At 37.2% G+C, this 57,671-nt stretch carries 52 protein-coding genes and 1 other RNA gene (2 of these 53 only partly in view); 32 read left to right on the forward strand and 21 right to left on the reverse strand.

The features are described from left to right. Together REI64_RS05310 and ssrA are read left to right on the forward strand one after the other, a co-directional pair. Positions 1-837, forward strand: the 3' portion of a protein-coding gene (locus REI64_RS05310) for a pyridoxal phosphate-dependent aminotransferase (protein WP_308849065.1). It extends 363 nt beyond the left edge of the window; the window shows 837 of its 1,200 coding nt (coding positions 364-1,200); the start codon falls outside the window, past its left edge; the stop codon is at positions 835-837. A gap of 551 nt (positions 838-1,388) precedes the next feature. Beyond that, positions 1,389-1,758, forward strand: a transfer-messenger RNA (tmRNA) gene (gene ssrA, locus REI64_RS05315). 106 nt (positions 1,759-1,864) lie between these two features. On the opposite strand, the gene REI64_RS05320 is transcribed toward ssrA, so the two are convergent. The 4 genes from REI64_RS05320 to REI64_RS05335 form a co-directional block, all read right to left on the reverse strand. Further along, positions 1,865-2,953, reverse strand: coding sequence for a hypothetical protein (locus REI64_RS05320; RefSeq protein ID WP_308849066.1), 1,089 nt, complete (start codon positions 2,951-2,953; stop codon positions 1,865-1,867). 356 nt (positions 2,954-3,309) lie between these two features. Then, positions 3,310-4,674 (reverse strand): glycoside hydrolase family 28 protein, encoded by a 1,365-nt coding sequence (locus tag REI64_RS05325; protein WP_308849067.1) that lies wholly within the window; start codon positions 4,672-4,674, stop codon positions 3,310-3,312. A 119-nt stretch (positions 4,675-4,793) separates the two neighbouring features. Further along, positions 4,794-5,693, reverse strand: coding sequence for a hypothetical protein (locus REI64_RS05330; protein WP_308849068.1), 900 nt, complete (start codon positions 5,691-5,693; stop codon positions 4,794-4,796). Positions 5,694-5,782: 89 nt separating this feature from the next. Further along, positions 5,783-7,357, reverse strand: coding sequence for a L,D-transpeptidase family protein (locus REI64_RS05335; RefSeq protein ID WP_308849069.1), 1,575 nt, complete (start codon positions 7,355-7,357; stop codon positions 5,783-5,785). Between the two features lie 265 nt (positions 7,358-7,622). Here REI64_RS05335 and hisG point away from each other — a divergent pair, with 265 nt between their 5' ends. From hisG to REI64_RS05385, 10 genes are all read left to right on the forward strand, one after another. Continuing rightward, positions 7,623-8,474, forward strand: coding sequence for an ATP phosphoribosyltransferase (hisG, locus tag REI64_RS05340; RefSeq protein WP_308849070.1), 852 nt, complete (start codon positions 7,623-7,625; stop codon positions 8,472-8,474). Positions 8,475-8,623: 149 nt separating this feature from the next. Beyond that, entirely contained in the window at positions 8,624-9,919 is a 1,296-nt protein-coding gene (hisD, locus tag REI64_RS05345) for a histidinol dehydrogenase (RefSeq protein WP_308849071.1), read from the forward strand. 47 nt (positions 9,920-9,966) lie between these two features. Further along, positions 9,967-11,007: a histidinol-phosphate transaminase gene (gene hisC, locus REI64_RS05350; RefSeq protein WP_308849072.1), complete on the forward strand. Its 1,041-nt coding sequence runs from the start codon at positions 9,967-9,969 to the stop codon at positions 11,005-11,007. Between the two features lie 38 nt (positions 11,008-11,045). After that, complete coding sequence (gene hisB, locus REI64_RS05355) at positions 11,046-12,233, forward strand: bifunctional histidinol-phosphatase/imidazoleglycerol-phosphate dehydratase HisB (protein WP_308849073.1); 1,188 nt, start codon at positions 11,046-11,048, stop codon at positions 12,231-12,233. A gap of 385 nt (positions 12,234-12,618) precedes the next feature. Then, on the forward strand, positions 12,619-13,239 hold the full coding sequence (hisH, locus tag REI64_RS05360) for an imidazole glycerol phosphate synthase subunit HisH (RefSeq protein ID WP_308849074.1): 621 nt from the start codon (positions 12,619-12,621) through the stop codon (positions 13,237-13,239). A 72-nt stretch (positions 13,240-13,311) separates the two neighbouring features. Next, positions 13,312-14,061 (forward strand): 1-(5-phosphoribosyl)-5-[(5-phosphoribosylamino)methylideneamino]imidazole-4-carboxamide isomerase, encoded by a 750-nt coding sequence (gene hisA / locus REI64_RS05365; protein ID WP_308849075.1) that lies wholly within the window; start codon positions 13,312-13,314, stop codon positions 14,059-14,061. Between the two features lie 5 nt (positions 14,062-14,066). Further along, positions 14,067-14,270: a hypothetical protein gene (locus REI64_RS05370; protein WP_308849076.1), complete on the forward strand. Its 204-nt coding sequence runs from the start codon at positions 14,067-14,069 to the stop codon at positions 14,268-14,270. A 44-nt stretch (positions 14,271-14,314) separates the two neighbouring features. Then, entirely contained in the window at positions 14,315-15,070 is a 756-nt protein-coding gene (hisF, locus tag REI64_RS05375) for an imidazole glycerol phosphate synthase subunit HisF (RefSeq protein ID WP_308849077.1), read from the forward strand. 231 nt (positions 15,071-15,301) lie between these two features. Next, a complete protein-coding gene (gene hisIE, locus REI64_RS05380) occupies positions 15,302-15,907 on the forward strand; it encodes a bifunctional phosphoribosyl-AMP cyclohydrolase/phosphoribosyl-ATP diphosphatase HisIE (protein ID WP_308849078.1) in 606 nt (201 codons plus the stop codon). Between the two features lie 55 nt (positions 15,908-15,962). Further along, complete coding sequence (locus REI64_RS05385) at positions 15,963-16,601, forward strand: alpha/beta hydrolase (RefSeq protein WP_308849079.1); 639 nt, start codon at positions 15,963-15,965, stop codon at positions 16,599-16,601. 129 nt (positions 16,602-16,730) lie between these two features. On the opposite strand, the gene REI64_RS05390 is transcribed toward REI64_RS05385, so the two are convergent. Further along, positions 16,731-17,057: a DUF493 family protein gene (locus REI64_RS05390; protein ID WP_308849080.1), complete on the reverse strand. Its 327-nt coding sequence runs from the start codon at positions 17,055-17,057 to the stop codon at positions 16,731-16,733. Positions 17,058-17,275: 218 nt separating this feature from the next. Here REI64_RS05390 and REI64_RS05395 point away from each other — a divergent pair, with 218 nt between their 5' ends. The 7 genes from REI64_RS05395 to REI64_RS05425 all read left to right on the forward strand — a co-directional run bounded on the left by REI64_RS05395 (position 17,276) and on the right by REI64_RS05425 (position 24,632). After that, entirely contained in the window at positions 17,276-19,564 is a 2,289-nt protein-coding gene (locus REI64_RS05395; protein ID WP_308849081.1) for a UvrD-helicase domain-containing protein, read from the forward strand. Between the two features lie 44 nt (positions 19,565-19,608). Further along, complete coding sequence (locus REI64_RS05400; protein ID WP_308849082.1) at positions 19,609-20,238, forward strand: hypothetical protein; 630 nt, start codon at positions 19,609-19,611, stop codon at positions 20,236-20,238. Between the two features lie 428 nt (positions 20,239-20,666). Then, a complete protein-coding gene (locus tag REI64_RS05405) occupies positions 20,667-21,317 on the forward strand; it encodes a DUF4290 domain-containing protein (protein WP_308849083.1) in 651 nt (216 codons plus the stop codon). Positions 21,318-21,347: 30 nt separating this feature from the next. Further along, entirely contained in the window at positions 21,348-22,673 is a 1,326-nt protein-coding gene (murA, locus tag REI64_RS05410) for a UDP-N-acetylglucosamine 1-carboxyvinyltransferase (protein WP_308849084.1), read from the forward strand. A gap of 337 nt (positions 22,674-23,010) precedes the next feature. Continuing rightward, positions 23,011-23,166: a hypothetical protein gene (locus REI64_RS05415; RefSeq protein WP_308849085.1), complete on the forward strand. Its 156-nt coding sequence runs from the start codon at positions 23,011-23,013 to the stop codon at positions 23,164-23,166. A gap of 182 nt (positions 23,167-23,348) precedes the next feature. Beyond that, a complete protein-coding gene (locus REI64_RS05420; protein WP_308849086.1) occupies positions 23,349-23,990 on the forward strand; it encodes a DNA alkylation repair protein in 642 nt (213 codons plus the stop codon). A gap of 30 nt (positions 23,991-24,020) precedes the next feature. Beyond that, positions 24,021-24,632: a YdeI/OmpD-associated family protein gene (locus tag REI64_RS05425; RefSeq protein WP_308849087.1), complete on the forward strand. Its 612-nt coding sequence runs from the start codon at positions 24,021-24,023 to the stop codon at positions 24,630-24,632. Between the two features lie 18 nt (positions 24,633-24,650). On the opposite strand, the gene REI64_RS05430 is transcribed toward REI64_RS05425, so the two are convergent. Genes REI64_RS05430 through REI64_RS05445 form a run of 4 tightly spaced genes read right to left on the reverse strand, consistent with a single transcriptional unit; the run spans position 24,651 to position 29,719 of the window. Continuing rightward, positions 24,651-26,051, reverse strand: a complete 1,401-nt coding sequence (locus REI64_RS05430) for a TolC family protein (protein ID WP_308849088.1) — start codon at positions 26,049-26,051, stop codon at positions 24,651-24,653. Between the two features lie 8 nt (positions 26,052-26,059). Then, on the reverse strand, positions 26,060-27,358 hold the full coding sequence (locus REI64_RS05435) for an HlyD family efflux transporter periplasmic adaptor subunit (RefSeq protein ID WP_308849089.1): 1,299 nt from the start codon (positions 27,356-27,358) through the stop codon (positions 26,060-26,062). A gap of 17 nt (positions 27,359-27,375) precedes the next feature. Further along, a complete protein-coding gene (locus REI64_RS05440; protein ID WP_308849090.1) occupies positions 27,376-29,043 on the reverse strand; it encodes an ATP-binding cassette domain-containing protein in 1,668 nt (555 codons plus the stop codon). A 1-nt stretch (position 29,044) separates the two neighbouring features. Continuing rightward, positions 29,045-29,719, reverse strand: coding sequence for a TetR/AcrR family transcriptional regulator (locus REI64_RS05445; protein ID WP_308849091.1), 675 nt, complete (start codon positions 29,717-29,719; stop codon positions 29,045-29,047). 323 nt (positions 29,720-30,042) lie between these two features. Here REI64_RS05445 and REI64_RS05450 point away from each other — a divergent pair, with 323 nt between their 5' ends. The 7 genes from REI64_RS05450 (at position 30,043) to REI64_RS05480 (ending at position 41,130) form a co-directional block, all read left to right on the forward strand. Beyond that, positions 30,043-33,135 (forward strand): AsmA family protein, encoded by a 3,093-nt coding sequence (locus tag REI64_RS05450; RefSeq protein WP_308849092.1) that lies wholly within the window; start codon positions 30,043-30,045, stop codon positions 33,133-33,135. Positions 33,136-33,688: 553 nt separating this feature from the next. Next, positions 33,689-34,813, forward strand: a complete 1,125-nt coding sequence (locus REI64_RS05455; protein WP_308849093.1) for a CofH family radical SAM protein — start codon at positions 33,689-33,691, stop codon at positions 34,811-34,813. 171 nt (positions 34,814-34,984) lie between these two features. Beyond that, positions 34,985-35,491, forward strand: coding sequence for a hypothetical protein (locus tag REI64_RS05460; protein ID WP_308849094.1), 507 nt, complete (start codon positions 34,985-34,987; stop codon positions 35,489-35,491). Positions 35,492-35,619: 128 nt separating this feature from the next. Next, positions 35,620-36,402, forward strand: a complete 783-nt coding sequence (locus REI64_RS05465) for a LytTR family DNA-binding domain-containing protein (RefSeq protein WP_308849095.1) — start codon at positions 35,620-35,622, stop codon at positions 36,400-36,402. Next, complete coding sequence (locus REI64_RS05470) at positions 36,392-39,322, forward strand: two-component regulator propeller domain-containing protein (RefSeq protein WP_308849096.1); 2,931 nt, start codon at positions 36,392-36,394, stop codon at positions 39,320-39,322. Before REI64_RS05465 ends, REI64_RS05470 begins: the two co-directional genes overlap by 11 nt. Positions 39,323-39,747: 425 nt before the next feature. Further along, positions 39,748-39,942 (forward strand): hypothetical protein, encoded by a 195-nt coding sequence (locus REI64_RS05475; protein WP_308849097.1) that lies wholly within the window; start codon positions 39,748-39,750, stop codon positions 39,940-39,942. 69 nt (positions 39,943-40,011) lie between these two features. After that, a complete protein-coding gene (locus REI64_RS05480) occupies positions 40,012-41,130 on the forward strand; it encodes a GNAT family N-acetyltransferase (RefSeq protein WP_308849098.1) in 1,119 nt (372 codons plus the stop codon). Between the two features lie 109 nt (positions 41,131-41,239). Here REI64_RS05480 and REI64_RS05485 read toward each other — a convergent pair whose 3' ends face one another. From REI64_RS05485 to REI64_RS05510, 6 genes are all read right to left on the reverse strand, one after another. After that, positions 41,240-41,587, reverse strand: coding sequence for a helix-turn-helix transcriptional regulator (locus REI64_RS05485; RefSeq protein WP_308849099.1), 348 nt, complete (start codon positions 41,585-41,587; stop codon positions 41,240-41,242). A gap of 7 nt (positions 41,588-41,594) precedes the next feature. Beyond that, the gene (murC, locus tag REI64_RS05490) at positions 41,595-42,950 is read right to left on the reverse strand and encodes a Mur ligase family protein (RefSeq protein WP_308849100.1); all 1,356 of its coding nucleotides are present in this window, start codon (positions 42,948-42,950) and stop codon (positions 41,595-41,597) included. Between the two features lie 83 nt (positions 42,951-43,033). Continuing rightward, the gene (gene prmA / locus REI64_RS05495; RefSeq protein WP_308849101.1) at positions 43,034-43,870 is read right to left on the reverse strand and encodes a 50S ribosomal protein L11 methyltransferase; all 837 of its coding nucleotides are present in this window, start codon (positions 43,868-43,870) and stop codon (positions 43,034-43,036) included. A gap of 264 nt (positions 43,871-44,134) precedes the next feature. Then, positions 44,135-44,896 carry a triose-phosphate isomerase gene (tpiA, locus tag REI64_RS05500; RefSeq protein ID WP_308849102.1) on the reverse strand — a complete coding sequence of 254 codons (762 nt, stop codon included), beginning with the start codon at positions 44,894-44,896 and terminating at the stop codon, positions 44,135-44,137. A 99-nt stretch (positions 44,897-44,995) separates the two neighbouring features. Further along, positions 44,996-46,162 (reverse strand): putative sugar nucleotidyl transferase, encoded by a 1,167-nt coding sequence (locus REI64_RS05505; RefSeq protein WP_308849103.1) that lies wholly within the window; start codon positions 46,160-46,162, stop codon positions 44,996-44,998. Between the two features lie 71 nt (positions 46,163-46,233). Next, on the reverse strand, positions 46,234-46,482 hold the full coding sequence (locus REI64_RS05510; RefSeq protein ID WP_097127424.1) for a type B 50S ribosomal protein L31: 249 nt from the start codon (positions 46,480-46,482) through the stop codon (positions 46,234-46,236). A gap of 330 nt (positions 46,483-46,812) precedes the next feature. Here REI64_RS05510 and REI64_RS05515 point away from each other — a divergent pair, with 330 nt between their 5' ends. Next, on the forward strand, positions 46,813-48,060 hold the full coding sequence (locus REI64_RS05515) for a sodium:proton antiporter (RefSeq protein ID WP_308849104.1): 1,248 nt from the start codon (positions 46,813-46,815) through the stop codon (positions 48,058-48,060). A gap of 70 nt (positions 48,061-48,130) precedes the next feature. Here the strand turns inward: REI64_RS05515 and REI64_RS05520 are convergent, their stop codons facing one another. Together REI64_RS05520 and mce are read right to left on the reverse strand one after the other, a co-directional pair. Continuing rightward, on the reverse strand, positions 48,131-48,406 hold the full coding sequence (locus REI64_RS05520) for a hypothetical protein (RefSeq protein WP_308849105.1): 276 nt from the start codon (positions 48,404-48,406) through the stop codon (positions 48,131-48,133). 2 nt (positions 48,407-48,408) lie between these two features. Beyond that, on the reverse strand, positions 48,409-48,810 hold the full coding sequence (gene mce, locus REI64_RS05525) for a methylmalonyl-CoA epimerase (protein ID WP_308849106.1): 402 nt from the start codon (positions 48,808-48,810) through the stop codon (positions 48,409-48,411). A 153-nt stretch (positions 48,811-48,963) separates the two neighbouring features. Here mce and REI64_RS05530 point away from each other — a divergent pair, with 153 nt between their 5' ends. The 3 genes from REI64_RS05530 to REI64_RS05540 all read left to right on the forward strand — a co-directional run bounded on the left by REI64_RS05530 (position 48,964) and on the right by REI64_RS05540 (position 51,131). Beyond that, positions 48,964-50,175, forward strand: coding sequence for an IscS subfamily cysteine desulfurase (locus REI64_RS05530; RefSeq protein WP_308849107.1), 1,212 nt, complete (start codon positions 48,964-48,966; stop codon positions 50,173-50,175). Between the two features lie 123 nt (positions 50,176-50,298). Continuing rightward, on the forward strand, positions 50,299-50,712 hold the full coding sequence (gene iscU, locus REI64_RS05535; protein WP_097127405.1) for a Fe-S cluster assembly scaffold IscU: 414 nt from the start codon (positions 50,299-50,301) through the stop codon (positions 50,710-50,712). A 92-nt stretch (positions 50,713-50,804) separates the two neighbouring features. Next, a complete protein-coding gene (locus REI64_RS05540) occupies positions 50,805-51,131 on the forward strand; it encodes an iron-sulfur cluster assembly accessory protein (RefSeq protein WP_308849108.1) in 327 nt (108 codons plus the stop codon). A gap of 56 nt (positions 51,132-51,187) precedes the next feature. Here REI64_RS05540 and REI64_RS05545 read toward each other — a convergent pair whose 3' ends face one another. After that, positions 51,188-51,889, reverse strand: coding sequence for a hypothetical protein (locus REI64_RS05545; RefSeq protein WP_308849109.1), 702 nt, complete (start codon positions 51,887-51,889; stop codon positions 51,188-51,190). A 271-nt stretch (positions 51,890-52,160) separates the two neighbouring features. On the opposite strand from REI64_RS05545, the gene REI64_RS05550 reads away from it, so the two are divergent. After that, the gene (locus REI64_RS05550) at positions 52,161-54,071 is read left to right on the forward strand and encodes a long-chain fatty acid--CoA ligase (protein WP_308849110.1); all 1,911 of its coding nucleotides are present in this window, start codon (positions 52,161-52,163) and stop codon (positions 54,069-54,071) included. Positions 54,072-54,264: 193 nt separating this feature from the next. On the opposite strand, the gene REI64_RS05555 is transcribed toward REI64_RS05550, so the two are convergent. Beyond that, positions 54,265-54,648 carry a hypothetical protein gene (locus REI64_RS05555; RefSeq protein ID WP_308849111.1) on the reverse strand — a complete coding sequence of 128 codons (384 nt, stop codon included), beginning with the start codon at positions 54,646-54,648 and terminating at the stop codon, positions 54,265-54,267. 404 nt (positions 54,649-55,052) lie between these two features. Here REI64_RS05555 and REI64_RS05560 point away from each other — a divergent pair, with 404 nt between their 5' ends. Beyond that, complete coding sequence (locus tag REI64_RS05560; protein ID WP_308849112.1) at positions 55,053-56,234, forward strand: AIR synthase related protein; 1,182 nt, start codon at positions 55,053-55,055, stop codon at positions 56,232-56,234. A 168-nt stretch (positions 56,235-56,402) separates the two neighbouring features. On the opposite strand, the gene REI64_RS05565 is transcribed toward REI64_RS05560, so the two are convergent. Next, a complete protein-coding gene (locus REI64_RS05565; RefSeq protein ID WP_308849113.1) occupies positions 56,403-57,260 on the reverse strand; it encodes a dienelactone hydrolase family protein in 858 nt (285 codons plus the stop codon). A 90-nt stretch (positions 57,261-57,350) separates the two neighbouring features. Further along, positions 57,351-57,671, reverse strand: partial view of a TonB-dependent receptor domain-containing protein gene (locus REI64_RS05570; protein ID WP_308849114.1) — the 3' end only. It continues 3,060 nt past the right edge of the window; only the last 321 of its 3,381 coding nucleotides appear in the window; its start codon lies beyond the right edge, outside the window — the gene reads right to left on this strand; the stop codon is at positions 57,351-57,353.

Genomic DNA, 57,671 nt, shown 5'->3' on the forward strand with positions numbered 1-57,671 from the left:
TTTTACGCAAACTACAATGGTTTCGCCTGTATGAGCAACGTGGTGGTTAAACCAATTCTATCTTACATTGAAAATGGTTTTGCGCTACCTCCTATCGCCGAGTTCGAGAAATTGATTACCAAAAAAACCAAAGCGATTATCATCTGTAACCCAAACAACCCAACGGGTTATTTATATTCAAGAGAAGAGTTAGAAGCTCTAAAAGAACTTTGCGTTAAATACGATTTGTTCTTATTCTCTGACGAAGCTTACCGCGAATTCTGTTACGACGGCCGTGAGTTTATCTCGCCAATGCACTTAGATGGATTGGATGAAAACGTAGTGATTATGGATACCGTTTCTAAACGTTATAGCGCTTGTGGTGCTCGTTTAGGCTGTTTAATCACCAAAAACAAGCAAGTAATTGCTTCGGGACTGAAGTTTGCGCAAGCTCGTTTAAGTCCGGGTATGGTAGAGCAAATTGCTGGTGCAGCTGCTGTAGATACGCCTGATAGCTATTTCGAGGCAGTAAACAAAGAATACACCCTGCGTAGAGATACTTTGGTAAATAGATTAAACAATATTGATGGTGTTTTCTGCCCTAACCCAGGTGGTGCGTTTTATGTAGTGGCTAAATTCCCAATCGACGATGCTGATAAATTCTGTCAGTGGATTTTGGAAAGCTTCGAACATAACAATTCTACCGTGATGATGGCTCCTGCTACAGGTTTCTATTCGTCTGCTGGGTCTGGCAAAAATGAAGTGCGTATGGCATACGTGCTAAATGTTGATAATTTAAATGCAGCTATGGATTGTTTAGCGCTGGCATTGCAACAATATCCGGGAAGAACTGTTTAGTTCGTTCTTAATGAAAAAGATTAGCCATTCCGTAAAGGGGTGGCTTTTTTATGTCATAAGGTTTTTATCTGAAGCGCAATTACAGCTTTTCATTTTATTGGTAGTCCCGCTTTTTGCTACTGCCGATAAAATCGGCATCCACTTCAATCGGGGCTAGCTTGCAAAACCTGTGCTAATGGCTACATGAGGGGCTGCTAACCCAAAAGCTTTGCCTTTAAAAAATAAACCCGACTTAGCGAGAAAGCCCGCAATCCCGATTTTATCCTATCGTGTGGACACATCTCATTCCTCCCCCTTGAATCCCCCTCCAAAGGGGGACACATAGCGCTTAAGCATTTTGCATATCCCCCTCTTCGAGGGGGCAGGGGGAGGAAAATGGCATTTGCTAATATTTGTGTCCACACGATAGGATTTTATCGGGAGAGGACTTGATATTATCACTGCTTTACTAATATTTCTTGTTACCGCAGCTAGATTGGCATTTTATTTGTACTTTTGTAATCGCTTTGGCAGGGTTGGTTAATTGTTAACTGTAAACTACCAATAGAAATGGGGCTGTTCCTGGATTTGACAGGGTGGCGCTAAGTATGTAAGCATGCAGTGCGTTGTACGGTGAGCACTTTAAAGAGAACGTTCAAAACAATAATTGGCGAAAATAACTACGCCTTAGCTGCCTAATTTAGAATTACGCAAGCTTTTGTCTCGCTAACTGCCGCATAGTTAGGTTAGCATCAGAGGCATCGATATAACCATGCTAGCTTTTGTAGAGGTACGATACAATTGCGAAACAAAGTACCTAAGGATGTTGTTAAGGTCGGTTTCCAGCCCGACGCATCTCGAAAACTAATTGGAAAATAAGCACGTAGAAAGCATAATTTATCACACAACTGGACAAGGGTTCGACTCCCTTCAGCTCCACTAGAAAAGTCTATCACCTAAAGTGATGGACTTTTTATTTTATAGCATTTTTACAGCAAAAAAGCCCGCAGCGTAGTGCTACGAGCTTATTGATGTTCGTTAATTCTAATTACCTTTTAGCTACAACAGGTTGGGTATGTGTAATCGCTCCATCTTTATCTACCTGTGCTACCCTAATATAAGTCGCTTTACCTGCCCTACTGCCATCTTCCAACCCTTGAAAACCATCATTATCTTTGGCGCAAGCTACTACCATAGATACCACTACGATCAACATCCCCACCCTCATTAGTCTGTTTCTAACAGCAGGCAACAATAATAAGCCTAGCAAACCAAAGCCTGCCAATATGGTATCGCCCCATTGTCTAGAGAAACTGTAAGCAATTTTCACAGACGAGTTGCCCCCGGGCGCTTTGGTAGCTACCGTTCCTAAATCCATCCAGGTTTTACCATCACTAGAACCTTGTACAACAAACTTGTCATTATCTTTTTCGCTAACAGTATTCCAGTCTACAATTAAATTTCCACCTTGAATTTTAGCCGACAATCCCTCAAAAGCAACAGGAAGTGTTCCCGTAGGCGCTGCAACAGCATAATAAATTCGATAATCTACACCAACACCTAAGTTAATCAATGATGGATTGAATACAATTTCAACTTCATCAAATGGCTGTGAGGCAGTAAAATATACATCTACAGGAACGTTTGGTGTAGTTAAAAGTGAAAGTCCAATTAAGCTCGAACCAGGGGCTGTTTGTCTTAGCACACCACCTTCGTAGGTTTGGATTGAAAAACTATCCCCCAGCACATTTAGTCCAATAAGCTGGCTCGTTGCTATCCTGAAGCCAGCTTGGTGCCCTATTGGAGCAGAACTACCTCCTGTATTTAATCTAGCACGTATAGAATAGTTTTGATTTTCGCAGCCTATTGGTAAACTTACTAGGCCAGAAATTTGAGCGTAGTTGGTCAGGTCTGCATCAGCCACATTTTGTCCATCGGTTAGTGTTGGTACAACACAGCTAGATCCGCTAGGTGTTATAATAGAAAAGTTGCCTGCGGGCGTTGCAAAATTTGAATAAAAGGTTTGCGCCCATGCGGTTGAAAATGATGCCAATAATATGAATGCCAACATAACCATTTTAAATTTATTAATGTTAACTGGCATTTGTTTTTCGTTTTTTAAAATAAGAGTTTGCATAAGAGATCAGATTAAAGTGAATATTTTTTATGACCTCACAGGAAGATGGATACAGAAAGATTTTTGATATTTAAGCGAATAGATCGATCAAAAACCAAATGCGCCAATATTAAGGTGCTAAGGGCCGAATACTTATGAAAAAGAATAATCTATACATGATTTTGTTATTAATTTTTGGTTAATCTGATAACAAATCATTTTTACAAATTGGAGACACTGCACCCTAAAATCAGGTACAAAAAGCATCAAATCTGGTATTTATTCTTGTAAGTTGTAACTTTTACGCATTTTTTCTAGCAGGAATAGACAGTATAAATACCCACTTCTTTTAAGAAAATAGCACTTTTACGTCAAAATTACTTTACTGCCGATGGCACTGTAACTTGCTTGCCAATTACTACATCATTGAAAATAATATTCTCTGTATTGGATAAACTTAAAGCAGTAGTACATGAGTCAATCTTCACTTTAGTAAAATGTACATCCCTCACCTTCTTATCAGGATAGCCTTGGATAACCAAACCTGCGTTATGAGCAGTCTTAAATCTCAGGTTATCAATAAATATATCGTGAATGTCTGTAGCAAAGCCTTTTCCCTCGCCATGATAATATGAGGTAATAAAAACTCCATCCTCCACATCACCAAACTCAACATTACTCACATAAATATTTTTAATAAAACCACCTCTATCTGGATTTGATTTTAGGTAAATCCCTCTTTTGCAATAGCCTCCATAGGTACAATTTTCTACAAACACATTCTGTACCCCTGCAGACATTTCGCTTCCAATTACCACACCATGCAAGCCTTTAAAGCGGCAGTTGCGGATAATGATATTTTCTGAAGAGATAGCTGTCTTTCTACCTTCGTGATCTCGTCCTGCTTTGATCGCTACGTTATCATCTGCATTGTTAAAGTCGATATCCTCTATTAAGACATTTTTGGAATACTCGGGATCAAAACCGTCGTTATTCTTATTAAAGGCATTGAATTTAACTTTCCTAGCGGTGATGTTCTCAGATTTTAAAAAATGTACCGACCAAAAAGGAGAATTAGCAATGGTTACCCCTTCTATTAAAATGTTCTTGCAATCGTAAAATTGAATGAGGTGCGGACGCAGGTAATGCCCTTCGCCAAAAACGCGATCTTTCAAAGGTGTTTCTTCTTGGTTCATTTTTCTGCTTAATTGTTGACTTGGCTTTTGCAAATCGTACCATTTGCTGAACCCATCCTTGCCGTTGCCATCAATAGTTCCTTCACCTATAATAGCGACATTTTCAACTTTATAAGCGTAAATCAGCGGGCTGTAGTTGTAGATAAAAGTACCTTCCCAGCTAGTTGGTACAACAGGCAAATAATCTTTTGCATTGGTACCGAATATCAACTTTGCACCTTTTTGTAGCTCAATGGTTGTGTTGCTCACAAATTGGATGGGTCCATTGACTATGTAAACACCTGGCGTTACGACAATTTTAGCTCCGCCTTTAGCTTTACTGGCTTGCATGGCTTTATCAAAAGCAGGTTTGTTATTAGCAGCAGAATCGCCTTTGGCCCCAAAATCTGTAAGCTGTAAAATATAAGTGGAAATCTCGGGGACTTTAATGTCTCTTAAAATGGCATCTCTTTTCTCTTCTCTAGATAGTTCCTTTTTAGATTGACAGCAAATTAATGTAGTAGATATATATAAGGCAAATAACCAAATAGTTCTTTGAAGTATCATATTTTGTAAAGATGGCTTTAAAGGTAACTTATTAAGCGTAAAAATAGATAATCTGATAAGCAAACCATGTGTTTAAAGATCGCAACATTTTTGCTTTTAACTTAAAAACAACATAAGAATTACTGTTTTAACAGCATCACTTGCTCCAGTAGTATCGGCAACCCACTAGGATTTACCTGGTCATTATTCCAAAAACTCATTACGCAACTTACAAATCTTTCGCGTACTGGTGCCACAACAAAGTATATGGTCAATGTTTTGCCTCCAGTCATACCAACAAGCACTGATGTTACCCCTTTAAAGTCATAAATTACCCTTTTTGCTTTTACTTCGCTTCCCTCAAAAACCACATTTACCTCTTCTTCAGAAACTATCTTACCTTGCTTTTTAGATTGAATAACTTTATATTGATTTTCAACTGAAATTGCCGCATCTTGAGCAATTTTATGAATACTCCAATTCATTTGTCCGTTATAGGGACATTGCATATTAGCCACCCCCATCCATCTGCAATTTTTGCCCAACTTAATCTTGCGCCCCACGAAGTTAACACTGTCTACGGTGAGGCTTTCGTAATAAGAACGAGGAATTTTATTGTTGATAATTAACGGCACCAACTCTTTTTCCAATGCCTTATCAGTCTTGTTAACTCCTGCAAACGCAATTCCATTTATTCCATTAGAGGTCTCCACAAAATAATAAGTGGTATGTTGCAAGATGCCCGGAGCAATCTCAACCTTTTTCTCTACATAATAATTTTGCTGTTTAATTGAGCTATCAGACAAAAGCAATTCTGTTTCTTTAACATTATAGTACTTAAACTTCTTAGCAATTGCCTTTTTTGAAAACTCTACCGATACAGCTGCGTTACTTATTTCTATTCCATCAATATTGAAAAAGTCAGTGCCATTATTAGATATGGCCTGCAGTCGCGAAAAAATTTCTTCTTTTGAGCCTTGCGCACAGCAATTAGTGCCGTAAATTAAAAGAAATAGAATGATTAGCGATTTAAAACTCATGGCCGTAGCATTTTAAAGACCAAGATAACTGAAGCCTTTGATAACTACAAACAACTATCAGAAGCAATAACTAATCGTGCAATAATTCTTTACATATATCGCTTAATCGCTTCCCACAAAATTGGATCGTAATTGTAAACATCTGGCCTAAATTGAACGGTACCACTATCATCCGCCCATGCGGTATAATAAGCAATGAACACACCAATGCTCTTACGTGGCGAGTACCAAGTTGGCTTTAACTTAAATGTGTTAAGCGTATCTGTTTTTTTAGCCAATTTCTTTTGAAAGATGGCATTTTTGGTGGTATCAATTGGCGGTAAATCTACATCCATACGTAAATTATCGTACTGATATTTATCTTTCACCATTAGCTCTGCAAACTTCAACGGCTGCTCTATACGTACACAACCGTGACTAATCGCTCTGTTCGCTAATTTAAAGCCATATTTATTGTTAGTGTCATGTAGGTAGATACTAGAACTGTTATCGAAAACAAACTTAAATTTGCCTAAAGCATTACCATCTCCAGAACCCTGTTTGAAGCTAAAGGGAAGCTTTTCTCTCGGATATCTATTCCAATTGATAGTATCTGGGTCGGCAACTAATTTACCCTTGTAGTAAACCCTAATGTTATTGTTAGAAAGGTAATACGGGTCTTTTCTTGCCATCCAATAAATCTCACTTTGGGCAATGCTTACCGGAATATTCCAGATTGGGTTTACCTGTATAGCGTTAAAAATACTAAATAGCTGAGGTGTTTCGTGGTTTTTGGGCTTATCATCTAGCCTACCCGATTTCAAGAAAACTTTCATTTTCTCTGCGTAGGCAGCTTCACGTTTTCCCCCTACACAAACATTCATGTGCGCCAAAGTATCGTTCTGCTTAAACCAAGTCAATGTAAAGTCGGGAATGTTAACCACCACCAACTCTTCGGTTTCTTTAGGTAACCGCCAACGCATACGCTCCAAATTCATTTTAATGATGTTGATTGCAGCACCATCACCTCTACTCACACTGAAATTTGCTAGCGCTTGTTTTAGTTGTAGGTAAGATTTGGCAGTCGGCTGAACACTTTTCAAAGTAGCTACTATGTTTTCTGTATGTAACACCGAGTCCATTTTTAAACTATCTGGACGTTTTACTGGGATGTAAAAACGGTTGAAAAAGTTGCGGGGATTGATACTGCCATAAGCCATGAAATTAGTATACTTATTCAGTACATAAGCCGTATTTAGCTCTAAGTCAGCAATCAAATTATAAACTTCATCAATGTTTTTAAACTGATTTTTGTTTAAGGTTTGTAACTGTTGTTCATAAGCCGCCACATTAAATATTTCCGGATTAAACCCATCAGCTTTGCTACCCGCAATATATGCTTTAAGCGTATCTAATTGCCCATTAACATAAAACTTGGTGATTAGTTTTGGCAGGTATTCGTTTTTTTCATAAAAAGCGGTAATTAACTTCGGGTTTAGAAATCCTTTACGTTGTTCCTCTAGTTTAGCTTTAAAAATGGGCAAATAAACAGCGGTGTCGAATTTATTGTACAGCTTGTTATTAAAGTGCTCGGAAAGTACCACGGCGATTTCAGGTTTCTCTTTAAACCAGTTACAAGCACTAAATGTGGCACATATTAAAATAATTAGTAGCGTTTTTCTCAATTTTGGGTAGATAAGATTAAACATTTTTGATTGGAAACGCATCTATTACAAATTAAATGCCATTAATTTTTGGATTGTATACTAAACTAGTATATATTTGCCATACCTTCCATCAAAATTAAGGAAAAGAAATTTATAATGAACCTGTTTTTAAACCATCATTTGCATCTACACCATCGCCATTGTGGCGATATGTAATGTGATGTTCTGTACTTCAGAATGGTTTTTAAATAGATTTATTTTTCTTATCCTATAATTTAACAAAGTGAAAACACTTAAAATAGCTATCCAGAAATCGGGTAGATTAAACGAAAAATCAGTAGAAATTCTTAAAAATTGTGGTCTTTCTTTCGAAAACTACAAAAGTTCCCTTATCTCAACTGTCACCAACTTTCCATTAGAAATTTTATTCCTTAGGGATGATGATATTCCAGAATACGTACAAGATGGTATCGCCGATTTGGGTATTGTTGGCGAAAACGTAATCGTAGAAACTGGCGCCAACGTATCTTACCTACAAAAATTAGGTTTTGGCAAATGCTCGTTGAAGATTGCTGTAAAGAATGATAGCGATATCGACACTGTGGCAAAACTAGATGGGAAAGTAATTGCCACTTCCTACCCTGTTATCTTAGAAAAATACCTGAAAGCTAACCAAGTGAATGCGCAAATCAGAAATATTTCTGGTTCGGTAGAAATTGGTCCAGGTTTAGGCTTAAGTGATGCCATTTTCGATATCGTGTCTACTGGAGGTACTTTGAAGAATAATGGTCTAAAGCCTTTCACTAGCGTGATGAATTCGGAAGCTGTTTTGGTTTCTACCCCAGGCTTGGAATTTAATAATGAGGTGGTAGAAATTGTACAAAGAATACAATCGGTACTGAGAGCTAGAACCACCAAATACGTAGTGCTTAACGTTGAGAAAGAAAACCTGAAAGCAGTAGTTGATTTGTTGCCTGGAGTAAAAAGTCCGACCGTAGTTCCGTTGTTCGAAGAAGATTGGGTTGCCGTTCATTCGGTTATAGAAGAGCAAGATTTCTGGGTAAAAATCAATAGCCTAAAAGCAGCGGGTGCACAAGGAATTGTAGTGATGCCAATTGAGAAAATCATTACTTAGTCGAATAGTTTGGAACCACATAGAGACATAGAAAGCAATCGATTAATTTTTGAAAAAACTATGTTACTATGTGTTAAAAACATGAGCTAAACATACCAAAAACTTTAATTTTTACTATTAACTATTAGTTAATTTAAAATTTTAAAACATTGAAAATCTATAACTTTAAAGATTTAACTAAACAACAAGTAAAAGAACTGTGTTCACGTAGCATTTCTGACGATAATTTAGTTAAATCTAGGACAGAAGAAATCATCAACAACGTAAAAAGCAATGGCGACAATGCCCTGCTGAGTTACGCACAACAGTTCGACAACATTGAACTTTCTTCGCTTTTCATTGGCAAGGAAGAACTGACCGAACTTACAAGACAAATCCCTTCGGAAGTAAAAACTGCTATCGATACAGCTTACCAAAATATCTATACTTTTCATTCCGCTCAACTAAAGCAAGAAGATAAAGTAGAAACTATGCCGGACGTAGTTTGCTGGCGTGAAAACAGGGGGATAGAAAGCGTTGGCTTATACATCCCTGGCGGTACAGCTGTACTACCTAGCACGTTTTTAATGCTAGGCATACCGGCGAAGATTGCAGGCTGTAAAGAAATCGTAGTTTGCTCGCCCCCACAAAGTGATGGCAAAGTGAATTGCTACATTGCCTATGTAGCTACATTGCTAAACATTGAAAAGGTATATTTGGTTGGCGGCGCACAAGCAGTAGCGGCAATGGCTTACGGAACCGAAACCGTTCCTCAAGTATATAAGATTTTTGGTCCAGGCAACCGATACGTAACCGAAGCTAAAAAGCAAGTTCAAAATAGCGTTGCTATCGACATGCCTGCCGGCCCATCAGAGGTTTTAGTGCTCGCAGACGAGACTGCCATTCCGTCATACGTAGCCGCAGACCTACTTGCACAAGCAGAACATGGAACTGATAGTCAGTCGATTTTAGCAGTCACCTCAAATAAAATTGCAGGTGAAGTAATTTTAGAAATCGAGAAGCAACTTGCAGATTTACCTAGAAAAGATATCGCAGCAGCAGCCATCGAGAACTCGTACATTATGTTAGTAGATGACCTTGAACAAGGTATGGAATTCAGCAATGTTTACGCTCCTGAGCATTTGATTTTAGCAACTGAAAAATATGAGCAACTCATTCCATTGATTATCAATGCAGGCTCTGTATTTTTAGGTAACCTAACGCCGGAAAGCGCAGGCGATTATGCTTCTGGAACTAACCATACTTTGCCTACAAGTGCTTTTGCAAAAGCTTATTCGGGTGTTTCAGTTGATACTTTCATCAAGAAAATCACTTTCCAACATCTGGATGCCAGTGGCTTAAAAAATATAGGAAACACTGTAGAAGTATTAGCACAAGCTGAAGGTTTGCAAGCACATAAAAATGCAGTAACGATTAGATTAAAGGGATTAGGAGTTAGGGATTAGTCAGAAAAGACTAAACAACCAAAAAACAAAACATCGAAACAACCAAAATGGACGTAAGAGACTTACAACGAGAAAATATAAAAAACCTTAGCCCCTACTCTACAGCTAGGGACGAATTTAAAGGTCAGGCAAGTGTTTATTTAGACGCCAACGAGAACAGTTTTGGTTCACCACTGCCTGCAGATTATAACCGCTACCCAGACCCTTTACAATTAGATTTGAAAGATGCAATCAGCAAAATTAAGGGCGTGCCGATTGAAAACACTTTTTTAGGCAATGGTAGCGACGAAGCGATTGATTTACTTTATAGGGCTTTCTGTAACCCAGGCAAGGATAATGTGATTATTCTTCCGCCAACTTACGGCATGTACGAAGTGTCCGCAAATATCAACGATGTGGAAGTACGTAAAGTGAACCTAACACCAGATTTTCAATTGGATTTGGAAAAAATTGCAGAGACGATTGATGCCAACACCAAGATGATTTTCATTTGCTCGCCAAACAACCCTACAGGAAATTCTTTGAATAGAACGGACATAGAGACGATTTTAGCCAACTTCAAGGGATTGGTAGTGATTGATGAGGCTTATATCAATTTTGCAAAGCAGAAGACTTTTATTCAAGAATTAACGGAGTACGGGAATTTGGTGGTATTGCAAACTTTCTCTAAAGCTTGGGGATTGGCCGCTTTACGTTTGGGAATGGCATTCTCATCAACCCACGTGATTGATATCTTGAACAAAGTAAAACCGCCTTACAACATCAATCAGGCTACGCAAGACTTGGCTTTAGTGGCGTTAGAAAACATCCAACAGGTAAATGATTGGATTAAATTAACTGTAAGCGAAAGAGATAGATTGGGCAATGCTTTGAGCAGACTGGAGAAAGTAAAAAAGGTCTATCCTTCTGATGCCAACTTCATCTTAGCTCAAATTGATGATGCACACCAAATCTACCATCAGCTTGTTGAACAAGGAATAATCGTAAGAGACCGCTCTAAGGTAGTACTTTGTGACGATTGTTTACGTATTACCATTGGCACCGTAGAAGAAAACAATCAACTTTTAACCGCTATAGAAAAACTTTAAACCCCAAACCCCTAAAGGGGATTAATACAAATTGCATAATGAACCACAATACAACAGATTTACCATCTTCCAATCCCCCTTTAGGGGGCAAGGGGGTGAAAGTTTTATTCATCGATAGAGATGGAACCTTGAATATTGAACCAGATGACGAGCAGGTAGATAGTTTCGCAAAGCTGAAGTTTTACCCTCGAGCATTGTACTACCTTTCTAAGATTGCTACGGAGTTAGATTACAAATTAGTGATGGTAACCAATCAGGATGGTTTGGGCACAGCTTCACACCCAGAAGAAAACTTTTGGCCTATACAAAACTTTATTGTAGACACTTATGCTAGTGAAGGTGTAGTATTTGATGAGATAGTAATCGACAAAACATTTGCCAAAGACAATGCGCCAACCCGTAAACCTGGCACTGCCCTACTCACCAAATATTTCTCAGAAGAGTACGATTTGAAGAACTCTTTCGTAATTGGTGATAGATTAAACGACATTGTTTTGGCAAAAAATTTAGGCGCTAAAGGAATTTACATTCGCAATAACGATGTGTTAGGTTCAACGGAGAATTTAGACAAGTACGAAACATTAAGCGATATCATTGCTTTAGAAACCAAAAACTGGGAAGACATTTACACTTTCTTACGTGGTGGTGCTAGAACGGTTAAGCACGAACGCAATACCAATGAAACAAAAATCAGCATTAAGCTGGATTTAGATGGTACGGGAAAAGCTAAAATTGAAACTGGTTTAAACTTTTTCGACCATATGCTAGACCAAATTGCTCGTCACGGCGGGATGGATTTGGATATTTTGACCAAAGGTGATTTACACATTGACGAACACCATACCATTGAAGATACCGGAATTGCTTTGGGCGAAGCTTTTGCAAAGGCTATCGGCAATAAATTGGGTATTGAGCGTTATGGTTTCTGCTTGCCAATGGACGATTGCTTGGCACAAGTGGCGATTGATTTTGGTGGTCGTGCTTGGATAGTTTGGGATGCTGAATTTAAACGTGAACGTGTGGGCGATGTGCCAACGGAAATGTTTTTCCACTTCTTTAAATCGTTTAGTGATGCGGCAAAGTGCAATTTGAACATTAAAGCTGAGGGAGAAAACGAACATCATAAAATTGAAGCGATTTTTAAGGCTTTCGCTAAGGCAATTAAAATGGCTGTTAAACGTGATGCAGAGAAAATGGTGTTACCAAGTACGAAGGGGGTTTTGTAATTTACCAAGTACGATTTTAGAGTTACGATTGACTAGTAGCGCAACCTTTGCCAAGTACTTTTCTCTCCTCTTTGAGGAGAGATGCCGAAGGCAGAGAGGAGAACAACTAACATGATAGATTGCTTCGTCGTTCCCCCTCGCAATGACGGATTGATGAAAGGCAATACGAAGGGCGGAACAGAAGTTAATTAAACCCGATAGTAGCGATACGTAGGGGTAAACCTATGTGTTTACCCGAAGTAAAGCGGATAGCGGGGCTACAGCACCTATAAACACTAACAATGTTTTCATCTATATAAATTTATTTTCAGCGGTGATGAAGCTACCATGATTTCATCATTCAAATTAAAGATTTTGTAAATCATGGTGGTTTCTAAAGAAAAAAATGAACGAAAACACAAAAAACAATAGTATCGGAATTATCAACTACGGTGCGGGCAATATTTTCTCACTAACCGCAGCTTTGGAAAGACAGCACATTCCCTATGCAATGGTAAATACCGAAGCTGACTTGGAAAAACATAGCCACATCATCATTCCAGGGGTTGGACATGCAGGTGCGGCGATGGAAAAACTACAGCAAACGGGTTTAGTAGCGGCTATTAAATCATTAAAGAAACCCGTTTTGGGTATTTGTGTTGGTATGCAGCTTTTAACAGCTCATTCTGAGGAAGGTGATGCAGATTTACTAAACATTGCTCCCGTAAAAACTAAACTATTCGACAAAACGCTAGGCATCAAGATACCACACATGGGATGGAACAATGTAAATTTTGCAAACAATCCGCTGTTTATCAATGTTAAACCTCTTGCACAATTTTATTTTGTTCATTCTTATTTTATTGAATATAACCCTATTTTTGACATCGCATCGGTAACCTATGGCAACAAGTTTTCGGCAGCAATACAGAAAGATAATTTCTTCGGTGTTCAGTTCCACCCAGAGAAGTCTGGCGAAGCCGGAGAACAACTTTTAAAGAACTTTTATAATTTGAGAATCAGCTGATGTGATGATTAGCTAATTGTAGCACAACCACAAACCTTTTAACTTTTTACTTTAAACTTTTAACTCAAATAAATGTACATTATTCCAGCAATTGATATTTTAGACGGCAAGGTAGTTCGTTTACGTGAAGGCGATTACAATCAGAAAACTGAATACAATGTGTCTATCGAAGACATGATTGAACAATACCGTTCTAATGGTACAGATTTTATCCATATCATAGATTTAAATGGTGCCAAAGGCGATTTCAGCAACCAAAAAGCATTGTTCGATATCATCAAAAAAACAGATATGAAGGTGCAGTATGGTGGCGGCATCCGTACCATTGAGCAAGTTACGAATTTGCTTGATGCTGGTATTCACCGTGTGATTGTGGGTACTCAAGCGATTAGCAACCCTGATTTCTTACCTCAACTGAGTGAAGCTTTTGCTAAAAAAGATGATTATGCCAACCGTATTGTTATCGCTATTGATGTATTGGACGAAGTGATTAAATACTCGGGATGGATGGAAAGTTCGCCAATTAAACTGATGGACTACGTGGATAAATGCTTGGCTTTAGGCTTCTTCCGTTTCTTATGTACAGATATTAATAAGGATGGAAAACTGGGCGGTGCCGCTGTAGATTTATATAAAAAATTGCTAGACCACTCCCCTATGATTAAGTTAATCGCATCTGGCGGTGTAAGTTCTATGGCTGATGTTGAAGAATTAGCACAATTGCCAATTAGAAGCGTAGTAGTTGGTAAAGCTATTTACGAAAACCGTATTTCTATTGAAGAAGTAAAGGATTGGAATTTACAACAGTTGAGTTCTATTTAACCTAGATGAACAAAAAAATTTTCCTTTTTTCAGGAGCTATACTTTTATTATTAGGTGTATCAATGTTAGTATTTCTAGCTGCTACATTTAGTTATTTAGGAGATAATTGGGAGATTTTAAGTAAAATAGGAGAATACTGTATCGCCTTGTTTATCCCAACGTTTTTAATTGGCATCATTTTATTAATTATTGGAATAGTAAAGAATTAAAATCGTCATTGAGAGGCACGAAGCAATGACGAAACCAAACAAATATGCTGAGTAAAAGAATTATCCCCTGCTTAGATGTAAAAGACGGTCGTACCGTAAAAGGTGTAAACTTCGTTGATTTACGAGATGCAGGCGACCCTGTAGAATTAGCAGCTCAATATGCGCAGCAAGGTGCTGACGAGTTGGTTTTCTTAGACATCACCGCTACCCACGAACGTCGTAAAACGATGATTGAAATGGTAAAATCTGTTGCCAGGCAATTGAACATTCCGTTTACCATTGGTGGCGGCATTACCGAAATTGCAGATGCTGAAGCTTTGCTAAACGCTGGCGCAGATAAAATCAGTATCAACTCGGCTGCTGTACGTAGACCTGAACTGATTGAAGAATTGGCGAAAGCCTTTGGAGTACAGTTTGTAGTAGTTGCCGTAGATACGAAATACGTAGATGGCAGAAATATGGTTCATCTAAATGGTGGTCGTTTAATTACCGAACTAGAAACCGAAAGCTGGATTAAACAGGCAGAAGAATTAGGTGCAGGAGAAATATTGTTAACTTCTATGGACCATGATGGCACTAAAGCTGGTTTTGATTGTGATTTATTGAAGAAGATTAACGATAGCATTAATATTCCAATTATTGCTTCTGGTGGTGCGGGTAGTATGGAGCACTTTACGGAGGTTTTCCAAAAAGCGAATGTAGATGCTGCTTTAGCTGCTTCTGTGTTTCATTATGGGGAGATTTTAATACCAGATTTGAAACAAGAATTAAGTAGGAATAACATTCCAGTGAGGATATAGAACATTACCGTTATTTCGAACGCTAGAGAGAAATCTAGCGATACGTATATACACTTGTTAGATTTCTCCTCATTCTTCGTCGAAATGACGGGGAAAACGGACATAAACAACTCGTCATTGCGAGCTTTGCGAAGCAATCTTAAAGCGCCATACAAAACCTTGAGAGATTGCTTCCCCGAATGTTCGGGACAGGCAGTACCTCGCAATGACGGCAAGAATAAAAACAAACAAATGAGCAACATTAACACCAATCAAATAGATTTTACCAAAACCGATGGTTTAGTTCCCGTAGTAGTTCAAGACAACCAAACTTTAGAAGTGTTGATGTTGGGCTACATGAATGCAGAGGCTTTCGAGAAAACACAACAAGAAGGCAAAGTAACTTTCTTTTCTCGCTCTAAAAACCGTTTATGGACTAAAGGCGAAGAAAGCGGTAATTTCTTGTTTGTTCAATCTATTGCCATAGATTGCGATAACGATACGATTTTGATTAAAGCCAATCCAGTTGGGCCAACTTGTCATACTGGTTCTCGTAGCTGCTTTAAAACGGAATACAATCAAAATTTCATCTTTGAGTTAGAAAACATCATTAACGATAGATATGAAAATCCTGTGGAGGGTTCTTACATCAACAAAATGCGCAACAAGGGTTTAAACAAAATCGCACAAAAAGTTGGTGAGGAAGGTGTTGAAACGGTAATTGCTGCTTTAGCAGAAACCAGAGAAGACTTAATTAACGAAGCTTCGGATTTGGTTTTCCACTTAATGTTTTTGTTGAAGGAAAAAGGATTGAGTTTGAAGGATATTGCAGAGAACTTAGAGAAGAGACATAAGTAGGTTTTCATCAATCGTCATTGCTGCAATGACAAATGCACTAAAACTCAATTCTAAATTGAAAAAAGTATACATTCTTAGCGGTTTAGGTGCAGACGAAAGAGTTTTCAAATATCTAGACTTTAAAGACTGGGATGTAACTTTTATCGACTGGATTAAACCATTCCCTAACGAACCTTTAACTGACTATACCAAAAGAATAAACGAGCAAATTAAGCACGAAAATCCAATACTTATAGGCCTATCATTCGGAGGAATTGTCGCTACCGAACTTGCCAAAATCATCAGAGTAGATAAACTGATTTTGATTTCTTCATTAAAAACCAAAAGAGAAATCCCCTTGGTTTACCGATTAGCTGGCAAACTAAATCTTCACCGACTTATTCCCTATTCCATCCTTAAAAAAGACCATGTTCTAAACCGATGGTTGTTCGGTGTAATCAGAAAAAACGATAGAGATTTATTTCAGAAAGTTTTAGCAGATACTGATATCGATTTTCTAAAATGGGCTATTAACGTTGTCGTTAATTGGAATAATATGCAATTACATCAAAACCTATTTCATATCCACGGTACTAATGATAAAATCTTACCCATTAATAAATCTGGAAATGTTATCGCTATACAAAATGGTGGTCACTTAATGGTATTGGATAAAGCAAAACAAGTTAGTGAAGTCCTGCATCAGATTATTTAAGAAGCAAATCCGTCGGTCGTCATTGCGAGGAGGAACGACGAAGCAATCTTACAACTCTAGCCGCAAATCACTTTAAGATTGCTTCGTGCCTCGCAATGACGTACGTATTAAAGGTAATACTCAACTCCCTTAAAGCATCATTATCCCTTTAATCTCCCCTACTTTTTTATAAATATCAACTACCGCATCTGCGTCTTGCATCCATTTTTTAACGGTAACAGAAATATACTTTCCAGTTTTAGATGGCGTTTCAATAAATTCTTCTTCTGGCAAAACTGCTCTTAACTCCTTAATTTTATCTACACCACCTGTTAAGATAAACTTATAAGCATACAAGCCGGGAAAAGTCTGTACGTTCTCTAACTTCTCTTTGAAATTAGCATATATGTCGGCGCTGTTATTTCCCTCTGGTATATCGTTGAAATCTAAATTGTGGTTTAAATTATTTTCTTCCATAACAAGTATTTATCAAAATCTATTCCCAATTCAAAAGGATGTTATTTTGGCAGTAAACAGTTCACAGTTTTCAATTTGCAATTTTCAGTTAACCGATTTCAACAATTAACCTATTAACCAATTCAAACAGTTAACCAAACATCATAACCTTTCAACAAATTTCATCAATTCCCCTTACAATTTCTTATTTTTGAACCTTTAAAAGCAAGGATAAAGATTTGGATTATTTAGCAGGATTAAACCCACAACAAAGAGCAGCAGTAGAGAATACCGAAGGACCAGTAATGATTGTGGCCGGTGCAGGTTCAGGAAAAACGAGGGTAATTACCTACCGTGTGGCACACTTGATACAAAAAGGTGTTGACCCGTTCAATATTTTGGTATTAACTTTTACCAACAAGGCCAGCAAGGAGATGCGTGAGCGTATAGAGAAAGTGGTAGGTACCGAAGCTAAAAGCATTTGGATGGGAACTTTCCACTCGGTATTTGCAAAAATTTTACGTGTAGAAGCAGAGAAAATTGGCTATCCAAGCAATTTCACCATTTACGATACTGATGATTGTAAAAGTTTAATCCGTACCATCCTTAAAGAAATGCAGTTAGACGATAAACTTTATGCAGCTAACATTGTCTACAATCGCATTTCGCAAGCTAAAAACAATTTGATTTCTGTTGCAGAGTATGTAAACAATCCAACTATACAAGCAGAAGATATTGGCAATAAGCGTCCGCTTTTAGGGCAGATTTACGAAACTTATGCTAAACGCTGTTACAAAGCTGGCGCAATGGATTTTGATGATTTGTTGTTCAAAACCAACGTATTGCTTAGAAAACATCCAGAGGTACTGAACAAATACCAGCATAAGTTTAAATACATCATGGTAGATGAGTACCAGGATACGAACCATTCGCAATATACTATTGTAAAAAAACTGGCTGCAGCACACGAAAACCTATGTGTAGTAGGTGATGATGCACAAAGTATTTATGCTTTCCGTGGCGCTAACATTCAGAATATCCTAAATGTTGAACGCGATTATCCAGATTTGAAAGTTTACAAGTTGGAGCAAAATTACCGTTCTACACAAAACATTGTAGAGGTTGCCAATAGCATCATTGCTAATAATAAAAATCAGTTAGAGAAAAATGTTTTCTCTGCGAATGAGCAGGGCGATAAAATCAAGATATCAAGAGCTTTTACAGATAACGAAGAAGGTAAATTAGTAGCCGAAGCCATTGTGCAAGAACGCACTGGAAACGGTTTAAACTACACCGATTTCGCCATTCTTTACCGTACCAATGCACAAAGTAGAGCAATGGAGGAGGCCTTACGTAAACTCAATGTGCCTTATAAAATCTACGGTGGACTTTCCTTCTACCAACGTAAGGAGATTAAGGATTTAATTGCCTATTTCCGTTTAACATTTAATCCGGCGGATGAAGAGGCATTGAAACGTGTCATCAATTATCCTCGTCGTGGTTTAGGCGATACTACCTTAGAAAAAGTTGCTGTTGCAGCAAACGAGCACGGTATTACCATGTGGCAGGTCATCTGCAATCCGCATCAATATTTAGGTGGACGTGTACCTAACCAACTGAACGATTTTGCGATGATGATTAGGGCATTTGCAGCAGAGTCTACAAAGTTAGATGCTTACGAAACTGCTTTGTACATCGCTCAACATTCGGGTATTTTAAAAGAACTGCACAGCGATGATAGCGTAGAAGGCAGAGCTCGTTACGAAAACATCCAAGAGTTATTGGCTGGTATAAAAGAATTTGCGGAACGTGAAGATATTGAAGACCGCAGCTTGGCGATTTTCATGCAGGATGTAGCCCTGTTAACTAACGATGATAAAGACAAGGACAAAGATGCAGATACAGTTTCGTTAATGACCATACACTCGGCTAAAGGTTTAGAGTTTAAAAATGTGTTTGTAGTTGGTTTAGAGGAAAATTTGTTTCCATCGCAAATGTCATTAACTTCTAGAACCGATTTGGAGGAAGAACGTCGTTTATTCTACGTTGCCATTACTAGGGCAGAGAAAAAACTGACCTTAACTTACGCCACTTCTCGTTACCGTTGGGGTACTTTAACCTCTTGCGAACCTAGTCGTTTTATTAATGAGATTAGCCCCAAATATTTAGAGTTAGATGCGATTAAAGCTGCTAAACCTAGTTTTAGCAGCGGCGGATTTGATACTGAACGTAAAAGCTGGAGCCAACAAAGAGAATTACAACCGAAGCCTACTTCTCAGCAAACGGCATTTAAGCCCAAACCTACTACTTCCATTTTACCTAAAGCGCACGTACCAACGGCTGGCTTTACACCAAGTGCTGCAAGCGAGTTTCAAATGGGCATGGATGTAGAACACGAAAAATTTGGTTTCGGTAAAATTGTGCAACTAGAAGGAAGATTACCGGATGTAAAAGCAACGGTGTTTTTCCAAGGTTTAGGCAATAAGCAGTTATTGTTAAAATTTGCGAAGTTACGCATTGTTAGGTAGTTGTTTTTTTCAAAAAAGTTAATGCATTGACAAATGCATAAAAAATGAATAAAAATCAATTCATAGAAAAGTTCAAATTCAAATCTGACGAAGATTTATTAGAAATAGCAATAAATTCAAAGTCATTTGTTTTTGAGGCTCGGCATGCAGCTGTAACATTACTTAAAAGCCGAAATCATGCAACTACTATTATTAACAAAGTAGAGCAAGAAGGCAAAGAGCTTAAAAGGATTAAGGCTTACAAAACAGAAAAATTAAAACAACAAAAGCAATATTTGATAAGACGTATTCGCGAAATTCCAATCAGAGGAACTGGAAAATATAGGCTTGAAAATGGGAATGAACTACAAGTTAAAAGACTTAATGAAGACAGCTTTCAAGTGAGAATTGAAGATAATTACAGAAGTGTATTCGCAGCGGTTTTGATTTGTAAAATAAAAGGAGAGTCTTCTTACACTTGTTTCCCTTTCTTATATCTAAAATCAATTTTGATATATGGAATTGGCGGTATTGCTCTAGCAATCATTTTCTCTTTTTTTGGATATTTAGAAAATGACATATTGATTTTTTTTACACCTCTTATCTTTGTAATTGGCTTACAAATACTTTTAATGCCATTTACTCATTTTGTAATACTAAACTTTTTTAAACAAAGATTAAACGAAAAAAAATAATTTAATTTTTCTCTATATTTGCATCAACAAACCATTCCGGTGAATTTCATAATTGAAAACATCTTTGGAAGTTTAGGGTTTTCCCTTAGTCTACAACTTCTGTTTCAATTATTTCATAGTGGTTTTAGAAAATTAGATTATTTCAGTTGAACTTGAATAGGTAAGCACCTTGAACAGGCTTTTGTTAAATAAACCTGATGGCAGCGGTTATCTCCCGATTTTATCGGGAATAATAGTGTACAGCAGGGCTACATTAGCCATGAAAAGCAAACATTGATTTTCAAATTATTATACTGATTGCATTGAAATCATCTAGAACAATTAATTTTACATTTAGTATTTAAACATGAAGGAATGAAGAGCAATTAAGAAAACAAGCTTAATGAACCTTAAATTCTTAATGTTTAAAAAGACAAAGCATTTAAAAAATGAATTTCGATTATAATACCACCAGAAGCGAATTAATTCTGGCAGAATACGGGCGTAATGTGCAAAATATGGTAAAGTACATTATTACCTTGCCAACCAAAGAAGAACGCAATAAATATGCACAAGCCGTTATCGATTTAATGGGCTTTTTAAACCCGCACCTACGTGATGTGGCCGATTTTAAGCATAAACTTTGGGACCATCTACATATCATTTCCAATTATCAGATAGATGTAGATAGCCCCTACCCTAAGCCTACGCCAGAGAGCAAAGAATTTAAGCCAGAGCATATAGGTTATCCGCAACAAAGAATTAAATACAAACACTACGGCAAAACGGTAGAAAAAATGATTGCCAATGCCATTGAAGAGCAAAACCCTGAGCGCAAACAAGCAATGGTGCAGGGTATTGCCAATTTCATGAAAATGGCTTATGTGCAGTGGAACAAAGATAACGTGGCCGACGAAGTGATCCTTAAAAACTTAAGCGAACTGTCTGGCGGTGCTTTGGTATTGGAAGAAAACGTAAACTTGCAAAAGGTTGAGTTTAGAAACCAGAACAATAGGCAGAACAATAAAAACCGCCAAAATAATAACAAAAACCGTCAGAACAACAACAATCGTCAACGTAATAATAAACAAAGACATTAACCTTTATTGCAAGGCAAAAACCAAAATAGAATGAACGCATTTGAAATTATAGGCGGCAAGAAATTGAAAGGTGAAATTACCCCTCAAGGTGCCAAGAATGAAGCTTTACAGATTTTATCGGCAGTATTGCTTACCGAAGAAAAAATTACCATCAGCAATATCCCAGATATTAAGGATGTAAACAAACTGATTGAATTATTAGGCGATTTAGGCGTAACGGTAGAACGTATTAACAAAGACACTTACACTTTCGAAGCGAAGAATATCAACCTAGATTTCTTCTCTTCTGACGTTTTTAAAGCAAAAGGTGGCGGTTTAAGAGGTTCTATCATGATTGTAGGACCACTTTTGGCACGTTTCGGTAAAGCTGCTATTCCAAAACCTGGAGGTGATAAAATTGGTCGCCGCCGTTTAGATACGCACTTTTTAGGCTTCGAAAAACTAGGCGCAAAATTTGTTTACGATCAAAAGAAAGAGTTTTTCAATGTAGATGCAACTAATTTGCAGGGAACCTACATTTTATTGGACGAAGCATCTGTTACTGGAACAGCTAATATAGTAATGGCGGCCGTGTTGGCCAAAGGCACTACTACCATTTATAACGCAGCTTGCGAGCCCTATTTACAGCAGCTATGTAAAATGCTAAACAGAATGGGAGCGAAAATTAGCGGTATTGGCTCTAACCTTTTATCTATTGAAGGTGTAAAAAAATTGGGCGGTACCGAACACAGAATGTTGCCAGACATGATTGAAATTGGTTCTTTTATTGGTTTGGCCGCCATGACCGAATCAGAAATAACCATTAAAAACGTACAATACGATGAACTGGGCGTAATTCCGGAAGTTTTCAAAAAACTGGGGATCAAGTTAGAGCGCCGTGGCGACGATATTTACGTGCCTTCGCAAAAGCACTATCAAATAGACACTTTTATTGATGGATCTATCTTGACCATTGCCGATGCACCTTGGCCAGGCTTTACACCAGATTTACTCAGTATAGTATTGGTGGTTGCTACACAGGCGAAAGGAAACGTTTTGATACACCAAAAAATGTTCGAAAGCCGTTTGTTCTTTGTAGATAAACTGATAGATATGGGTGCTCAAATCATCCTTTGCGATCCACACCGTGCCACCGTGAATGGTATCGACAAGAAATATGCTTTGCGTGGTATCAGCATGACATCACCTGATATTAGAGCCGGCGTATCATTGTTAATCGCAGCTTTATCGGCAGAAGGTAAATCTACCATTTACAATATCGAGCAAATTGAGCGTGGCTACCAAGATATCGACACCCGTTTACGTGCCCTAGGTGCGCAGATTAGACGTGTAGATGCGACAGCACCAAGCCACTAGAATTTACGATTTAGAATTACGATTTTATTTGAAAGCAGGGTTATATAACGTAGCCCTGCTTTTTGCATTTAAAAAGTTTCGGAAATGTTCTTTTTGAAAAGCAAGGGCTATCGCTACTATTCATGTTAGTCCCGCTATTTGTTTTATCCCGATGAAAAATCGGGATGCCCACTACTATCGGGTTTATTTTAGAAAACACTTCTTAAATTGGGGCAAATATTTACCTAAGCATATATAACGCCAAGCTTATTAGCCATAATATCCAAAACCATATCCCTATTTATTTTCACAACAACCTAGCACTGATTTCTCGCTTTATAACACTAAAAGATGTCAAATGGAGCAGCACACTTCAAAAGATGGAATTGCTTCGTTAAGTGATACTATGCACTTATTGGAAATTGACACCGGCTTGTGGCACATACATACCTTACTTGGCCACAATAGTAGAATTATCGAGGTTTACACATACGCAAGTCAAAAGTCTTCATAAGATTATTGGTATAAATAGCGAATGAGATGATGGAAAGTAAAAATTTTCAAAAACTTCCAACTATATTTAGAAAACTTGAGATTTAGGCTCAACTTAAGCCTGCAAACCGTTAGGATTAAGCGTAACACTACGTTGCAATTTTAGGCTTTTAACAATGGATACCATACAATCGCTACAAAGACATGAAACTAGATACAAGAGCAGAAAATATCTTAAATCAAATTGATAGTAAAACCAAGCTAGGCGATTTACGGAAGCTTGCGAAGGAACTAAAAAAGGATCATGAACTGGCAATGGTACTTTGGTCATTTGGAAAACTGCTACCCAGACAGTTGGCCATCTTAATTATGGACAGCAAGTTACTATCTGAAGAGCTGATTAACCAACTAGACGAGGATATGCAAACGCATCCTTTAGACGAACGTAACCAGTTAGTGGATTGGCTAATGGCTAATCAACTAACAAAAGATAAGAAAACAACGGCACTCATTGGTTCTTGGGAAAACAGCTCCTCTGCATTGCAAAGGCGAGTTTTTTGGTATCACCAAGCAAGGTTAAGATGGGTTGGCCAAACACCACCAGACAACACGGAACACTTAATAAGCACCATTGAAGCCAAGATAGCTAAAGAAGAACCAGAGGTGCAATGGGCAATGAATTTTCTTGCTGGTTGGGTTGGCGTTTACGACAAAAAATACAGAGCACGCTGTATTGCCATTGGTGAAAAAACGGGGCTTTACAAAGGGGAAATGGTGTCGAAAGGTTGTACACCCGATTATTTGCCAGAATTCATAGCCATAGAAAGTAAAAAAAGGAACATTTAGCTATTTTACAGCATATCTAAAAACTACCAGATGAATAATTTCGACCTTAAAGTAGACACCTACATTGCAAATGCGGAGGACTTTGCAAAACCAATATTAGCGCATTGGCGTAAACTAGCGCACCAGCATTGCCCGCAAATTGTAGAAGCCATCAAATGGGGATATCCGCATTTAGATTACAAAGGCGATTTTATGTTTGTGCTAGCTGCTTATAAAAAGCATTGCTCTTTTACCTTTATTAAAGCAGAGCTGATGAGCGACAAGCGACTAAAGAACAGCAAAAATCTTAAACCTGCAGATAGATTTCTGGGCAAAATTACAAGCTTGGCAGATTTACCACCCGATGATGAATTTGTTGCATTACTTAAAGAAGCGATGATTTTAAACGAGAAAGGAATTAAAGTTCCTACTCAAAAATCGGAGAAGCCTACGGTGGTAGAAATGCCAGCATACTTTGCCGAGTGCTTAGCAATGGATCCCGTGGCCAAAGAAATATTCGAAAGCAAATCTCCCTCTTTTAGAAAAGACTATATCACTTGGATTGTAGACGCCAAAACCGAAGCAACAAGAGACAAGCGAATTGCCGAGGCCATTCAATGGATATCAGAAGGAAAAAGTAGGTTTTGGAAATATGCAAAGTAGGCGCTAACCTATAAGCAATTACTGCATAAAATTCTCGTTCAGCCATTTAAGCTGATTGTAACCTTTAATGAACTTCAAACGCAATTCTAAAATCTTCTCCTGTGCATCAATCAACTTATTTTCTCTGCTATTGATCAAGAACAAAGAACTTTCTCCAGCGTTGTACTTGGCTTCTTCTGCCTTTACCAAGCGCTCGTAGTTATCAATATTTTGCGTAGCGATATCTATCTGGTTGCGATAGTTGAGTACCTCGTTTTTATAGGTATTCAACTTAGTGTTAATTTCCTGTCTTTTGTAATCGATATCTAAAAGGTTTTGTTGCACTTTATTTTTCGCAATGCGATAATCGCCCCTGGCCTGCCTTAAAAAGATGGGTATTTCTAATTTTAAACCGTATTGATAGTTGTTTTGAAACAGCGGAAAAAACTCAGATCTGTAATTTTCCTTATTAAAGAAATTGTAGGTTAAATCTAATTTGGGCAAAAAGCTCTGAAATTTAAGCCGACGTTCGCTTTCTAAAAAATCTTGCTTTCGCAGGTAGAACATCACCGATGCGTGGTTAGCCAAAGGTTGGTTGCTTAGCTGAGCCAGTAATTGCGCATAATCTTGGTAAGCCACATTGCCCATCAAGGTTTCGCTTGGTAAAATACCTTCCAAAATATCGTAAGGTTGTTGGTTCTCTTTCCATAAAAACAAAGACAGTTCTTGAGTAGCTTTCACAAATTGCAGGTAAGCATCTTTTTGCTCTAGCTCGAAACTTTGTAATTGTGATAATGCTTCTGTGGTATCAATAGCTGCACGTTCGCCGTATTGGTAGGTTTTTCTGGTGAGTGCTAAACGATCTTGGTTGATAGTTACCGCCCTACTTTGTAGCAAGAAAATTTCGTACTCTTTTACCCAATTCCAGTAAGCATTATCGGCGGCCAAAAGCAAATCGTTGGTGAGCACAAGTTGTTCGGCCTCGGTCATCTGCAAGCCAATTCTCGCCTGGTCTAGCAACGCTCTTCGCCTATCGTAAACCAGATTTTTAGCTAGCGGAACCGTTAATCCAAATTGGTATAGACCACCACGGGTATCGCTGTTATTCAGCTTTTGTCCGTCGATATAGTTATAACTGCCATTTAATTCTATGCCATACCAAGTAGGAATACCCAAGCCAATGTTTGTTTCTTTGTAGTAATCGATGCCATCAATAGTTTTTTCACCTTTTTTACCTTCAACTACCGGATCAAAATTACCTCTAGCTCTTTGGATTTCTGCCCTCGCTATTTCATTTTGCAGTCGATATTTGAACGCTAATGGATGGTAGCTTTTAACGGCAGCTAAAAACTCCTGATGCGAAAGCCGCAGGGTATCTTGTCCAAAAACTGGCTGAACAACGCAAATCATTAAGAAAACTAAGACAAATCTATATCGCATTTTCATTTCTATTTGGTAGTTGTTTCAGTTTTGGCGATGTAATAGTCGGGTGGGAAACCGTTAATGTTTCGCCATAGCTCGTACCAAATAGGCACATCATTTAAAATAGCGATGCCTTGCACACCAGCGCCCATTTTTATTTGTGGCGGCCACGGTTTTTGCGTTTTATCTTCTACCACCAACGCTTTAAATAAACCATTAACGCTAATGTTATTTTCTATGGCTACTACTCTTCCAGTAAAAGTTCCGTAACTGGTATTTGGCCAACCAGAAAATACAATGGCAGGGAAGCCGTCGAAAATACACATTACCCGTTGCCCTTCTTTAAGCAATGGCAAATCCACAGGTTTTACATAAATCTCTACTGCGTAATCTACCTTTTTGGGCACAATGGTGCCAATGCTTTCGGTTTCTTTCAAAATTTCGCCAATACCAGCTTTGTTGAGCTGTACCACCTGCCCATCTTGTGATGCCACCACATAATACAAACCTCTCCTAGCTTGGTAATTTGCCGCCTGATTTTCGAGCTTGGCAATATCTCCAGTGCTGCCTTCAATCTGCCCCATGCTTTGGTAACGTTCGCCTTGAGTTTTGCTTAATTTTTCGGTGTAATCTTGTATGGTAGCGTTCTGTTCTATGTTAGTTGCTACAATTTCCTGCCTGGTTTGCGCCAACTTATTTTGTGCCGCAGTTTTTTTAGCCACTGCATTTTGATAACTCACGTTACGTTGTTGAAATTGTGTAAGCGACACCAAACCATCGTCGTACATCTTTTTCTGGCGATTGTATTGATCTTCACTTAACTTCAGTTCATTATCCGCAGCCAAAAGTTCTGCTTCTTCTGCTGCTAGTTTATTATTTAACTGACTGATCTTCACCTTCAGTTGGCTCAGTTTCAAATCTCTAGCCGCATTAAGCGCACTCAGCTGACTGTCCGTTGCCCCAACTTTGGCTTCGTAGTAACTTCTTACGCCCCTTTTTGCTTTCACTTGTTCTTGGGTGCGTTCTAACAAAAGTGGATCTAGGTAATCGTCCTTTACCTCTGTCAGTTGTAAAATGGTATCTCCTTTGTTAACGTAATCACCATTTTTTACGTACCATTTTATAATCTTACCCGGAATAGGCGAATTAAGTTGCTGTGGACGTTGATCTTGGTAGAGCGTACTCACGTTTCCCCTTACCTTGATATTTTGGGTCCAAGGTAAAAAGAGCACCACCACACAAAAACCTAAAAAGATAAAAAACCACCTTTTTACTCGTGAGTCTCTATTAATATGATAAATGTTATCGATAGATTTTAACTTCATTTCTTAATCTGCTTAGGTTAATTGCTGGTTACTCTACCATTTTGAAGATGTAGCTCTTGGTCTGCTATATTCATAATCTCACTAGCATCCGACACGATAATTACCGTTGCTTTCTTCTTAATTTCTTGTAAGTATTCGATCATCTTCAACTTAAATTCAGCATTCATACCATCTAATGGATCTTCTAAAAGTAGTAAACGATGATTGCCCAAAAGTGCTCTCAACAACAATATTTTCTTTTTCGAACTAAATGAAATTTCGGTATCTGTCTCACTTAGTTCAGTATAAAATCCATTGGTAAATTGACTTGATAAATGTTCTATGCCAATCAATTCTGATAATTCTAGGATATCTTCTGTGTTTACATCCTTCCTACCTAATAAAATATTGTCTTGCAGTGTACCTTTTATAATTTGCATATCTTCCATATAAAGGCCTATCAAATTTCTTAACGATATTTTATCCAAGTTCTTAAGCGGAACCTTGTCGAACAAAATTGCTCCAGAAGTTGGATCATAAAATCCAGCCATCATATTTAAAAGCAATGATTTACCAGCGCCCAACTTGCCAGATATCACCGTTAGGGTATTAGGTTGTATATTGAAATTCAAGCTCGACAGTATGTCTTTATTATCGTTAAATGAAAAACTTACATCTTTAAAACCTACTTCCATTCCACCATTTTTTTGCTCCAACACAATGTCAGCGTTATGTTCGTCGGTAAGTTCTGTTACTTTTTCCAGTTTCACTAACGATGCAATTACATCATAATAACTTTCCAAGCTTTTAATCAGCTTTTCAACAGCGGTCATCATGGTAAGTACCACAATTTCGGTAGCGATAAAAGCACCAATGTTTAGTTGTTGGGTAACGAGCAAGTAGGTCCCAATGGCAAGCATCACCAATGTCATAATTACTTTAAAGCCGATAATTGCCTTGTATTGAAATTCCAACACCTTAAAATGCGAAGTACGATGATCTAAATATTTCACCACTCGCTCATCGGTACCGGCAAGGTGAAGTTCGGTTTTAGAATTAATTTTGAAGGTTTTGATAGCACCAGCGATATCCTCCAACCAAGAAGCTACCTCATATTTTTTATCACTTTCTTCCACACTAGATTGAATGCCCGAGTCCATCGTATAACGGAAAATGAGCACTACAATGATAATTACGATTCCGCCAAAAACTAAAAACCAAGGGTGATAGAACGAAAGTAGAAGTATTCCAAAAACAATTTGGATAAGCGCAGTTGGAATTTCGAGCAATATCTTTGAAATTCCTTTTTGCAGATTTGGTGCTTCGAAGAAACGGTTCACCAGCTCTGGCAAATAGTATTTTTTAGTGGCCGATAAATTGATATTCGGGAGCTTTTCCGCAAAGGCAATAGCGTATTCTACAAAGATTTTCTGCTGAATTTTCTCAATAATCTGCATCACCTTAATTCTGAAAAAACCAGCTAAAAAAGTACCTAACACCACAAAACCAATCAGTAAATACAGTGATGTAACCATGGTAGCCCCCATTACAAAGCTTACAATTGCCTGTATGCCCAAGGGGATACTTAATTGCACCAAGCCACTTAATATGGCATAAACATAAATAGCAGTTACATCTTTCTTTTCTTTGGTGATGTATTTAAATAACGCCTTACTACTTTTTGTATAATCTTGATTTTGTGCCATATTATTTAATTACTGAGAAAGCCAAAGCATTTAGATATGCCAATACATAAGTTTTATGCTGCGTTCTACTTTTATTGTCTGTAAGTTTAGGTAAATGTTCACTAAAAAACTGTTGATCGTGTGCCGTTTCCATCAACGTGCTAGACAACGATTTGGGATAAGCAAATTTCGGGTTGATTTCCAAAACGATCTCCCCTATAAATTGGCACAAACTCTTAAGCGGATTAAACACAAGCTCTTTGTTAATTTCATCCACTTCTTTTACCAAGTAAGATTTACTGCTTTCTGATATCACGATACGATGCAGTTTCTGTAAATCATACTCTTGCATTTCTGAACTGTAGCCATCACTGTGCGTAATAATTTCTAAGATCAGCTTAAGTTTTGCAGTACTATCAGTTATTTGCTGCAAACGCATTTTTGCCACAAATTCTAAATAGTTCCAGTACCAATTAAGGATATAAGTCAGCAGCTTGTGTTTAGAAGAAAAATAACGATAAATAGTAGTTTCTGTAGAATCTATCTTTTGTGCTAGTTTTTTGAAGGTGAAACGCTCAAAGCCCACGTCATCAATTAAGTCAATTGCGTTGCTAACAATTGACTTTCCCAGTTCGCTACTTTCCGGATCCCGTAGATACAGATGATCACTCAGCTTAAATTTCAGCAAAAATTCCATAACAACTTATAACCTAATTGTTCTAAAAGTTGAACACTCACAAATGTAAGTAATACTATCATCACGATGTATATAACAACAACTGCTAGTTGTGGTTTTAATAACTTATGACAATGAGCAAACGCTTAAATTAAAGCACGATTAGAATTTAAAAAAGCGCTACTTATTGCACAAAATATTGAGTTGTAATTTTAGCTTTTAAAAGGCTGTACCAAACTTACAATGCAATGTTTGTTCAGCTTTTGTTAAAATATGTTAGAAATAGGTTCAACAATGGCTATACAACGTATCTTTGTACCAAACGCCATTTAAATCTTACCATCTTGAAGAAGTTTTTTAAAATTCTGGGCATCAGTATTGCCTCTTTGATAGCGCTTTTGTTCATCATTCCCTTTCTTATCCCAAAAACCATTAACCAACAAATCACCAAAACGATTAATCAGAATATAAAGGGAGAAGTTAGTTTTAAGGGAACTGGACTTTCGTTTTTTACACACTTTCCTTCGCTAACGCTAAATTTAGATGAATTTCTGCTTAAGGGTTCAGCACCTTTTAAAAACGATACTTTAATTTATGCCAAGCAGATGGGTTTGGGTATCAATTTGTTTTCGCTATTTGGCGACCAAATCAAGGTTGATGAATTTTACTTAGATAATGCCAAAATTAACATTCTTTCTGATGAGCAAGGCCATGCCAATTATAATGTATACGAAAGTAAAGACGATGGCAAGAAAACCACAGATACTGCTAGTACAGCTATCAAAATAGAAGGTATCTATATTAAAAACAGCGATTTAGTTTACAACGATAAATCGATCCCGATGATGATTGATGCAAAAGGCGTGAACTATAGCGGTACCGGAGATTTAAGCAAGGCGATTTTTGATTTAAAGAGTAAACTTTCTATTAAAGATGCCGATATTTATTACGCTGGCACGCCATACCTGCTGCACAAAGAATTAAATGCCAAGCTCATCACCAAAATCAATACCAACTCTTTGGATTTGCTGTTCGATGAAAACGACATTAAAATAAACTCTTTACCTATTCGCTTTGTAGGCCGTTTCTCTTTCTTAAAAGATGGTTACGACATGGATTTTAAGACGCAGGCTAAGGAAACCGATTTACAGAATATGTTTACTGCGTTACCTGCCGAAATTGCCGAAAAATTAGAAAAAACCAAAGTTAAAGGCTATGCAGAGATAGATGCTTCGCTAATTGGCAAATACATTGCAGAGAGCAATACGATGCCTAGCTTAACTTTCAATATGAAGGTTCGTGATGGTGAAATTAAAAATCCAAATGCTCCAGAGGCCATCAAAAACTTGTTCCTAAACCTACAAACCAAAATCCCAAGCTTAAATCCAGATAGTTTGGATTTGAATATGGATAGCTTGTATTTCAATATCGGCAACGACTATTTAGCTTCAGTGACCAAAATTAAAGGTTTGAAAGAACCACAAATCTATACCAAAACCCGTTCTAACATCGATTTAGAGAAATGGGCAAAAGTGGTAAACATGGATAGTCTAAATATTAAAGGAAGGCTGGTAATGAGCGTAAATGCTGATGGAAAATACAGTACAAAGGTTGTAAAGAGTGGTGTGAGGAAGGTGGATACTGTTATTGCTACCGTACCTACTTTTGACGCAAAAATTAAATTGAGCAATGGTTATTTTAAATATGCTTCGCTCCCTTCCCCTATCGATAAAATTAACTTCGATTTTGTAGGCAACAATGTTAATGGCGATTATAAAAACACCAAACTGGAAATCAGTAATATCGATATCAATGCGATGTCGAACTACATTAAAGGTTATTTGAAACTGCAAACCATTAACTATATCACGGTAGATTTAGGTCTGAAAACTGCTATTAATTTTGCAGAAATCAAAAATTTCTACCCTGTTAAGGGATTGATTTTAAATGGAAAATTAGCTGTTGATGTAACCAGTAAAGGTTCTTATGATAAAGCTCAAAAACTTTTCCCTGTGACCAATGCTTTGATTAAATTGGATAGAGGTTATATCAAAACTGCTCATTTTAGCGAAGCTTTAGAAAAGATTGATATTGATGCCGCAATTACCAACAAAAACGGGAGTTTAAAGGGCACTTTATTGAACATCAAACCTATTTCTTTTGAGATGTCTGGTCAGCCATTTTTGCTAAAAGCCAATGTGAGCAATTTAGAAAATGTATCGTACGATATTGCTTCTAGAGGGACTTTAGATATTGGAAAGCTGTACAAACTGTTCGCAGTTCCAGGCTACCAAGTTAAAGGCTTAATTTACACCAATGTAAACTTTAAAGGTTTACAGAGCGATGCCATGGCGGGTAGATATGGTCGTTTACAGAACAAAGGTTTTATGAGTATTAAGGATTTAAATATCCTAACAGATATGTTCCCTAATGCATTTATCATTAAAAATGGTAAGTTCTCGTTCACATCGTCTGCTTTAAAATTTGATGAGTTTAATGCCTCTTACGGAGGTTCGGATTTTAAATTGAATGGAAACTTGAACAACTATGTAAATTTTGTTTTTGATGAAAGAGAGAAACTTACGGGTAGTTTTGTACTGCACAGCAATAAAATTGTAGCCGATGAATTTATGGCCTACGCTGGCGATACCACCGCATCAACTAGCAGTTCAACAGCTAAAGGTGTCATCATTATTCCAGCTAACCTGAATGTGACTTTTGCCGCCAATGCCAACGATGTGGAGTATAACGGACTTAATCTTAAAAATGCAAAGGGCAAAATGACCATTAACAATGGTAAGCTTACTTTATCGCAAACTGGCTTTGACTTAGTTGGAGCAAAAGTGCTGATGGATGCGAGCTACCAAAGCACCAGTCCAACCGCTGCAAACTTCGATTTTAAGCTAAATGCAAAAGAATTTGATATCGCCAAAGCGTATAAAGAAATCAAATTGTTTAGAGAAATGGCTACTTCGGCATCGAAAGTGAAAGGTATTGTTGGTTTAGATTACCAATTAACTGGCAGACTGAATGATGAAATGTTTCCTGTATTACCATCGGTAAAAGGCGGCGGCACTTTGACTTTAAAAGATGTGAAATTGGCTGGTTTCAAAATGATGAACGCAGTGAGTAAAGAAACGAAGAGAGATAGCTTAACCAATCCGAATTTGAAAGATGTAGTGGTTAAAACAACTATCAAAAACAACATCTTGACGATTGAGCGTACCAAAATGAAAATCGCTGGTTTTAGGCCACGTTTTGAAGGCCAAGTAAGTTTAGATGGTCGTTTGAATTTAAAAGGCCGTTTAGGCTTACCTCCATTTGGATTAATTGGTATTCCATTAAGTGTTACAGGTACGCAAGAAAAACCAATTGTAAAGCTGAAACGTAATAAAGATGGTAAACTGGAAGAAACCGAAGATACGGATAGCAAGTAATTTGTTTTTTAAACATTATGGAATTAAGAGAGATAAGGCTAAGAGCATAAATTTCTTTGCGTGACTTTGCGAAAACTTCCAAAACCTTTGCGGTTTATTTAACGCAAAGAAATATAATCGTTTCCTGAATAATTAGGCCGAAATGCTAAAACTTACGAAGTTTTGAAACGGCGAAGCCCTCAACTTTACCATCTAGCACAACAAAAACATCAAAGTAAACTATCGTAAGTCTAGGCATAATAACATGTTTACGTACAGTTTTATATTCCCTAACCCGATTGAAGTCGAATTACTTTTTGTCATCCTGAACACAGTGAGGTATCTGTAAGTCCTTGCAATTCTAAAACAGATTCCTCGTTCCTCTAAATGACAAGGCGAAAACAGCGTAGAGCAAGACTACCCTAACCAATTAGCACTGGATTTGCTTTTCAAATTAAAAATCAACGAGAATAGCCAATCAACAATATAATTTAGAAGTTAAAATTTGTTAATCAGCACTGTAAACAAGTCCCCCTTTAGGGGATTTAGGGGTTTTATTTTTTACCTTTACACCATGAATACAGGAGAATTACTGCAACGAGCGTTAAATTTTGACTTTTTAACTAAGGAAGAAGGTATTTTTTTATATCACAACGCAAGTACAGCCGAATTGGCTTACACAGCGAATGAGCTAAGAAAAATACAGGTGCCGAGCGGTAAGGTAACTTGGCAAATTGACCGTAATGTGAATACCACTAACGTTTGTATTGCCAATTGTAAATTCTGTAATTTCTTTCGACGCCCAGGTCACGATGAAAGCTATATTACCGATATTGAGACTTACAAAGTTAAAATTGAGGAGACTTTCCGTTTAGGTGGCGACCAACTTTTACTGCAAGGCGGACATCATCCAGACTTAGGTTTGGAGTTTTATGCCAACTTATTTAAGCAGCTAAAAGAACTTTATCCGGATTTAAAATTGCACGCTTTAGGCCCACCAGAAATTGCTCACGTAGCTAAAATTGAAGGCTTATCTCACACCGAAGTATTAAGGGCATTAAAAGAAGCTGGAATGGATAGCTTGCCTGGCGCCGGTGCAGAAATTTTGAACGACCGTGTAAGAAGACTAATTTCTAAAGGTAAGTGCGGTGGACAAGAGTGGTTAGATGTAATGCGTGCTTGTCACCAATTAGACATTACCACCTCTGCAACAATGATGTTTGGTCACGTGGAGACTATTGAAGAACGTTTTGAGCATTTGGTTTGGATACGTGAAGTGCAAAGTGAAAAACCTGCCGAAGCAAATGGTTTCTTGGCATTTATTCCTTGGCCGTTTCAGGATGATGGAACCTTATTAAAACGTTTACGTGGAATTAGCAACAATGTAACTGGCGATGAGTATGTACGTATGATTGCGTTGAGCCGTATCATGCTCCCAAATGTAAAAAACATTCAGGCAAGTTGGTTAACGGTTGGTAAAGCGGTAGCACAATTGTGTTTACACGCTGGCGCTAATGATTTTGGTTCTATCATGATTGAAGAAAATGTGGTTTCTGCTGCTGGTGCGCCACATCGTTTTACGGCAAACGGTATACAAACTGCCATTAAAGAAGCTGGTTTTGAGCCGCAACTACGTGGCCAAAAATATAATTACAGAGAACTGCCAGCCGAACTAGAAGAGCAGGTGATTACTTATTAACCCCTAAATCCTCCCGAAAAATCGGGACTGGCTCTAAAAGGGACTTTTATTACAAGCCTAGCAAGCGGTCTATTTTTTAGTGTCAGTCTGAGCTTGTCGAAGACTTAGGCTTAAATACTCCGACAAATTTGCTCATAAATAAGATATAAGCGCAAATTAAAAACAGATAAAATGATGAAAAAAACCGCTTTAATTTGCTGCTTACTATTTATTTCCGTTGCTACGTTTGCGCAAAAGAATTGGGTTAAACAAAAAATAACCAATCGTTTAACGGTAGCTTTTCCAAGCGCTCCGGCAAAAACGGCAGGCACTACCTTTGCCTTAAAAGACACTACAAATACAGTTTTCACCGCGACTTATAGCTTTATTGCACAAAACTTAAAGATTGACGAAAAAGCCTTTGCCAAATTGGTTGCTACATCCGAATTTTCGGAAGAGTTTTTAAGTGGCTTGCAAACTACCTTAGCTGGCTATAATTTGCAGGAAATAAAAATAAAGCAGCATAAAAACTATATTAGCTACACTACAGAAGGCAAAAACGAGGAAGAAAAGAAATCTATTTTCTTGAATATTATTTTTGTAGATGGCATTTATTATAGCTTGTCTTGTGTTGTTCCTGATAGGCACAGTCTGCAGAACAAAGATATTTTCCTGAACAGCTTTCAGATTAAGAAGTAAAAGAGATAGGTTTCGCCACACGAGGTTTTAAATACCAATTTTGTAATTAAATCTGTTTATCTGTAGCTAATAACGATTATTCTTTTCCCTTTTGGTGTTATTTTTAATAAATTGAGCCAAACTAAAACATGGCAGCACTAAACACCATTATTGTTGATGATGAGGAATTTGCACGTTCTTCATTATATTTTTTACTGCAGGAAAACTGTCCTGATGTAAACATTTGTGGTATAGCAAAGTCTGTAAGCGAAGCAAGATCCTTACTACAAAGTCACGATATTGATCTGATTTTCTTGGATATTGCGATGCCCGGAGAAAATGGATTTTCGTTAATTCCACAGGCACAAGAAGCTAACTCCACTGTAATTTTTACAACTGCTTACGATCAATATGCACTAAAAGCAATTAAAGCAAATGCACTAGACTACTTGCTAAAACCCATAGATATTGATGAATTAATTGCTGCCGTAGAAAAAGCGGTAAAGCACCAGCAATTAAACAATGCCTTGACCAGAAACTTGAGCCTTAAAAACTTGGAGGAGGACTTGAAAGAGCAAAAAGGTGTAAATAGGATCACCTTACCTAGCGGGCAAGGTTATAGATTGGTTGATGTAGATGATATTATACACATTGAGGCAGATAGCAACTACTCTATCTTCCATTTAAAGAATGCCGAAAAGATCACGGTTTCTAAAGTACTTAAAGATTACGAAGAAATTTTGCCCGAAGAACGCTTCATGAGGATACATAAATCGAGCATTGTTAACTTAAAATATGTAAAGGAATACAACAATAAAAATGGACTGATGCTATCGCTTTCGAATGGAGAAAACATTATGGTTTCGAGACGAAGAGCTAGCGATTTTTTTGAAAAGATGAAAAACTACGGACAACTACAAAGTGAAAAATAGTTTATTCCTTATAGTAAGTTTTTATTTTTGGGTGATTTTTTGCCAAGGGACAAGCTATGCCCAAAGCGTTTATCTACCTCACTACACTATAAAAGATGGCTTACCAAGTAACAACTGCTACTATACTTTACAAGATCAAAAAGGCTTTATCTGGATTGCTACAGATGCCGGAGTAAGTAGATTTGACGGTAGTGTTTTTGAAAATTTCTCGGTAGATGATGGTTTGCCCGACAATCAGATTTTGCAGCTAAGGCAAGATAGTAGGGGCAGAATTTGGTTTATGGCACTTAACGGTCAGCTAAGCTACTTTTTGGATGGTAAGGTACACAACGAAAAAAACAATCCATCTTTAAAGGAACTAAACTTTAACGGTGTAGTAGTGTCTTTTTTGGAAGACAGCAAAGGCAGATTATGGTTTGGCACCAATAATAATGTAATTGGTCTTTGGGACGGCGGCAAAACAACCAAGATTGTTTCAAACAGCATCACACACAAATATCAAAATGTGTTTATCTACGAAGACCAACAAAAAAATATCCGTGCAGTAAACAACTCTGCCAATTTTATTTTTTCAAACGGACATTTCATCATGTCTAAGAACAACATCTCACCCATTTCGTATAAAACAATTAACCAAACCGATAGCAATCTTTATTTTTTAAACCAACAAGGCCTAAACACTACACGTAACGGTACAACTAGGGAAATTTTGAAACTAGACCCAAAATTGTTAGGCTCTGATATTGGTTATATTTTACTTGGAGAGAAAAAATTATGGTTCACCAATCAGAATGGTGTTAAAGGAATAAATCTTGATGGCACTGGAGAAAAAAACTTTCTGAACGGTATCAGTGTCAACCAATCTGTACGTGACAATGAAGGAAATTTATGGTTTACAACAAAAAATGGCATCTATAAACTACCAAAAATCAAAGATCAGCTGTATACCTTTACCAAACAAAACGGACTAACCAATGCCACGATAAAAAGTATCGTTAAAGATAAAAATAACCGCTTGTGGATGGGAAGTACCAATGGAATTATCAACATTCTCGATTTAAAAAGTAAGAAGATTGAGCAGATCAAGCTTCCCAACCCTGGCAATTACAACCTTATCAAACAGTTGGTATCCGATAAAAAAAACAACCGGATATTTTTTGCTTCCGACTACGGTTTGGGCTCTGTAAACAGCAGTTATCCTAAGGCGGCCAATTTTAAATTTCTTCGAGAAGTTAACAATCACATGTTTGTGGTAAAAAACTTCACCATAGATAGCACATCTAAACTTACGCTTTCTTTGTCCTCTGGTGTAGTAATTATAAACGATCGGGATGAACTCGCCTTTTCCTCACTAAAATACAAGGAGCTCGAAGATTTCTTCAAAGACCGCTCCTACCGCGTATTTTACGACAAGGAACAAAATCTGTGGTTTTCTAACCTAAGCGGACTATCAGAATTTAACCACAATAAACTCAACAAGCATTACCAAAAATATCCAATATTAACCAAAAGGATAAACGATATACGCCAACTGGCGGATGGCAGCATGGCCATGGCAACCGACGGTTATGGCATCGTCATTTTAAGAGATGGAAAAATTACGCACATTCTTAATCACAAAAAGGGACTGAACAATAACATTATCAATAAACTTTTTGTACGTGGCCATTACCTATGGGCAATAAGCAATACGGGTATCAACAGAATTGCAATTAAAAATGGTGAAGTAAACATTAGCAATTTCGACGACGTAAGCGGCGTACTTTCTGATGATTTAAACGACCTATATATAGACAAAGACACTGCATATTTTGCTACCAACAATGGTTTGGTTTACTTCGCATACAATCAATCGTTGCAGCATAGCGAGCCACCTAAAATCTATATCAATTCTATTCTAAAAAATAAGACCACATTAGACCTAAATAAACGCAGTTTCAATTTAGCTCCTAACGAACAAAATTTAACAATCAATTACAGCGCTATTGACTTTAAAAACAGAAATATCACTTACCGGTACCGTTTAAAAAGTAATGGAAGTTGGATAGAAACCAAAAATCGTAAGTTAGAGTTATCCTCTTTAGAACCTGGAGAGTATATTTTTGAAATCAGTGCAAAAAGTCAAAATAGCGATTGGAGCGAGCCAGCCAAAGTTAAACTAAACCTAGAGAAACGCTTTTACCAAACTTGGTGGTTCATTGCAGCCGTTTTGGCTGTTGGCGGTTATCTCATTTATTTAATTGGCGTGAGCATCACCAAAAGACAAAAAAATAAAGAGCAAGAGCAGTTATTACTTAAAAACAAAATTCTAATGTTAGAACAACAAGCTTTACAAGCTATGATGAACCCCCATTTTGTTTTTAATGTAATGAATTCTATACAGCATTTTATCAACACAAAAAACACCAGCTCGGCCAATAAAGTACTTACTGGCTTTGCAAGACTTATCAGGACAAATCTAGAAATATGCACACAGAGCTACATTTCTTTGGAAGAGGAAATCAATTACCTCAATTTATATCTAAGCCTAGAGAAAAACCGCTTTGGAGAGAAATTTCAGTTCGAAATCAACATCGATACAGCAATAGATACAGATGAAACCCGTATTCCATCAATGCTTCTGCAACCATTTATCGAAAATGCAATTTGGCATGGCATTATGCCAAAAGAAGATGGTGGCAAGGTTACTATACAAATTGGTAAAAAAACTGACAATCTGCTTATTACCATTACCGACGACGGTATAGGTATAGACAACTCTTTGGCTAGCAAAAAAGATGGTCATCAAAGCAAGGGAATGATGTTAACCAAAGAACGCATCAACCTTTTGAATAGAATTGAAGCAAAAGCTATACATCTGGATATAAAACAGAACGGAAAATCGGGCACAACTGTATCCATTACAGTACCGTTTACGTAACAATCTACCGTTTACTCAAATATTTATACCATTCACTAAATAGGTACACCCATTCGTATTTTTTGTATTAAACTTGTTATAAGAAATTAAGCAAACATTATTTGTTTGTTCTGAGAACGTTCTTATAGGATTGACAAAAGATATTATTTTAACCTAACCTAAAAGTATATCTCAATTCAGGTTTCATTTGTGTGTTAAAAGCGTCCCGATTTTCATAATTAGGACGCTTTTTTATTTTAAAAACTACCTATCACACTGATTATCAGTAGCTGAAAAATTTTTAAAAAAAATTCTCCAAAACTGGTTTTTATCCTATTTTTGGCTTCATAAAAATAAACAAACACAGCTATTTTCTATTTTAAAAAAGATTTTTGTAACTTTAAGTAGCGCATTTAACTTTCGAACTATTAAACATTTTTTGTGTAATGAAAACACCGAAAAAACCTATCCAAAACAAGCCAGCTGGAAAGCCGAATTCTAAAAAAGAAGAAACGGATGAAGAATTAGATGACATCCAAGATGAAAGAAATGTAGATGAGGATGAAGATGTTTTAGACATGCCTCTGGATGATATTGACACGTTCGACAGTTATGACGACGACGATGATGATGACTATTAAACAGTAAATTCATAAAGATTACCACAAAAGCCTCCAAATTCCGAGGCTTTTGTTATTTTAGCCCTCCACATGAAAGCTATAGCAGTTAACAACACCAAAACAAGACAACAGTTTCTTAATATCGTTAATAAGTTATATCAAGGCGATAACGCTTATATCAGACCCTTAGACCAAGATGTAGAAAAAGTATTCGATGTTAATCAAAACCCGTTTTTTAAACACGGGCAATGTATTAGGTGGATTTTGGTTGATGATCGAAATAAAGTTATCGGCAGAATTGCAGCTTTCGTAAATGAGAAAAAAGCCTATGGCTATGAAGTCCCTACAGGCGGAATTGGTTTCTTTGAATGTACAAATGACCAAGCTGCTGCCAACTTCCTTTTTGATACAGCTAAGGACTGGTTAATAGGAAAAGGTATGCAGGCCGTAGAAGGACCAATCAACTTTGGAGAGAATGATAGCTTTTGGGGCTTATTGGTAGAGGGCTTTAACTCGGCTTCTTACGGTATGAATTATCATCTACCCTATTACCATAAATTATTTAGCGACTACGGCTTTAACACTGCTTACGAACAAATCACTAATATTATAGATTTAACCATCCCATTTCCGGCACGATTTACAAAAATTGCAAACTGGGTAGCGGCTAAACCAGGTTATTCTTTTGAATATTTCAAGAAGAATAAAGCTGAAAAATACATCAACGATTTGATGGAAATATACAATGATGGATGGCAAGATTTTGAAAATTTTGTTCCTATCAAAAAAGAAGTGCTACAAGAAAGCTTTAAGCAAATGGAAGTAATAATGGACGAGAAGTTAATTTGGTTTTCTTACATAGATGGGGAACCGGCTTCATTTATCGTACTTATACCAGATGCGAACCAAATGATAAAAGACCTAAATGGAAAGCTGGGTTTATGGCAAAAGCTGAAGTTTGCTTACAGGCGTTGGATTGGCGTAAATAGAATGAGAGCAGTGGTTATGGGGACCAAGCAGAAATTTCAAAAGCACGGCCTGGAATCTGCCTTATTTATTAAGTTAGGAGAACATGTACTGCCTAAAAATCAGTATAAAGAGCTTGAACTCTCTTGGGTGGGAGATTTTAATGATAAGATGTTGTCGTTACACGAAGCTACTGGTGCTAAGTTTGGGAAAAAACATTTGACGATGAGGAAGAGGTTTTAAGACAACTTTTTTATCGGCGGCGTCATTGCGAGGTACGAAGCAATCTCAAAGTGATAGTTGACTATACCTAATGTTGTAAGATTGCTTCGTACCTCGCAATGACGAAATATCAAAGCCCTAACTTATCGTATAAATCAATAACTTTCTTCTGTAATTTCATTACTTCCGCATCTTTATTAGAAAGTTGTTGCTTTAATTCAGAAATTTCTTCTACAATATCTTGAGAGATGGAGGTTGGAGCTTCTTTAGAAATAATAGCAGATATCGAAACTTCGAAATACTTCGCAATTTGTGCTAACCTAGATAGATTAATATCAGTTTGTCCATTTTCTATTTTAGATAATGCGGCCACAGAAATATTTAGCGCATTTGCTACTTCAGTTTGACCTTTTGCTTTTGCCAAACGCAGCTGTTTAATATTCGCCCCTATTTCCGATATCAATTTCTGATTTGCCAAATTAAGGTTATTTTGTTGTTAATCCAGTAGCCAATGTAGGCAAATCTAAGCCAGCATAAGTACCGGAGCTCATCATTAACAAATTAGTGCTTTGGTAGTTTAAACGCTTTAAATAAGCTTCCAATTGCTCTGCATTATCAAAATACAAAAGCTTTTCATCTTCAAAAGCATCCTTAATATCTCGTTCTGTAAGCGGTTGCATTTTCTTTTGCTCAAAGGTTTTGGCATCGATATAAACAATAGCCAAATCTGCATCGCTCATGGCACCTTTATATTCTTTTAAAAACTCTTTATTTAAGCTACTGAAGGTGTGTAGTTCCATAAAAGCTACCAACTTTCTATCCGTAAATTGAGATTTTACCGCGTGAATAGTCGCTTTTAGCTTAGATGGCGAATGTGCAAAATCTTTGTAAACATTGGTTTGATTTACAGCGCTAATCAATTCCAATCTTTTAGCAGCACCAGCAAAAGAACCAATGGCAGCATTAAAACCTTCCTCATTAATTCCTAACTGAGCACAAACTTGTTTAGCTGCATTCAGGTTCATCAAATTATGGTCGCCAAACACATTTAGAGCAGTATGCTGAGGCAACAAATAAGTAATACCGTCCTCAACTTCATGGGCAGGTATTCCATAAGGTATTTTAACCACATTCGCAGTCGATTGCTCAACGGTTTTCTTTAACTCCTCATCTAACTCACAATAAATCAGCTTTCCATTTGGTGTGATAGTGTCTATAAACTTCGAAAACTGCTCCACATAATCTGCAAAGGTTGGAAAAACGTTGATATGGTCCCAAGCTATACCGCTAATTACAGCAATATTGGCATGATATAAATGGAATTTCGGTCTTCTATCAATCGGTGATGCCAGATATTCATCTCCTTCTATGACCATAATTGGTGCGGTATCGGTAATTTTTACCATGGTATCGAAACCAGCCAATTGCGCACCCACCAAATAATCGAACTCCTTTTGGTGATAATTCAGCACATGCAAAATCATCGAAGTAATGGTTGTTTTACCATGACTGCCGCCAATTACCACTCTGATTTTATCTTTAGACTGTTCGTAGATATAGGCAGGGTAAGAATAAATTTTCAGCCCCAACTCTTGCGCTTTTAATAACTCAGGATTATCAACTCGGGCATGCATCCCCAAAATAATGGCATCGATATCTGGAGTGATACGGCTTTCGTCCCAGCCCATTTCGGCAGGTAGTAAGCCATATTTATCCAATCGGCTTTTTGATGGCTCGTAAACTACATCGTCAGAACCTGTGACTGCAAAACCTTTTTTATGTAAAGCAATGGCCAAATTGTGCATTGCCGCACCACCGATGGCTATTAAGTGAATTTTCATATATGTTTAAAATTGGAAAGTTGAAATGTTGTAAAGTTTTGACACACCTAACAACATTTCAACTTTATAACATTTCAACTTTTCTAACTCTTAACAAACTTCGCCGAAACCCAATTATCTATTTTCTTGCGGTTTTGATACGTCAAACCAAACTTTTCACAATGCGATTTGATGATATCCAAATCTGGAGTTTCATAAAAACCGCTAAAGTAAATTAAACCATCCTTTTTAAGTACTGAAACATAAGTTTCAATTTGGTCTAAAAGGATATTTCTATTGATATTGGCTAAAATAATATCAAAAGTTTGTTGAGGAATAGCTTCCTTACTTCCATGCAATGAAACCAAATTATCAATATGGTTTAGTTTTGCATTTTCGATGGCACTTTCATAGCAAACTTCATCATAATCTATTGCAACAATGTCCTTCGCTCCTCTTTTCGCCGCCAAAATACCAAGAATAGCTGTACCAGCTCCCATGTCTAATACAGTAGTTCCTGTAAAATCAGTCTCGAGAATGTATTGCATCATCATGGTAGTAGTTTGATGATGTCCGGTACCGAAAGACATTTTCGGGTCAATAACGATTTCGTACTGATATTGCGGCTGTGCTTCGTGAAAAGTAGCTCTTACATAGCAATCATCACTAATAATTAATGGACTGAAATTACTCTCCCATTCTTTATTCCAGTTCTCAGAGACAACTTCTTCTATCTGATACTTTGCATTTAAAGCTTCGTTTTCAGCCAAAATGGCTTGAAGTTTAGTTTCTTCGAACGAACTCTTTTGCACAAAAGCATCAAAGCCATTTGCGGTATCTTCGAAAGTTTCAAAATCAATATCAGCCAAGTCTGCAACTAGCAAATCTTTCTGATATTCTTCAATTTCGCCAAAGGCAAAACTTACTTTTAGGTAGTCCATATTTTAAAAACCATTAAGGCATATAAGCTCATACAGATTATAACGGCCTGCTGTTGACTTAAAATTTGAGTTTGGTGAGGACACCAAACTCTAGCTTGATACCATAGGCGGGTGTCCTCACCCGCCTGTATAATGTTAAAGTACTTTTCTTTACTACTTTCTTGTCAGTCTGAGCTTGTCGAAGACTTTATAAAAAATGTTTCGACAACTTTCAGGTGCTTCGACAAGCTCAACATGACAACATTGCACTAAAATTCTCTTGAACTAAGAATTTAATGCTTTAACAATATCCGTGAAATCACGAGATTTTAAAGAAGCTCCACCAATTAAACCGCCATCAATATCTGCTTGTGAGAACAAATCGGGAGCATTTTTAGCGTTGCAGCTTCCACCGTACAAAATTGTCGTATCATCGGCAACGTTCATTCCGTATTTTGCATCTACTTTAGAACGGATAAAAGCGTGGATATCTTGTGCTTGCTCTGGTGTAGCTGTTAAACCTGTACCAATAGCCCAAACAGGCTCATAAGCCAATACAACTTTCTCAAAATCTGCTTGATTTAAACCGAAAACACCTTCTTCCAATTGTTGTTCAATCACTTGGAAATAGCTTCCGTTGTTCCTCTCGTCTAAAGTTTCGCCGATACAGAAAATTGGAGTTAGGTTGTTTGCCAATGCAGTGACAGTCTTCTCAGCCAATAACTGGTTGCTTTCCGCAAAATATTGTCTACGCTCAGAGTGACCAATAATTACGTACTCTGCACCTGTAGATTTAATCATTTTAGCAGAAGTTTCGCCAGTGTAAGCACCACTTTCATTTTGGTGGCAGTTTTGTGCACCTATTTTAACTACGCCTGAAGATAGCTGAGCCAAACTATTTAAATGAATAGCAGGAGCACAAATTACAGCAATTTGTTCGCCCTTTTTCTCGTCTCTAACCATGTTCACAATTTCAGAAAACAATGATACTCCTTCATTGTAATCGTTATTCATTTTCCAGTTTCCTGCTACTATTTGTTTTCTCATTTCTATTTTGGTTTTTATGTTGGAATGTTATAAAGTTTGAAGGTGGAATGTTGGAGAAGAACCTTTAAACGTTTCAACCTTCCAACTTTTCAACCTTCGCTAAAAATGTCTGTATTGTTGTGTTACTTCAAAAATATGAGAGATAATTTCTTTCTCTGTCTCATCTAAAACTAAATCTCTGCGGTCGTAAACCAAAGCAGCAGTTTCCAGCATTTTATCTAAAGCATAAATATCGAAACCATGTGCACCGCCCCAAGCAAAATCTGGAATAAAATTACGAGGAAAACCCGCTCCAAAAATATTAGCGCTTACTCCGGCTACAGTACCCGTATTGAACATGGTGTTAATGGCACATTTGGCATGATCTGCCATAATTAAACCGCAGAACTGTAGGCCCGTTTTCCTGAAGTTCTCTTTTTCATAGTCCCACAAACGAACTTCTCCGTAGTTATTTTTAAGGTTCGAATTATTGCTATCGGCGCCAATGTTACACCACTGCCCCATAACCGAATTACCTAAATAACCTTCGTGCCCTTTTGACGAATAGCCCCAAATTACTGCGTTGTTAATCTCGCCGCCAACCCTACTAAAAGGACCAATAGTAGTTTTACCATAAATTTTCGCACCCATTTTCACCTGCGAATTATCACACAAGGCAAAAGAACCACGAATATGGCAACCTTCCCAAACCTGACTATTTTTACCCAAGTAAATTGGTCCTTGCAAAGTGTTGAAAGTTGAGCATTCGGCTACGGCACCTTCCTCTACAAAAATGTTATCACCTAAAATGGTATTTGTACCGCTTAATTTACCCGAAGTTTTTCCTTTGGTAAGCAAAGCAAAATCTTTTTGCAGCTCTACATCGTTGAAACCAAAAATCTGTTCTGGATAATCTATCTTCACAAAACTAGAGAGATATGCTACACGCTCTAAATTGCTTAAAGCGTCTTGATAATTGAAAAAATTAGCATGATAAGCGATAATTACATCCGCCGCATGTAAAACTTCGCCTTCTTTCAACCTGCTTACCGCTTCTACAAGCTCATTATCTGGACAAATAGAGCCATTTATGAAAAGAGTAGAGTTAGCAAGTGCATATTTCTTATTAAGGTAGTCTTGGGTAAGATAACCAAAATCTGTATCGAGGTGCTTTGCCCATTTTTCAGCAATGGTTAAAATTCCTATCCGTAAATCTGCTACAGGGCGTGTAAAAGTAAGGGGTCTTAGCGAAAACCAAGATTTATCATCAAAGAGGTTGATTGCCATAAGCAACAAAAATAAAAAAAGCCCACGATTTAAATCGTGGGCTTTGAAAAAAATATGTTTTTAAGCTAAAATTATTTTTTAGCGTAACGGTTTTTGAATTTATCGATACGACCCGCTGTATCTACCAACTTCATTTTACCAGTATAAAAAGGGTGTGAAGTGTGAGAAATCTCTAATTTGTAAAGAGGATACTCGTTACCATCTTCCCATTTAATTGTTTCTTTAGTTTCAACACAAGATTTAGTTAAGAAAGAATATTCGTTAGACATATCTTTAAAAACAACGAATCTGTAGCTTGATGGATGCAAATCTTTTTTCATCTTTATTTATTTAATTTTATTTTGAAACCTCAGCGCAAGCTTTGCAATTTGCTGGCAAACGATGCTGATGAGTATCTCTTATCTTTTTATTTCTAATTTTAGAGGTGCAAATATCATGATAATTTTTGACATCTACAATAACACAAAAAAGATATTTTCAAATATTCGCTAACAAACATTCAAATATCTTTTACATTTTCAGAAGTTTTGAAGTTGACTCCCCATTTTCTAGAGCTATACAAAAGCCTTTATCCCTTCAAAGCTTGCAAAAAAGGGCTTTTTTCAATACCTTGCGAACTTACCTATTTCAAAAATCCTTAAATTTTATTCATGGAGTTATACTATTCTTTTTCCGTTCTCATCGTTCTTGCATCTTTTTTTTCGTACATTAACCTTAGGTATTTAAGGCTACCTTCTACCATCGGCATTATGATTATTGCCATGATATCGTCTATCATTTTGGTAATTACTGGACATTTATTCCCTGACACTTTCACGCATTTTTCTACCTTGCTACGGGATGTAGATTTTACGGAAGTTCTAATGGGCGCCATGCTAAACTTCCTCCTCTTTGCTGGAGCAATCCATATCAACCTTAAAGATTTGAGAGAACAACGGGGACCAATAGTGATATTCTCTACTGTAAGCGTAGTCATTTCTACCTTTGTAGTTGGCGGCATTGTTTTTTATGTTGCTCCGTTACTTGGCTTAGAGATGCCCTTTCTTTACTGTTTGTTATTTGGCGCTCTAATTTCTCCAACCGACCCAATTGCGGTAATGGGCGTATTAAAGGAAGCGAAAGTGAAGAAATCACTAGAAACTAAAGTTGCTGGCGAGTCACTTTTTAACGATGGTGTTGCGGTTGTAGTATTTGCAGTTATCCTGCAATTAACACAAAGAACTGACATGGACATTTCTTTCGGAAATATCTCTTGGCTACTAATTAAAGAAGCTGCTGGCGGTTTCATTGTTGGTGCATTATTAGGTTTAGGCGCATCAAACGCCATGCGCAAAATCGATGATTATAAAGTATCGGTGTTAATTACCTTATCTGTAGTAATGGGTGGATATTTAATTGCAAGAGCAATGCACATTTCAGGTCCGTTAACTATGGTTGCGGCAGGTATTGTGATTGGTAATTATGGCAAAAGAACGGCTATGTCGGCCACTACAAAAGATTATTTGAACAAGTTTTGGGAGCTGATTGATGAAATTTTGAATGCAATCCTATTCTTATTTATTGGTTTTGAATTATTGATTATCCCGAATATTACCAACTATTGGGTAATGGGCGGTCTTAGTATTTTAATTGTACTTTTCGCCAGATTTGTTTCGATTTACATTCCTGTTAAGGTAATTCCATTTAAGAAAAAATTTAGCAAAGGAACCATAAAAGTATTGGTTTGGGGAGGATTACGTGGAGGTGTTTCTATCGCTTTGGCACTATCAATTGATGAAGGGCCGCACAAGCCAGTAATTTTGGCTATTACTTACTTTATTGTGGTTTTCTCAATTATTGTACAGGGTTTGAGCGTTGGCAAAGTGGCCACAAGAGCACTTTCTAAAGAGGAAGAATAGTTTGTTTTGCCACAGATGCACAGATTTAACAATTAAATATTTGATTATTTGTGCATCTGTGGCTACTCTATCACTTCGAATACTTATTCCAAATCTCTAGTTTAGCTTTCTGCCTAGCAATATATGCATCAGCTATCACTTCTCCAGAGCTAGAATTTTCGGCGCTTTCCAATAGTTGCTTCAACTTATCTTGGTCTACATCGGCACGATAAAGAATTTGAACCAATTTAGAAAAATCATCTTCCACCAAATATTCAAAAGCCTTTACCAAAGCCTCTCGCAACTGGTTTTCAGCTATATCTTCTGGCAGTTCAAAATCTTTACCTACCATTTTTGCTAATGACATGCTCATCTAATTTCCTGACAAAGTTCAATTAATACCCCATTCGTCGTCTTCGGATGCACGAAGCAAATCAGCTTATTATCAGCACCTTTTTTGGGCTCTTCGTTTAACAGCACAAAACCTTCATTCCTCAACCTTTCCATTTCTGCATAAATATCATCCACATCAAAAGCAATATGATGTATACCCTCTCCCTTTTTAGCAATAAACTTAGCGATAGCACTATCATCAGCTGTGCTGGCCAGTAGTTCTATCTTATTTTCACCAGTTTTAAAAAAAGCTGTATCTACATTTTCACTCTCCACTCGTTCGGTTTTATAGCAGCTAACGCCCAATAATTGCTCGTACAAAGTCGAGGCTTTTTTCAAATCAGCCACCGCTATACCAATATGCTCTATCTTGTTCATAGATTTAAGGTTATCAGAATGTAAAAATGCAGGTTTTATCTATAGGTTCATAGCCATTATTTATAATTGTTCGCAAAGTTTTTTCGTATCTTTGTATTGTTAAAAGCTGAAAAGCGTTAAGCCCTCAGCTAAATTTTAAAAATTAAATATTAGATGGAACTTCCTATTTACTTAGATAATAACGCTACAACACCTCTAGACCCAAGAGTATTGGAAGCTATGTTGCCTTATTTCACTAACAAATTTGGTAATGCAGCTAGCCGTAACCACGCTTTTGGTTGGGTTGCTGAAGAAGGTGTAGACTATGCCCGCGAACAAGTTGCAAAATTGATTGGCTGTACAGAAAAAGAGATCATCTTTACTTCTGGCGCTACAGAGGCTGACAACTTGGCTATCAAAGGTGTTTTCGAAATGTATGCCGATAAAGGTAATCACATCATTACCGCTACTACAGAGCACAAAGCTGTGCTAGATACCTGCAAGCATTTAGAAAAACAAGGCGCAAAAGTTACTTATCTACAAGTAAAAGAAGATGGTTTAATTGATTTAGCTGAATTAGAAGCTGCAATGACACCAGAAACCATTTTGGTAACCATCATGTACGGAAATAACGAGATTGGTGTAATTCAACCAATTAAAGAAATTTCTGCTATTGCACACAAACACGGTGCTTTATTTTTTACTGATGCTACACAAGCAGTAGGTAAAATTCCTGTAGATGTAAACGCCGATGGAATTGACTTGATGGCTTTTAGTGCGCACAAAATGTACGGACCAAAAGGTGTTGGTGCTTTATATGTACGCAGAAAAAATCCAAGAGTTAAAGTAACTTCACAAATGGACGGCGGTGGTCATGAGCGTGGTATGCGTTCAGGAACATTAAACGTACCTGGTATTGTTGGTTTAGGTAAAGCTTGTGAACTTTGTCGTTTAGAAATGGACGAAGAAGCTAAACGTTTATCAGCTTTGCGTGATAAATTGGAAAGTGCTTTAACGGTATTGGAAGAAAGTTATGTAAATGGCAACGTACAACATCGTTTACCTCACGTAGCTAATATTTCTTTCAAATATGTTGAGGGTGAAGGTTTAATGATGGCCATGAAAGATTTAGCAGTTTCTTCAGGCTCTGCGTGTACTTCTGCTTCGTTAGAACCATCTTATGTGTTAAAATCTTTAGGTCTTTCTGATGATTTGGCACACTCTTCGATACGTTTTGGCTTAGGTAGATTTACTACCGAAGAAGAAGTTGATTATGCAATAGAAAATACCAAGAAGGCAGTTAACCATTTGAGAGATTTGTCTCCACTTTGGGAAATGTTTAAAGAAGGCATTGACTTGAGCAAAATTGAGTGGGCAGAACACTAAGGAGAGTTACGATTGTAGATTTACGAATTCCGATTTGAAATAGACAATCATTAAATAATTAAAGAATATAACTATTTACGGTGGCAGGCAATCTAAAATCGTAAATCTAAAATCTAAAATATTATGGCATATTCAGAAAAAGTAATTGACCACTATACCAACCCTAGAAACGTTGGCACTTTAAATAAAGACAATAAAAACGTAGGTACCGGTTTAGTAGGTGCTCCAGAGTGCGGCGACGTAATGCGTTTGCAAATTGAAGTTGATGATAACAACATGATTACCGATGCTAAATTCAAAACTTTTGGATGTGGTTCTGCAATCGCTTCATCATCTTTAGCTACAGAATGGTTAAAAGGTAAATCTATTGACGAGGCTTTGGCTATCGACAATATGGATTTAGTAGAAGAATTAGCTTTACCTCCTGTGAAAATCCACTGTTCGGTATTAGCTGAAGATGCTATCAAATCTGCAATTAACGATTACCGCGTTAAAAATGGAATGGAAGCATTAGAATTGCCTAAATCGCACCACTAATTAGAATTGAGTAATGCGTATTGAGTATTGAGAGATACTTCGACGATAAACTAATCGCAATACGCTATACTCACTACGCAATACTAAATATCATGATTACTATAACAGATAAAGCTAAAAGCAAAATAGATGAACTGATGCAGGACTCTGAAATGGGTTCTGATTACTTCTTACGTGTTTCGGTAAAAGGCGGTGGTTGTTCTGGTTTGTCTTATAACTTAGATTTCGATAACGAAGAGCAAAAAGGCGATCAGTTTTTCGAAGATCAAGGAATTAGAATTGCGTTGGACATGAAATCTTTCTTGTATCTAGCTGGTACTGAATTAGACTTCACTGACGGCTTGAATGGCAAAGGCTTTAACTTTGTAAATCCTAACGCTAGCCGTACTTGCGGTTGCGGAGAGAGTTTTTCTGTATAGCTTTTTAAAATTATTCTATAAAGGCACTGCTAATAGCAGTGCCTTCTTTATTTTCATCAATTAGAAACGAAAATTTTATTACCTGAACTGTCTATTTTATAGGTTCCAATTTTGTTTCCATTTCCATCTTCTACAATTTCATTACCAAAAAAATCTTTCTTAAACTTTCCAATCGTATTACCTTTTCCATCTTCTAGTATAGTGTCGCCAAAAATATCCTTCTTGCGTATCAACTGAACTTCGCCCTTCCCATTTTCGATAATCTGGTTACCAAAAATATCTTTCTTATATTTTGCGGTTACCTCTCCGCTACCATTTTCAACTACAGTATTTCCAAAAATATCCTTTCTATAGACTTCCTGTGTCCTCCCACTTCCATCTTCAACTATATCATTACCGAAAATATCTTTTCTAAACTTTTTAATTGTTCTTCCAGCGCCGTCTTCCACTATGGTATCACCGAAGATATCTTTTCTATATTTTGCTATCGTTCTACCATTGCCATCTTCGATAATTGTATTGCCAAAAATGTCTTTTCTTTGTTTAAGTTGTGTTCTTCCATTTCCATCTTCAATTATATCACTGCCAAAAATATCCTTTTTAAATTTAGCTATAGTCCTACCACTTCCATCTTCAACAACTGTATTTCCAAAAATATCTTTCTTGTAAATCCGCTGTCCTGTTTCCTTTTGATTTTTCAGCCAAACTCCCAATAGCAAATCTTGCGCAAAAAGCTGGTTAGTAAAAATAGTTAGCATGATAATTAAAGATAGGCGACCAAGCCTCGATACCTGCCTTTTAAAAAAGGAGAATATCCCTAGTTCATGAGTTTTCATAATTCAGTTTTTTATTTGTGTGTAACTAAAGCTAATCATTTTACCAATGAATTACTCATGCAGAACCTTTGTATCAATTATTTTATTAAATCACTATATCTCATTTTTTACCAACAATCATCATTTGATTTTGTATTATTAGTTACAATCTATTATCATTGTTAGCTAAAACATCACCAAACATAAATGTAACATGGTATCATTCAACGAATTTTCTACCGTACCTACGCTATTACGTAACGTTGTTAAAAATATACACCAACCAGAAGAAACCTTTTTAATCCATAAAAAAGGAGCTAACTGGGAAGAAATATCTTTTAAAGAAACGCTGGCAAAGGCTGATGCTGTTTCGGCTTTCTTTTTAGATAAGGGTATTGTAAAAGGCGATAGACTAGGTTTGATGATGGAAAATTCGCCAGAATATGTTTATTACGACCAAGGTATACAGCAGATTGGTGTCATCAATGTATCTATCTATCCTACCCTTTCTGAGCAAGAAGTAGCCTACATTATTAACGACTCTGGCATTAAAGCTATTTTGGTAGGCAATCCATTTTTATTTAAAAAAGTATTAAAAGTAGCTGATAACTGTCAAGAACTTAAATATATCATTCCAGCCTTTGCTGATTTTGGAAAAATCGCAATCCCAGAAGGTTTAAACATTGAAGTGATTGACTACAATGCCATTCTGAACAGGCCTGTATCTGCAGAAGAAACCGCTGAAATTGATAAGAGAAGAACCGAAGTTTTACCGCAGGATGTTTCCTCTTTAATTTATACCTCGGGGACTACAGGAACGCCGAAAGGTGTAATGCTTACCCATTATAACTTCGTGAAAAACGTGGAAGTTTGTTTACAGCAAATACCAGTAATTGACGAAACAGAAACGTTCTTATCATTTTTACCGTTATCACACGTTTTTGAACGTACCGCAACTTATCACGTATGTTGTGCACAGGGCTGTAAAATTGCATTTGCACAGAGTTTAGAGCTTTTAGCTAAAAACATGGGTGAAGTGAGACCTACGGTAATGTCTTGTGTCCCTCGTTTATTGGAACGTATCCATGATAAAGCCATTAAATCTGGTACGGCAGCAGGCGGAATGAAAGCTAAAATTTTCACTTGGGCTTTAGAAGTCGGAAACAACTATAGGGTTAAGAAAGAAGCAGGTAAAAACCCAGGATTGATTTTAGGAGCAAAAAAAGGTATTGCAGAGAAATTGGTTTTCAGCAAAATTAAAGAAAAAACTGGTGGACGTCTAAAATTTATGATTTCTGGCGGAGCAGCCCTACCTAAAAACGTAGGTGAGTTCTTTGGTGATTTGGGCATTAAAATATTGGAAGGATTTGGCTTAACGGAAACTTCTCCAGTAATGTCGGTTACAGAATACCACAGGCAAGTTTATGGCACTGTTGGTAGAGTTATCCCAGGCATTGAAATTGGTATTCAAAACGTAGATACGAAGCAGACTATCAACATTCAAACTCACGATACCTTTAATGAGAATTTTGAGTGCGAAGAAGGTGAAATTATTGTTCGTGGTCATTGTGTGATGAAAGGATATTTTAATAAACCAGCCGAAACTGCAGAAGCTATTGATAAAGATAAATGGTTCCACACGGGAGATATTGGTCGTTTTTACAAAGGCAACCTACAAATTACCGATAGGTTGAAAAACATGATTGTGAATGCTTATGGCAAGAATGTTTATCCAACGCCAGTAGAGAACATTTACTTGAAAAGCCCTAAGATTGACCAATTGTTTTTAATTGGCGACAAGAAGGAATACATCACGGCAATTATCATCCCTAATAAAGAAACTTTGCAGGAAACCTTTAATCTAAAAGAGGAGTTTTTCCAACGTGAAGGTGATTTTATTGAAGAGAAAGAAATTAATGATTGGATTGGTCAGGATATTAAAAAGATTTCTAACGAACTAGCCAAATTTGAGCGCATTAAGCATTTTATTGTAAAACGTAATCCATTTAGCATTGATGAAGGCGAGATTACCCCTACGCTAAAGGTGAAACGCAGAGTGGTAGAGAAGAAATATGCTCCTGCAATTGCGGAGATGTATGCGAAGGATAGTGCGGAAGCGGAGTAGTTAAGATGGTTGGTGATAACACCAACCAAAGGAAAAATGATCTTTGTTGTTCGACATTTGCAATGTCGAACCCCTATCATGGAATTTTTAATTCCATTTATTTTATTGCTTATAAAGTCTTATTTATTCGGATCATAGATTCTATGCTAAGGCTTCGGAGTACAGACTCCGAAGAGAGATATAAAAAGTATAACTAAAGAACAAATGTTAATGAAATATCTTCACTTCTACTTGTTTTATAGGCAATTCTGCCAATTTCGTTCAAAGATATTACTTTGGACACCGCTAAACTCATTTCGTTTTCAATTTTTCCAGACACAACTTTCAAATTCAAAGTTTGCACCTCGCCCTTATTAAATTCCACTTCCATTATATGAGTGTTTTTGATATTGTTTTGCGTTTCGATATTAGTTCCCGAAAGCTGCAAAACTAAAGGGGATGCTGTTAAATACAAACCTGGTTCGGCAATGATATACAACTTTACTTTTTCTTTAACTTCCTCAGTTTTTTCTTTTTCACATGAAATTGTTATTGAAAGTAGAAACAAGGCCAAAAGAACTAATTTAGATAGTTTCATAAGTTTTTTCAGTAAAAATATAAATTTTCATTGTTCGGTCAACCCTTGCTGTTCGACATTTGTAATGTCGAACCCCTATCTTGGAATTTTTAATTCCATTTAGTATTACCAAAAACTATAGCTCGGATTAAAAATCCTATGATAGACTTCGGAATTACAAATTCCAAAGAGCGATATTTCCTTCGTTATACTGCAGTCGAAATGACGGTTCTTACTGCTTAGTACAAGCTTTTGTTAACTAAACGGGATAGCAGCGGATACCGATTTTTCATCGGTAGAAGCGTAAAGCCCGACTAACGATAAAAAGCACTACGAAAACTGCTTTTCAAATTAAATTCAAACTACTATTTCTTTGCGCTTTCAGCTTTATGCTTTCGGCGTAAAAACCTATCTTTGCAGCAATTATGAGCGACAATAGGTACAACCAACGTGGCGTGTCTGCATCTAAAGAAGATGTACATGCAGCCATTAAAAACATCGACAAAGGAATTTTCCCAAAAGCATTCTGCAAAATCATTCCAGATATTTTGGGTAACGATCCAGATTTTTGCAATATCATGCATGCCGATGGCGCTGGTACCAAGTCTTCATTAGCTTATACTTATTGGAAAGAAACTGGCGATTTATCGGTTTGGAAAGGCATTGCGCAAGATGCCATCATCATGAACATCGACGATTTAATTTGCGTTGGTGCTACCGATCAAATCTTGCTGTCTTCTACCATTGGACGTAATAAAAACCTAATTCCTGGCGAAGTAATTGCAGCCATTATTAACGGAACCGAAGAAATTTTGGCTGAATTAAGAGAATTAGGTATTTCTATTTATTCAACAGGTGGCGAAACTGCAGATGTTGGCGATTTGGTACGCACTATTATCGTTGATAGTACTGTGACCTGCCGCATGAAACGTGACGAGGTAATTAGTAACGACAACATCAAAGCTGGCAACGTTGTAGTAGGCTTAGCCTCTTATGGAAAAGCTAGCTACGAAAAAGAATATAACGGTGGTATGGGATCCAATGGCTTAACTTCTGCTCGTCACGATGTTTTCGAAAAAACGGTGGCAAATAAATATCCAGAAAGTTTTGATCCAGGTGTTCCTTTTGACTTAGTATTTTCTGGTGGTAAGCAATTGACAGATTTAGTACAAATCAATGAAAATGAGAGTGTAACTGCGGGAAAATTGGTATTGTCGCCAACACGTACTTATGCGCCGGTAATTAAGCAAATACTTGATAAATACCGTAGCCAAATTGATGGCATTGTACATTGCAGCGGTGGTGCGCAAACTAAAGTATTACACTTCGTAAATGAAGATGTACACGTAATCAAAGACAATTTATTCTCAATTCCTCCCCTATTTAAACTGATACAAGAGCAGTCGGGTACTGATTGGAAAGAAATGTACAAGGTTTTTAACATGGGCCACCGTATGGAACTTTATGTGCCTGCAGAAATTGCGGAAGATATTATTTCCATTTCAAAAAGCTTTAATATCGATGCGCAGATTATTGGTCGCGTTGAAGCTAGCGAGCAAAAACAGGTTACAATAAAGAGTGAGTTTGGAGAGTTTGTTTATAACTAACGAACCCATAAAGATTGCTTCGTCGTTTCTCTTCTAGCAATGACGAAGATAGGAACGTCATCTCGACCGTAGCGGAGAGATCATTGAATATTTAATATTTGTAAATCCAAAGATTTCTCTCCCGTAGTTACGGGACTACGCTTCAGTCGAAATGACGAGAAGCATAGTTTACACCAACTTCTTCTTAAACAAATCTATAGTACGTTTCCAAGCTAGTTTAGCAGCCGCTTCATTATAACGAGTTGGCGCTGTATCGTTATTAAAAGCGTGGTTTACACCTTCGTAAACATAGAGTTGATAATCAATTTCATTTGCTTTTAATGCATCCTCATAAGCTGGAATACCTGCATTGATGCGTTCATCTAAACCTCCGTAATGTAGCAATAAACTTGCTTTAATCTTAGGAACATCTTCCGCTTTAGCTTGTGAACCGTAATAAGCCACTGCAGCATTTAACAACGGGTCGGCAACCGCCAGTTTATTTGCCATTGCACCGCCCCAACAAAAACCTACAACACCAGTTTTTCCATTGCCTAGCGGATGTGCCCTTAAAAAATCTAGCGCTTTTAAATAGTTCTGCAAGTTTTTCTCCGCATCTAGCTTACCAATCATTTCCCTGCCTTTGTTTTCATCTTCTGGCGTGCCGCCTATTGGAGACAATGCATCTACACCTAACGCCACAAAGCCAGCCAAAGCTACTCGTTTGGTTACATCTTTAATATGCGGTGTTAAACCTCTATTTTCGTGGATAACTACAACCGTACCCAGCTTCTTCTTGTTCCCTTTTGGCATTGCAAACAACCCTTGCATTTGTCCTTCGGCTCCCGGAAAAGTAATCTCTTCACTATGTACCTCATCATCTTTAACCGTAGCGGCAGAAGCATAATTGCTCTCTAAACTTGGCAAAATAGTTAAAGCTAAAGCAGTACTTCCAGTTAAGATAGCCAACTTCTTCATAAAGTCTTTACGACTAATTTGGCTATGTGTATAAGAATCGTACAGGTTAATAATTTTCTGATCCATCATTTTTGATTTATAGTTTTAACTAAGATAGCTATAAACAAAAAAATCCCCAAGCAATTGCTTGGGGATTTGAATTAATCTAAATATTAGATACTATTGAAAATTATAGCGTATACCGAATTGCATATAATAAGTAGCACCTATTGATTGATTAGGTCTATATGTAGACACTGGCAATTTTCCTTCTGCCAAAGCCATTCTAAATACAGGTTTTACAGTATTAGACACTAAATTTTGATTTTGCGGTTGCAAAATAGCTGAAGCATTTATTTGATCGAAACCACCCCAGTTTTTATTTAATAAATTACCGAAATTAAATATGTCTGCTGTAAACTGTACTGAATTTTTAGTATTCCCAACATTTCTAAACACTTCTTGTACAATCCTCAAATCGAATTGATTTCTCCAAGGCAT

The organism is Pedobacter sp., from assembly GCF_031119335.1.
GTDB lineage: Bacteria > Bacteroidota > Bacteroidia > Sphingobacteriales > Sphingobacteriaceae > Pedobacter.

Excerpts from the sequence above, each read along its gene's own strand:
- hisC (WP_308849072.1), top strand. The coding sequence starts at position 9,967 with ATGGACGTAAGAGACTTACAACGAGAAAATATAAAAAACCTTAGCCCC.
- REI64_RS05455 (WP_308849093.1), top strand. The coding sequence starts at position 33,689 with ATGAATACAGGAGAATTACTGCAACGAGCGTTAAATTTTGACTTTTTA.
- REI64_RS05475 (WP_308849097.1), top strand. The coding sequence starts at position 39,748 with ATGAAAACACCGAAAAAACCTATCCAAAACAAGCCAGCTGGAAAGCCG.
- REI64_RS05480 (WP_308849098.1), top strand. The coding sequence starts at position 40,012 with ATGAAAGCTATAGCAGTTAACAACACCAAAACAAGACAACAGTTTCTT.
- REI64_RS05515 (WP_308849104.1), top strand. The coding sequence starts at position 46,813 with ATGGAGTTATACTATTCTTTTTCCGTTCTCATCGTTCTTGCATCTTTT.
- hisIE (WP_308849078.1), top strand. The coding sequence starts at position 15,302 with ATGAGCAACATTAACACCAATCAAATAGATTTTACCAAAACCGATGGT.
- REI64_RS05565 (WP_308849113.1), bottom strand. The coding sequence starts at position 57,260 with ATGATGGATCAGAAAATTATTAACCTGTACGATTCTTATACACATAGC.
- REI64_RS05465 (WP_308849095.1), top strand. The coding sequence starts at position 35,620 with ATGGCAGCACTAAACACCATTATTGTTGATGATGAGGAATTTGCACGT.
- REI64_RS05540 (WP_308849108.1), top strand. The coding sequence starts at position 50,805 with ATGATTACTATAACAGATAAAGCTAAAAGCAAAATAGATGAACTGATG.
- REI64_RS05555 (WP_308849111.1), bottom strand. The coding sequence starts at position 54,648 with ATGAAACTATCTAAATTAGTTCTTTTGGCCTTGTTTCTACTTTCAATA.
- murC (WP_308849100.1), bottom strand. The coding sequence starts at position 42,950 with ATGAAAATTCACTTAATAGCCATCGGTGGTGCGGCAATGCACAATTTG.
- REI64_RS05405 (WP_308849083.1), top strand. The coding sequence starts at position 20,667 with ATGAATTTCGATTATAATACCACCAGAAGCGAATTAATTCTGGCAGAA.
- REI64_RS05425 (WP_308849087.1), top strand. The coding sequence starts at position 24,021 with ATGAATAATTTCGACCTTAAAGTAGACACCTACATTGCAAATGCGGAG.
- hisA (WP_308849075.1), top strand. The coding sequence starts at position 13,312 with ATGTACATTATTCCAGCAATTGATATTTTAGACGGCAAGGTAGTTCGT.
- REI64_RS05545 (WP_308849109.1), bottom strand. The coding sequence starts at position 51,889 with ATGCTAACTATTTTTACTAACCAGCTTTTTGCGCAAGATTTGCTATTG.
- REI64_RS05370 (WP_308849076.1), top strand. The coding sequence starts at position 14,067 with ATGAACAAAAAAATTTTCCTTTTTTCAGGAGCTATACTTTTATTATTA.
- murA (WP_308849084.1), top strand. The coding sequence starts at position 21,348 with ATGAACGCATTTGAAATTATAGGCGGCAAGAAATTGAAAGGTGAAATT.
- REI64_RS05440 (WP_308849090.1), bottom strand. The coding sequence starts at position 29,043 with ATGGCACAAAATCAAGATTATACAAAAAGTAGTAAGGCGTTATTTAAA.
- REI64_RS05415 (WP_308849085.1), top strand. The coding sequence starts at position 23,011 with ATGGAGCAGCACACTTCAAAAGATGGAATTGCTTCGTTAAGTGATACT.
- REI64_RS05400 (WP_308849082.1), top strand. The coding sequence starts at position 19,609 with ATGAATAAAAATCAATTCATAGAAAAGTTCAAATTCAAATCTGACGAA.
- hisF (WP_308849077.1), top strand. The coding sequence starts at position 14,315 with ATGCTGAGTAAAAGAATTATCCCCTGCTTAGATGTAAAAGACGGTCGT.
- REI64_RS05510 (WP_097127424.1), bottom strand. The coding sequence starts at position 46,482 with ATGAAAAAAGATTTGCATCCATCAAGCTACAGATTCGTTGTTTTTAAA.
- REI64_RS05550 (WP_308849110.1), top strand. The coding sequence starts at position 52,161 with ATGGTATCATTCAACGAATTTTCTACCGTACCTACGCTATTACGTAAC.
- REI64_RS05530 (WP_308849107.1), top strand. The coding sequence starts at position 48,964 with ATGGAACTTCCTATTTACTTAGATAATAACGCTACAACACCTCTAGAC.
- prmA (WP_308849101.1), bottom strand. The coding sequence starts at position 43,870 with ATGGACTACCTAAAAGTAAGTTTTGCCTTTGGCGAAATTGAAGAATAT.
- REI64_RS05445 (WP_308849091.1), bottom strand. The coding sequence starts at position 29,719 with ATGGAATTTTTGCTGAAATTTAAGCTGAGTGATCATCTGTATCTACGG.
- REI64_RS05560 (WP_308849112.1), top strand. The coding sequence starts at position 55,053 with ATGAGCGACAATAGGTACAACCAACGTGGCGTGTCTGCATCTAAAGAA.
- REI64_RS05460 (WP_308849094.1), top strand. The coding sequence starts at position 34,985 with ATGATGAAAAAAACCGCTTTAATTTGCTGCTTACTATTTATTTCCGTT.
- REI64_RS05420 (WP_308849086.1), top strand. The coding sequence starts at position 23,349 with ATGAAACTAGATACAAGAGCAGAAAATATCTTAAATCAAATTGATAGT.
- REI64_RS05520 (WP_308849105.1), bottom strand. The coding sequence starts at position 48,406 with ATGTCATTAGCAAAAATGGTAGGTAAAGATTTTGAACTGCCAGAAGAT.
- REI64_RS05330 (WP_308849068.1), bottom strand. The coding sequence starts at position 5,693 with ATGAGTTTTAAATCGCTAATCATTCTATTTCTTTTAATTTACGGCACT.
- iscU (WP_097127405.1), top strand. The coding sequence starts at position 50,299 with ATGGCATATTCAGAAAAAGTAATTGACCACTATACCAACCCTAGAAAC.
- hisB (WP_308849073.1), top strand. The coding sequence starts at position 11,046 with ATGAACCACAATACAACAGATTTACCATCTTCCAATCCCCCTTTAGGG.
- REI64_RS05430 (WP_308849088.1), bottom strand. The coding sequence starts at position 26,051 with ATGCGATATAGATTTGTCTTAGTTTTCTTAATGATTTGCGTTGTTCAG.
- REI64_RS05505 (WP_308849103.1), bottom strand. The coding sequence starts at position 46,162 with ATGGCAATCAACCTCTTTGATGATAAATCTTGGTTTTCGCTAAGACCC.
- REI64_RS05320 (WP_308849066.1), bottom strand. The coding sequence starts at position 2,953 with ATGCAAACTCTTATTTTAAAAAACGAAAAACAAATGCCAGTTAACATT.
- REI64_RS05325 (WP_308849067.1), bottom strand. The coding sequence starts at position 4,674 with ATGATACTTCAAAGAACTATTTGGTTATTTGCCTTATATATATCTACT.
- REI64_RS05435 (WP_308849089.1), bottom strand. The coding sequence starts at position 27,358 with ATGAAGTTAAAATCTATCGATAACATTTATCATATTAATAGAGACTCA.
- REI64_RS05390 (WP_308849080.1), bottom strand. The coding sequence starts at position 17,057 with ATGGAAGAAAATAATTTAAACCACAATTTAGATTTCAACGATATACCA.
- mce (WP_308849106.1), bottom strand. The coding sequence starts at position 48,810 with ATGAACAAGATAGAGCATATTGGTATAGCGGTGGCTGATTTGAAAAAA.
- tpiA (WP_308849102.1), bottom strand. The coding sequence starts at position 44,896 with ATGAGAAAACAAATAGTAGCAGGAAACTGGAAAATGAATAACGATTAC.
- hisH (WP_308849074.1), top strand. The coding sequence starts at position 12,619 with ATGAACGAAAACACAAAAAACAATAGTATCGGAATTATCAACTACGGT.